Origin of the sequence: Saccharopolyspora elongata (assembly GCF_004348985.1) — a bacterium.
Taxonomy (GTDB): Bacteria; Actinomycetota; Actinomycetes; order Mycobacteriales; family Pseudonocardiaceae; genus Saccharopolyspora; species Saccharopolyspora elongata.
The window spans coordinates 1-57,115 of record NZ_SMKW01000027.1; the positions used below are offsets into that span (position 1 = coordinate 1).

The 57,115-nt window shown below is 69.9% G+C and carries 52 protein-coding genes (1 of these 52 cut by a window edge); 32 read left to right on the plus strand and 20 right to left on the minus strand.

Annotated features, from left to right (window positions below; genetic code table 11):
• Positions 1-1,056 (minus strand): sensor histidine kinase (locus E1288_RS20550; RefSeq protein WP_235883694.1); only part of this gene is annotated, 1,056 nt, incomplete at its 3' end.
• A gap of 266 nt (positions 1,057-1,322) precedes the next feature.
• The gene (locus E1288_RS20555) at positions 1,323-1,949 is read right to left on the minus strand and encodes a superoxide dismutase (protein WP_132487497.1); all 627 of its coding nucleotides are present in this window, start codon (positions 1,947-1,949) and stop codon (positions 1,323-1,325) included.
• A 165-nt stretch (positions 1,950-2,114) separates the two neighbouring features.
• Between E1288_RS20555 and E1288_RS20560 the strand changes: the two genes are divergently transcribed.
• Both E1288_RS20560 and E1288_RS20565 read left to right on the plus strand, forming a co-directional pair.
• On the plus strand, positions 2,115-2,918 hold the full coding sequence (locus tag E1288_RS20560; RefSeq protein WP_132487499.1) for an SAM-dependent methyltransferase: 804 nt from the start codon (positions 2,115-2,117) through the stop codon (positions 2,916-2,918).
• Positions 2,919-3,017: 99 nt separating this feature from the next.
• Positions 3,018-4,130 carry an acyltransferase family protein gene (locus tag E1288_RS20565; RefSeq protein WP_132487501.1) on the plus strand — a complete coding sequence of 371 codons (1,113 nt, stop codon included), beginning with the start codon at positions 3,018-3,020 and terminating at the stop codon, positions 4,128-4,130.
• Positions 4,131-4,165: 35 nt separating this feature from the next.
• On the opposite strand, the gene E1288_RS20570 is transcribed toward E1288_RS20565, so the two are convergent.
• Complete coding sequence (locus E1288_RS20570; RefSeq protein ID WP_132487503.1) at positions 4,166-5,533, minus strand: S28 family serine protease; 1,368 nt, start codon at positions 5,531-5,533, stop codon at positions 4,166-4,168.
• 148 nt (positions 5,534-5,681) lie between these two features.
• Here E1288_RS20570 and E1288_RS20575 point away from each other — a divergent pair, with 148 nt between their 5' ends.
• Positions 5,682-6,077 carry a PPOX class F420-dependent oxidoreductase gene (locus E1288_RS20575; protein WP_132487505.1) on the plus strand — a complete coding sequence of 132 codons (396 nt, stop codon included), beginning with the start codon at positions 5,682-5,684 and terminating at the stop codon, positions 6,075-6,077.
• Positions 6,078-6,237: 160 nt separating this feature from the next.
• Here E1288_RS20575 and E1288_RS20580 read toward each other — a convergent pair whose 3' ends face one another.
• On the minus strand, positions 6,238-7,188 hold the full coding sequence (locus E1288_RS20580; RefSeq protein WP_207954456.1) for a coiled-coil domain-containing protein: 951 nt from the start codon (positions 7,186-7,188) through the stop codon (positions 6,238-6,240).
• Positions 7,189-7,456: 268 nt separating this feature from the next.
• Entirely contained in the window at positions 7,457-8,032 is a 576-nt protein-coding gene (locus tag E1288_RS20585; protein ID WP_132487509.1) for a TetR/AcrR family transcriptional regulator, read from the minus strand.
• A gap of 441 nt (positions 8,033-8,473) precedes the next feature.
• On the opposite strand from E1288_RS20585, the gene E1288_RS20590 reads away from it, so the two are divergent.
• The 3 genes from E1288_RS20590 (at position 8,474) to E1288_RS20600 (ending at position 13,530) form a co-directional block, all read left to right on the plus strand.
• A complete protein-coding gene (locus E1288_RS20590; protein ID WP_132487511.1) occupies positions 8,474-9,967 on the plus strand; it encodes an aldehyde dehydrogenase family protein in 1,494 nt (497 codons plus the stop codon).
• A 443-nt stretch (positions 9,968-10,410) separates the two neighbouring features.
• A complete protein-coding gene (locus E1288_RS20595) occupies positions 10,411-11,961 on the plus strand; it encodes an APC family permease (protein ID WP_132487513.1) in 1,551 nt (516 codons plus the stop codon).
• Positions 11,962-11,982: 21 nt separating this feature from the next.
• Positions 11,983-13,530, plus strand: a complete 1,548-nt coding sequence (locus tag E1288_RS20600; RefSeq protein WP_132487515.1) for a GMC family oxidoreductase — start codon at positions 11,983-11,985, stop codon at positions 13,528-13,530.
• 234 nt (positions 13,531-13,764) lie between these two features.
• Here E1288_RS20600 and E1288_RS20605 read toward each other — a convergent pair whose 3' ends face one another.
• The 3 genes from E1288_RS20605 to E1288_RS20615 form a co-directional block, all read right to left on the minus strand.
• Positions 13,765-14,139 (minus strand): VOC family protein, encoded by a 375-nt coding sequence (locus tag E1288_RS20605; protein ID WP_132487517.1) that lies wholly within the window; start codon positions 14,137-14,139, stop codon positions 13,765-13,767.
• Positions 14,136-14,714: a TetR/AcrR family transcriptional regulator gene (locus tag E1288_RS20610; RefSeq protein ID WP_207954465.1), complete on the minus strand. Its 579-nt coding sequence runs from the start codon at positions 14,712-14,714 to the stop codon at positions 14,136-14,138. Before E1288_RS20610 ends, E1288_RS20605 begins: the two co-directional genes overlap by 4 nt.
• A gap of 206 nt (positions 14,715-14,920) precedes the next feature.
• On the minus strand, positions 14,921-15,484 hold the full coding sequence (locus tag E1288_RS20615) for a helix-turn-helix domain-containing protein (RefSeq protein WP_132487521.1): 564 nt from the start codon (positions 15,482-15,484) through the stop codon (positions 14,921-14,923).
• Positions 15,485-15,533: 49 nt separating this feature from the next.
• Here E1288_RS20615 and E1288_RS20620 point away from each other — a divergent pair, with 49 nt between their 5' ends.
• Entirely contained in the window at positions 15,534-16,706 is a 1,173-nt protein-coding gene (locus E1288_RS20620) for a benzoate/H(+) symporter BenE family transporter (RefSeq protein WP_132487523.1), read from the plus strand.
• Positions 16,707-16,763: 57 nt separating this feature from the next.
• Here the strand turns inward: E1288_RS20620 and E1288_RS20625 are convergent, their stop codons facing one another.
• Positions 16,764-17,399 carry a cyclase gene (locus tag E1288_RS20625; RefSeq protein ID WP_132487525.1) on the minus strand — a complete coding sequence of 212 codons (636 nt, stop codon included), beginning with the start codon at positions 17,397-17,399 and terminating at the stop codon, positions 16,764-16,766.
• Between the two features lie 368 nt (positions 17,400-17,767).
• On the opposite strand from E1288_RS20625, the gene E1288_RS20630 reads away from it, so the two are divergent.
• Complete coding sequence (locus E1288_RS20630) at positions 17,768-18,664, plus strand: TIGR03619 family F420-dependent LLM class oxidoreductase (RefSeq protein WP_132487527.1); 897 nt, start codon at positions 17,768-17,770, stop codon at positions 18,662-18,664.
• 179 nt (positions 18,665-18,843) lie between these two features.
• Here the strand turns inward: E1288_RS20630 and E1288_RS20635 are convergent, their stop codons facing one another.
• The gene (locus E1288_RS20635) at positions 18,844-19,377 is read right to left on the minus strand and encodes a DinB family protein (protein WP_132487529.1); all 534 of its coding nucleotides are present in this window, start codon (positions 19,375-19,377) and stop codon (positions 18,844-18,846) included.
• Between the two features lie 208 nt (positions 19,378-19,585).
• On the opposite strand from E1288_RS20635, the gene E1288_RS20640 reads away from it, so the two are divergent.
• From E1288_RS20640 to trpA, 10 genes are all read left to right on the plus strand, one after another.
• Positions 19,586-20,269 (plus strand): HAD family hydrolase, encoded by a 684-nt coding sequence (locus tag E1288_RS20640; protein ID WP_132487531.1) that lies wholly within the window; start codon positions 19,586-19,588, stop codon positions 20,267-20,269.
• Positions 20,266-21,306, plus strand: a complete 1,041-nt coding sequence (locus tag E1288_RS20645) for a phosphotransferase family protein (RefSeq protein ID WP_132487533.1) — start codon at positions 20,266-20,268, stop codon at positions 21,304-21,306. Before E1288_RS20640 ends, E1288_RS20645 begins: the two co-directional genes overlap by 4 nt.
• Position 21,307: 1 nt before the next feature.
• Positions 21,308-22,519: an acyl-CoA dehydrogenase family protein gene (locus E1288_RS20650; RefSeq protein ID WP_132487535.1), complete on the plus strand. Its 1,212-nt coding sequence runs from the start codon at positions 21,308-21,310 to the stop codon at positions 22,517-22,519.
• 81 nt (positions 22,520-22,600) lie between these two features.
• A complete protein-coding gene (gene fabG, locus E1288_RS20655) occupies positions 22,601-23,356 on the plus strand; it encodes a 3-oxoacyl-ACP reductase FabG (RefSeq protein ID WP_132487537.1) in 756 nt (251 codons plus the stop codon).
• The gene (locus tag E1288_RS20660; protein WP_132487539.1) at positions 23,356-24,540 is read left to right on the plus strand and encodes an acyl-CoA dehydrogenase family protein; all 1,185 of its coding nucleotides are present in this window, start codon (positions 23,356-23,358) and stop codon (positions 24,538-24,540) included. The genes fabG and E1288_RS20660 overlap by 1 nt, the downstream gene beginning before the upstream one ends.
• A complete protein-coding gene (locus tag E1288_RS20665) occupies positions 24,537-25,655 on the plus strand; it encodes an acyl-CoA dehydrogenase family protein (protein WP_132487541.1) in 1,119 nt (372 codons plus the stop codon). Before E1288_RS20660 ends, E1288_RS20665 begins: the two co-directional genes overlap by 4 nt.
• Before the next feature lie 104 nt (positions 25,656-25,759).
• Positions 25,760-26,212, plus strand: a complete 453-nt coding sequence (locus E1288_RS20670; protein ID WP_132487543.1) for a MaoC family dehydratase — start codon at positions 25,760-25,762, stop codon at positions 26,210-26,212.
• Positions 26,213-26,429: 217 nt separating this feature from the next.
• The gene (gene trpM / locus E1288_RS50360; protein WP_397531400.1) at positions 26,430-26,570 is read left to right on the plus strand and encodes a tryptophan biosynthesis modulator TrpM; all 141 of its coding nucleotides are present in this window, start codon (positions 26,430-26,432) and stop codon (positions 26,568-26,570) included.
• Between the two features lie 98 nt (positions 26,571-26,668).
• Complete coding sequence (gene trpB, locus E1288_RS20675; protein WP_132487545.1) at positions 26,669-27,913, plus strand: tryptophan synthase subunit beta; 1,245 nt, start codon at positions 26,669-26,671, stop codon at positions 27,911-27,913.
• A complete protein-coding gene (trpA, locus tag E1288_RS20680; protein WP_132487547.1) occupies positions 27,910-28,752 on the plus strand; it encodes a tryptophan synthase subunit alpha in 843 nt (280 codons plus the stop codon). Before trpB ends, trpA begins: the two co-directional genes overlap by 4 nt.
• A gap of 66 nt (positions 28,753-28,818) precedes the next feature.
• On the opposite strand, the gene E1288_RS20685 is transcribed toward trpA, so the two are convergent.
• From E1288_RS20685 to E1288_RS20695, 3 genes are all read right to left on the minus strand, one after another.
• Complete coding sequence (locus tag E1288_RS20685; protein WP_132487549.1) at positions 28,819-30,378, minus strand: AbgT family transporter; 1,560 nt, start codon at positions 30,376-30,378, stop codon at positions 28,819-28,821.
• A 173-nt stretch (positions 30,379-30,551) separates the two neighbouring features.
• On the minus strand, positions 30,552-30,989 hold the full coding sequence (locus E1288_RS20690) for a nitroreductase family deazaflavin-dependent oxidoreductase (RefSeq protein WP_132487551.1): 438 nt from the start codon (positions 30,987-30,989) through the stop codon (positions 30,552-30,554).
• A gap of 1 nt (position 30,990) precedes the next feature.
• Positions 30,991-31,734, minus strand: coding sequence for an SDR family oxidoreductase (locus E1288_RS20695; protein WP_132487553.1), 744 nt, complete (start codon positions 31,732-31,734; stop codon positions 30,991-30,993).
• An 88-nt stretch (positions 31,735-31,822) separates the two neighbouring features.
• Between E1288_RS20695 and E1288_RS20700 the strand changes: the two genes are divergently transcribed.
• Positions 31,823-34,882: a BTAD domain-containing putative transcriptional regulator gene (locus E1288_RS20700; protein WP_132487555.1), complete on the plus strand. Its 3,060-nt coding sequence runs from the start codon at positions 31,823-31,825 to the stop codon at positions 34,880-34,882.
• A 3-nt stretch (positions 34,883-34,885) separates the two neighbouring features.
• On the opposite strand, the gene E1288_RS20705 is transcribed toward E1288_RS20700, so the two are convergent.
• The 4 genes from E1288_RS20705 to E1288_RS20720 form a co-directional block, all read right to left on the minus strand.
• Positions 34,886-35,503, minus strand: coding sequence for a TetR/AcrR family transcriptional regulator (locus tag E1288_RS20705; RefSeq protein WP_132487557.1), 618 nt, complete (start codon positions 35,501-35,503; stop codon positions 34,886-34,888).
• Positions 35,504-35,573: 70 nt separating this feature from the next.
• The gene (locus tag E1288_RS20710) at positions 35,574-36,347 is read right to left on the minus strand and encodes an SDR family oxidoreductase (protein WP_132487559.1); all 774 of its coding nucleotides are present in this window, start codon (positions 36,345-36,347) and stop codon (positions 35,574-35,576) included.
• 104 nt (positions 36,348-36,451) lie between these two features.
• On the minus strand, positions 36,452-37,207 hold the full coding sequence (locus E1288_RS20715; RefSeq protein ID WP_132487561.1) for an SDR family oxidoreductase: 756 nt from the start codon (positions 37,205-37,207) through the stop codon (positions 36,452-36,454).
• A gap of 43 nt (positions 37,208-37,250) precedes the next feature.
• The gene (locus E1288_RS20720) at positions 37,251-38,924 is read right to left on the minus strand and encodes a class I adenylate-forming enzyme family protein (RefSeq protein WP_235883702.1); all 1,674 of its coding nucleotides are present in this window, start codon (positions 38,922-38,924) and stop codon (positions 37,251-37,253) included.
• 198 nt (positions 38,925-39,122) lie between these two features.
• Between E1288_RS20720 and E1288_RS20725 the strand changes: the two genes are divergently transcribed.
• The 3 genes from E1288_RS20725 to E1288_RS20735 all read left to right on the plus strand — a co-directional run bounded on the left by E1288_RS20725 (position 39,123) and on the right by E1288_RS20735 (position 41,555).
• Positions 39,123-40,103 carry a chitinase gene (locus tag E1288_RS20725; protein WP_132487563.1) on the plus strand — a complete coding sequence of 327 codons (981 nt, stop codon included), beginning with the start codon at positions 39,123-39,125 and terminating at the stop codon, positions 40,101-40,103.
• A gap of 170 nt (positions 40,104-40,273) precedes the next feature.
• Entirely contained in the window at positions 40,274-40,858 is a 585-nt protein-coding gene (locus E1288_RS20730; protein WP_132487565.1) for a DNA-binding protein, read from the plus strand.
• Positions 40,859-40,898: 40 nt separating this feature from the next.
• Complete coding sequence (locus E1288_RS20735; protein WP_207954457.1) at positions 40,899-41,555, plus strand: RES family NAD+ phosphorylase; 657 nt, start codon at positions 40,899-40,901, stop codon at positions 41,553-41,555.
• Positions 41,556-41,888: 333 nt separating this feature from the next.
• On the opposite strand, the gene E1288_RS20740 is transcribed toward E1288_RS20735, so the two are convergent.
• On the minus strand, positions 41,889-42,866 hold the full coding sequence (locus E1288_RS20740; RefSeq protein ID WP_132487673.1) for a TerC family protein: 978 nt from the start codon (positions 42,864-42,866) through the stop codon (positions 41,889-41,891).
• A gap of 528 nt (positions 42,867-43,394) precedes the next feature.
• Here E1288_RS20740 and E1288_RS20745 point away from each other — a divergent pair.
• Positions 43,395-46,208 (plus strand): alpha/beta fold hydrolase, encoded by a 2,814-nt coding sequence (locus E1288_RS20745; RefSeq protein WP_207954458.1) that lies wholly within the window; start codon positions 43,395-43,397, stop codon positions 46,206-46,208.
• A complete protein-coding gene (locus E1288_RS20750; RefSeq protein ID WP_132487567.1) occupies positions 46,205-47,134 on the plus strand; it encodes an ABC transporter permease in 930 nt (309 codons plus the stop codon). Before E1288_RS20745 ends, E1288_RS20750 begins: the two co-directional genes overlap by 4 nt.
• A 5-nt stretch (positions 47,135-47,139) precedes the next feature.
• Here E1288_RS20750 and E1288_RS20755 read toward each other — a convergent pair whose 3' ends face one another.
• A complete protein-coding gene (locus E1288_RS20755; protein ID WP_235883695.1) occupies positions 47,140-48,180 on the minus strand; it encodes a sigma-70 family RNA polymerase sigma factor in 1,041 nt (346 codons plus the stop codon).
• A 76-nt stretch (positions 48,181-48,256) separates the two neighbouring features.
• On the opposite strand from E1288_RS20755, the gene E1288_RS20760 reads away from it, so the two are divergent.
• From E1288_RS20760 to E1288_RS20785, 6 genes are all read left to right on the plus strand, one after another.
• The gene (locus E1288_RS20760) at positions 48,257-48,838 is read left to right on the plus strand and encodes a DinB family protein (RefSeq protein ID WP_132487571.1); all 582 of its coding nucleotides are present in this window, start codon (positions 48,257-48,259) and stop codon (positions 48,836-48,838) included.
• 609 nt (positions 48,839-49,447) lie between these two features.
• A complete protein-coding gene (locus E1288_RS20765; protein WP_132487573.1) occupies positions 49,448-51,160 on the plus strand; it encodes a sensor histidine kinase in 1,713 nt (570 codons plus the stop codon).
• A gap of 44 nt (positions 51,161-51,204) precedes the next feature.
• The gene (locus tag E1288_RS20770) at positions 51,205-51,645 is read left to right on the plus strand and encodes a roadblock/LC7 domain-containing protein (protein ID WP_132487575.1); all 441 of its coding nucleotides are present in this window, start codon (positions 51,205-51,207) and stop codon (positions 51,643-51,645) included.
• Between the two features lie 2 nt (positions 51,646-51,647).
• Entirely contained in the window at positions 51,648-52,007 is a 360-nt protein-coding gene (locus E1288_RS20775; RefSeq protein WP_132487577.1) for a DUF742 domain-containing protein, read from the plus strand.
• The gene (locus E1288_RS20780) at positions 51,988-52,560 is read left to right on the plus strand and encodes a GTP-binding protein (protein ID WP_132487579.1); all 573 of its coding nucleotides are present in this window, start codon (positions 51,988-51,990) and stop codon (positions 52,558-52,560) included. The genes E1288_RS20775 and E1288_RS20780 overlap by 20 nt, the downstream gene beginning before the upstream one ends.
• A gap of 66 nt (positions 52,561-52,626) precedes the next feature.
• Positions 52,627-53,205: a GAF domain-containing protein gene (locus tag E1288_RS20785; protein ID WP_132487581.1), complete on the plus strand. Its 579-nt coding sequence runs from the start codon at positions 52,627-52,629 to the stop codon at positions 53,203-53,205.
• Between the two features lie 83 nt (positions 53,206-53,288).
• On the opposite strand, the gene E1288_RS20790 is transcribed toward E1288_RS20785, so the two are convergent.
• A complete protein-coding gene (locus tag E1288_RS20790; RefSeq protein WP_235883703.1) occupies positions 53,289-54,743 on the minus strand; it encodes an acyl-CoA dehydrogenase family protein in 1,455 nt (484 codons plus the stop codon).
• Positions 54,744-55,714: 971 nt separating this feature from the next.
• On the opposite strand from E1288_RS20790, the gene E1288_RS20795 reads away from it, so the two are divergent.
• Positions 55,715-56,611 carry a LysR family transcriptional regulator gene (locus E1288_RS20795; RefSeq protein ID WP_132487583.1) on the plus strand — a complete coding sequence of 299 codons (897 nt, stop codon included), beginning with the start codon at positions 55,715-55,717 and terminating at the stop codon, positions 56,609-56,611.
• 233 nt (positions 56,612-56,844) lie between these two features.
• Positions 56,845-57,115, plus strand: the start of a protein-coding gene (locus tag E1288_RS20800) for a CaiB/BaiF CoA transferase family protein (protein ID WP_408013663.1). Its footprint extends 923 nt past the window's final position; the window shows 271 of its 1,194 coding nt (coding positions 1-271); its start codon is at positions 56,845-56,847; its stop codon lies beyond the right edge, outside the window.

Below are 57,115 nucleotides of genomic sequence, written 5' to 3' on the forward strand. Positions count from 1 at the left end.
GACAGGTTCCGGCCGGGGCTGGGTGATCAGCTGCCGGGGGATCAGGACGACGACGCCGGTTCCGCCGCGCGAGGACGACCGGAAGGAGACGGTCAGGCCGTGCTTGCGGGCCAGCTGGCCCACCACGGCGAGCCCGAGCCGGGTGCCCGACATCGCGGCCAGGTCCAGCGGTTCCGCCGACACGGCGCGCTCGGCGCGGGCCAGCGCGGCGGGGCTCATGACCAGGCCGCTGTCCTCGACCGTGACGATGACGCCGGTGTGGAGCTCCTCCACGTAGACGTGGACCTCCTCCGCCGGCGGCGAGAAGCGGGTGGCGTTGTCCATCAGCTCCGCGAGCGCGTGCATGACGCCTTCCGCGGCGTAACCCACCACCGCGACCGTGCTGGTGGAATGCAGCCGGACCCGCTGGTAGGAGCTGATCCGGCCCATCGCGCCGCGCAGCACGCTCTCCATCACGATCGGCTTGGTCCAGCGGCGGCCGGAGCGGGCGCCGGTCAGCACCGCGATGCTGTCCGCGAGCCGCCCGGCCTGCGCCGTGCTGTGGTCCAGCTTCAGCAGGTCCGCGAGCACGTCCTCGTCGTGCCGGTTCTCCATCTCGCGGAGGTCGGCGAGCGTGCTGGTCGCCAGCGCCTGCATGCGACCGGCCGCGTTGGCGCAGGTGGCCATGGCCGCGGCGCGCATGCGTTCGCCGGTGGCGACTTCCTGCGCCACGGCCCGGATGACGCGCTGGTGCGCGACGTCGAAGGACGGCGCCGCTTCGGCGAAGGCGGCGTCCGCGGCGACGCCGCTGCGAATCCGGTGCGCCAGGACCGGAAGCGCCTCACCGGCGAGCCTGGCGCGCTCCGCGTCGAGCGCCGCCGAGTCCGCCCGCGCCTGGCGCGAAAGCTGCGCCACACCGATCGCGACGGCGATCGCGGCGGACAGCAGGAACGAAAGGACGCCGCCGTACCAGGCCACGAGCGCCTGGCTGCCGACCGGTGCGGCGAGGGACACCCACAGGCAGGCGCCGCCGGTGACGACCAGTGCGGCCAGAAAAGCGAGCAGCGGCGGCCGCACTCCTCGACGGTGAACGGAGACGCGGGTCGGCATCAAATGAGGTCCTAAGTGGCCGGTCGGTAGCGGGGCTGAGCTGGCGGACTCGCCATCGGTCCACGATCGTATCCGAGCCTGCATTCGGAAAACTCACAGTTGGATGACATTTCCGGGGCTGGTTGCCACGGCGCCGATCCGGAGCCGGACGCACGACGGGGCCGTGCGTGGTTTGTGCTGCCATGGCGACACAAAACACGCACGGCCCTGAAACCGATGTCCTGCTCTACCCGTCAGGGAAGGAGCAGGCCGTTCTTGCCGGCGCGGGCGTCGGCGAAGCGCTTGGAGACCTCGTCCCAGTTGACGACGTTCCACAGGTGCTTGACGTAGTCCGCCTTCACATTGCGGTACTGCAGGTAGTACGCGTGCTCCCAGATGTCGAACACCAGCAGCGGCGTCGTCGCGATCGACAGGTTCGAGTGGTGATCGCGCAGCTGCTGGGTGATCAGCCGCTGACCGACCGGATCCCAGGCCAGCACGCCCCAGCCGTTGCCCTGGATCGTGGTCGACACCGCCTCCAGCTGCGCGCGGAACTTGTCGAACGAGCCGAAGTCCTCGTCGATGGCCGCCGCCAGCTCGCCGGTGGGCTTGTCCCCGCCGTTGGGCGAGAGGATCTTCCACCACACCAGGTGCAGCGAGTGCCCCGCCAGGTTGAACGCCAGCGTGGTCTCCAGCCCCACGATGGAGGAGAAGTCGCCCTTCTCCCGCGCCTCGGCGATCTTCTCCACCGTGTCGTTGGCGCCCTTGACGTACGCCGCGTGGTGCTTGCTGTGGTGCAACTCGTTGATCTCACCGGCGATCGCCGGCTCCAACGCCGCGTAGTCGTAATCCAACTCCGGCAACACGTACTGCTGCGCCATTGTCCTCATCCCTTCGGCCGATCATCTGCGATCGACGAAAGTCTCAAACTTCAAGCGCGCTGCAGGTCAATGACACGATGGTGGTGTTCTCGATCACGTTTCACCCTGTTCGCCCGATGTTCGGCCGACTACGCTCCGCTTCCTGCACGGTTACCCGGAGGAATCATGTCGGCACACGGCCAGCTCCCGCAGGACCTCGACCCGGACCGCCCCAGCGGCGCCCGGGTGTACGACTTCTTCCTGGGTGGCGGCAGCAACTTCGCGGTCGATCGCGAGCTGGGCCGGCGCGTGCTGTCGGTGGCCCCGGACATGCGGCTGAGCGCGCTGGCCAACCGCGCCTGCCTGCACCGGGTGATCCGGATGTGCCTGGCCCAGGGCGTGCGGCAGTTCCTCGACGTCGGCTGCGGCATCCCGTCGATCGGCCCCCCGCACGAACTGGCCCAGCGGCTCGACCCGACCGCGCGGGTGGTCTACGTCGACAGCGAGCCGGTCGCCGTGACGCACGGCGAACTCGTCCTCGAGGGCAACCCGAACACCGCCATCGTGCAGGCCGACCTGCGCGACATCGACGGCGTGCTGGCCGCCGCCGACGTCCGGCGGCTGCTCGACCGCGACCAGCCCACGGCGGTGCTGATGTTCGCGGTGCTGCACCACGTCCCCGACCGCGACGACCCGTCCGCCCTGATCCGCGCCTACCTGGAATCCTTCGCGCCCGGCTCGTTCCTCGCGCTGACCCACCTGACGGCCGACCACGCGCCGGAGATCATGCGAGCCGTGTTCGACCTGCTGCCGACCGATCCGCATCCCGGGAAGTCGCGCAGCCGGGCCGAGTTGGAAGCCCTGCTGACCGGACTCGACCTGGTCGATCCGGGCGTGGTGCCGATCGCGCAGTGGCGCCCGGAGCGGGGCGATCTCGACCTGCAGCCGACGGCGCCGCTCGGCTACGCCGCCGTTGTGCGGAAGCCGTGACCAACCCGGCAGGATCCGGCGAACCGGCCGTGATCAAATCGATCAGAATACGGTAATAATCAGACAAAACTCCCTGGTACGGTGGCGGGCGTGCCCGAGATGACTACTGCCAGAACCCGTCAAACCTCGGGCCGGAGCACTCGCAAGATCAGCTGGGACGTGGTGCGGACCGGCTGCGTGGTGCTCGTCATGTGCTACCACTCGACGTTCCTCGGCACCTTCCTGCACTCCGAGATGACGCCGCGCGACATCGTCTTCCCCTACCAGGTCGGCGCGAGCCTGCTGCTGGTGATCTCGGCGTACTTCGCCTGCGTGACCATCGGCCGTGGCACCGTGCTGCGCTACTGGTGGGGCCGCATCGCGCGGCTGCTACCGCCGTTCCTCGGCGCGGTCGTGGTGATCTTCGTGGTGATGCGCTGGTCGGCGATCGAGGGCTGGTTCTACCCGAGCTTCAACGACCTCTGGTGGAACCTGCTGATGCTGTGGAACTGGAAGCCGGCGGACTACTGGTTCATCGACGGATCGCACTGGACGGTCCCGCTGCAGCTGATGGGCTTCACCGCGGCCGCGCTGCTGTTCCGCACCAGGTGGGGGCACGGACGGCGAATCATCGCGGTGCTGTGGGCGGCCGTGCTGGTGCCGATCGCGCAGTGGCCGATCCGGGTGGCCGACAAGTCCGAGCTGTACCGCACGATCGTCGACGGCATCGGCGTGCACCGCTGGCACCTGTTCGTCGCCGGGGTGGCGATCTGGCTGTGGTCGACGCGACGCATCCACCTGCTGCACTTCGCGGCGATGCTGGCGGCCTGCATGCTCGGCCAGGCGCTGCACAACTACAGCGAGACGCCGGAGGGCCTGATCGCCGACTGGGGCTCGACGGTCGGGGTGTGCATCGGCATGGTCGTGGTGGCGCTGACGGCCTTCGGGCCGGACTGGAACCGGTTCGTCCCGGGGTGGCTGGCCGGCCGGATCACGTGGTTCGCCGGGATCTCCTACGGCGTTTTCCTGGTGCACCAGACCATCGGCTACATCGTCATGAAGAAGCTCGACGAGGTCGGCGTCAACCCGCTGCTGCAGACCGCCGCGATGCTGGTCATCGGCACCGCGCTGGGCTGGGCGCTCACCCGCGTCGTCGAGCGCCCGACGCACAAGTTCCTGATGCGCGCCTACGACTCCCTGGCCGGCCGCCGCACCCGGTCGAGCGAAGCGTGAGGGGTGCCCCGAGCCGGTGAGACGCCCCTCGCGCGTCAGATCGGGCGCTGCGTCGTGGGCTCCGCGTCGAGCGGGGTGAGAACGCGGGCGGGCGCCTGGACGCCGGCCCAGCGGCGGACCGCCGCTTCCGCCTCGACTCGCTGCTGATCGGGCAGGCCCTCGATCTTGGCCCCGTGGTTGCCGCCCGGCACCAGGTAGCTGTAGGAGTCGGCGGTGCCCTGGCCGAGCTCGAAGGGCTCCGCGCTCCACGGGTCGCGCTCGCCGTTGACGAACATCAGCTCCGCTCCCCTGCTGCGCACCCACGCGTCGATCTGCCGCATGACGCCCGGTTCGAAGCTCATCGGGATGTCGCGCGACACCAGGTTGCGGGGCTGGCTGAGCTCGCGGTGGTGCAGCAGGTCGGCCAGCGGCTCGTCGGAGACGCCGGGCCAGCCGAGCTGGGTTCCGGCCTGGTAGTAGTACGGCGCGTACGGCTCGATGCCCTGGTCGGTGTAGAAGGAGAACTGCACGGTCTCGTCGAAGAACGCGTAGATCTCGTCGGTGCTCGCGGTGGTCGCCGGGACCTTGCCGCAGTCCTGCTGGCCGCGGTACTGCCAGAACGCGAACGGCGCGTCGAGCACGACCATCTCCAGGCCCCGGTCGATGTCCCCGATGATCCGGTCGAAGGTCAGCCCCTCGGCATCGGCGTAGGCGCGGAACTTCGCGAGCATCTCGTCGCGCCGGACCAGCGCCTCGCGCTGCACCGCGAGCAGCGCGCCGCGGCAGGCCGGGTCGGTGCCGACCGAGGCCAGGAACTCGTCGTAGACGTCCCGGTCGTTGTCGACGTCGTTGGGCGCCACGTAGGCCACCGTGCCTGCCACGTCGCCGGGGTAGAACCGGCGGTGGTAGACGGCCGTCATGCCGCCCTTGCTGGCGCCGGTGGTGAGCCATTCGCGCTGGTAGACGGACTTCAGCGCGGCGATCACCCGGTGCTGGTCGGTGGCCGCCTGCCAGATGTCCAGGTCGCTCCAGTCGGCGGGGTCGGGCCGGGACGGGGTGAAGAACCGGTGCTCCAGGTCGACCTGGTTGCCGTCGACCAGCCGCGTCGGCTCGGTGCGGGCGGTCCGGCTCGGTAGCTCGTACCCGCTCGTGTAGAGCACCGTGGGCCGGTCGAGGTCGCGGTGCAGCAGGGTCAGGCGCTGCTGGAACTGCCCGGCTTCCGGGTGCCGGTGGTCGTCGGGCTGGGTGAAGGTCAGGTCGAACAGCCGGAATCCCGGCTCGGTGGGCCGTTCGCCGACGACGGTCAGCCCTGGCACCGCCGCCAGCCGCTCCCCGATGTCGTCCGGCGGAGCCGCGCCCACCGGCGTCCCGACGAGCAACATCCCGCACACCACCGCGAAGGTGACCAGACCGCGCCAGTTCATTCCGCCTCCTGCTGGGCCCGAGATCAGGCCGAACCTAGTTCCACCGGGCGGCAGCGGGAAGGCTGCGGCGTGTTCTCGCCGTTTCCCGCTGCGCCAGCTGGAATCCTCGCGGCAGGTAACGAGAACCGCCTCCCGGAAGGAAGAATCGATGCCGAAGGAAGACCTGCCCGCGGACGTGCAGGAGCTGCTGTCGCGCCCGAACCCGGCGGTGATCGCCACCGTCAACACCGCGGGCGCGCCGGTCTCGGTGGCCACCTGGTACCTCTGGGACGGCGGAAAGGTGCTGGTCAACATGGACGCGGGCCGGGAGCGGCTGAAGCACCTCCGGGCCGATCCCCGGGTGTCGCTGACGGTGCTGGACGGCGACAGCTGGTACCGGCACGTCAGCTTGCGCGGCCGGGTGATCGCCTTGGAGGACGACCCGGACCTGACCGACATCGACCGGCTGGCCCGGCACTACACCGGCGAGCCGTACCCGGTCCGCGACCGGCCGCGGATCAGCGGCTGGATCGAGGTGACCTCCTGGCACAGCTGGGGCGGCTGACGGCCGGCAGAATCGCGCAGGCAGCGGTGAACGGCCCGTTCACCCCGAAAGACGGAGCAAACGGGCCGTTCACTCCACCACGCACCCACCGCCGACCCGAAACGAACGGACCGTTCACCTCGAAAGACGGCACCAACAGGCCGTTCACTCCTTCAGCCGATCAGGCCGTGGCGGCGGCGTCCGCCTCCTGGGGCACCGGCTCCTCGTCGCGCTGCTTGGGCACGTTCACGTCGCCGGACGGCACCTGTCCACTGTGGACCACCTCGGCGACGTAACCGTCCGCCTCCTCGCTCCCCGCGCCGGCCTCCGTCGCCGCCAACAGCGGCTCCGCCGTCGCCAGCACCTGCTGCGCAGCCCGGACCCGCTCCGCGACGTCCTGCCGCATCCGCAGCATCGACTCGGCGTAGTCGTCCGCCTCGCGGATCAGCCGCTCGGCCTCGGCGGTCGCTTCGCGGACCCGCCGCTGCGCCTCCTCGCGGCTCTTCTGCTCGCGCTCGGCCTGGATGCGCATCGCCTCTTCGCGGCGCGCCGCCATCGACACCTCGAAGTCGTGCTCGACCTGGGTGCGCCGCTCCTCGGCCTCGGTGTCCAGCCGCCGGCGGCACTGCTCCGCCTCGCGCGCCATCGCCTGGACCTCTTCGCGGGTGCGCGTCAGCATCTCGCCGCGCTGCTGCTCGGACTGGCGGCGCCACTCGTCGGCCTCGGCGACCAGCTTCTCGTAGCGTTCCCGGAGCTCGGCGGCGGCCTGCTCGGAGCGCGCCCACTCGTGCTCGGACGCGGCCTGCGCGGCGGCGACCACATCGTTCGCCTCGTCCTGCGCGAGCCGGACCATCCGGCGTAACCGGTCGGTCAGCGCGGCGGCGTCGATCGGCGTGCGCGCCTGCTCGTCGAGCTGCTCCTTGAGCGACTCGATCTCGGCTCGCGCCTGGTCCAGCTGCGCCGACAGGTCGCCGACCTGGCTGAGCGCCGAATCCCGGTCCTCCGTGATGAGCCTGATCTCGTTCTCGGTCTGCTGGATGTAGAACTTCACCTGCGATCGGCGAAACCCGTACCACACTGTGTCGAAATCCGACTTCAGCGGCACTAGTTCGCGGTCTTCGTTGTGCCCCACGGTCTCACCCCGCTCGATTGATCAACTTTGCTGGGAGCGAGCCACGCCCCGACGCGGCAAGTCCGTTGTACACCTGGAGAACGTCCCCGCGATGTGCTCCGCCGGACTGAAATCCGCCGGAGTGCACGCGCGGACGCGAGGTGCCACGGATCGCTGCGCCCATTGTCGCCCGCAACGGCGATCGAGATCAACTGCCCGGAATCCGGTGCAATGCAACGGTCATCGGATGTTGACCATCCGGTCACCGGGGCGGAATTGCCTGCTGGAATCAGGTTTTCGCGCCCGGACCGAGCACCCGGCGGAATATCGTCTCGATTTCATCTCGGCTCGGCACCGATTCCCGGACGATTCCTTGCAGCAGCAAACCGCAGAACAGAACGGACAATGCACGCCCGGTGGCCGGATCGGTGTAGGAGGCGAACAGCTCGGCCAGCGCGGTGTCCCATTCCTGGCTGACGCCGCGCAGCGCCGGCTTGTGCAGCGAGGCGATGTAGAGCTCGTGCTCGACGGCGGTCTGCGGCCGGGCCGGGCCGAGGTAGTGCAGCACCAGGTCGGTCAGCGCGACGGCGAGATCACCGCCGCACTCCAGCCGCTCGGCCCACTGCCGCAGGTGCTCGACGTCGTCCTCGGCGGCCTGTCGCAACGCGCTCGCCAGCAGGTCGTCGAGCGTCGCGAAGTAGTAGGTGGTCGACCCCAGCGGAACACCGGCCGCGGCCGCGACGGCACGGTGCGTGAGCTTCTCCACCCCGCGCTCGGCGACGACCGTGATCGCGGCGCGGGCGATGCGCTCGCGGCGGGCCGGGTCCTTGCGGCGGGCGGCGGGCGCGGGCTGGGTGGTCGACATTCGCTTCGGCGTTCCTCCCGTGAACTCCACAACGGTGTCCAGCGTGCCATGTTGACCACCCAGCGCGATGCGGTCCAGGTCACCGGAACGGCGTTCCGCCTGTTCATCACGACTTTTTCGGCGATTCATGCCGGGGCCGCAGCCCCGATGATGTACAGATGTACAGGACCGGTGTTAGGGTCTTCCGCGGCACTGCGCCGGGACACAAGCGTTAACCCGCCACCGAATGGACCGCCAGGAGGTGAATTCCGCGACTCGCGGGTCGATCGGTCCCCATTCGGCGAATAGCGCGCCGCCGCGCTTACCGGCGGCGCAATCGGCGAACGCGTTTTAGTGTGGCGGAGCGAATCGGATCGCGGCCATGTGCACACCGGTACCAGAAGTGCGCAGCGGTGCGGTTCCGGCGCGAAAAGCACAATCGACATCACGGGGAAACGAGCCATGTCGCACGCAGAGAATTCGACAGCCTCGCTGTTCATTGATGGCGAGTGGACGTCGGCCGCCGACGGCCGAACCCGCGAGATCCGCTGCCCCGCCGACGGCTCGCTGGTGGCCACGGTCGCCGAGGCCGGGCCGGCCGACGCCGAGCGGGCCATCGCCGCCGCGCGCCGCGCCTTCGACGACGGCGCCTGGGCGAACACCTCACCGTGGGAGCGCGGCGACTTGCTGCTGCGGGTAAGCGACATCCTGCAGCGGGACAAGGCGGAGTTCGCCCGCGCCGAATCGCTGGACACCGGCAAGCGGCTGGTCGAGAGCGAATTCGACATGGACGACATCACCGCGTGCTTCCGGTACTTCGGCAAGATCGCCGGCACCGACGCGGGCCGCCTCGTCGACACCGGATCGCCGGACGCGATCAGCCGCGTGCAGTACGAGCCGGTCGGCGTGTGCGGCATGATCACGCCCTGGAACTACCCGCTGCTGCAGGTGGCCTGGAAGGTCGCCCCGGCGATCGCGGCGGGCAACACCTTCGTGCTCAAGCCCAGCGAGCTCACCCCCAGCACCGCGATCCTGCTGATGCGGGCGCTGACCGAGGCCGGGCTGCCCGCCGGGGTCGGCAACCTCGTGCTGGGCACCGGCGCCGAGGCCGGCTCGGTGCTGGCCGAGCACCCGGACGTCGACCTGGTGTCGTTCACCGGCGGCCTGCACACCGGCCGCAAGATCTCGGCGGCCGCGGCCGCGACGGTGAAGAAGGTGGCGCTGGAACTCGGCGGCAAGAACCCGAACGTCGTGTTCGCCGACGCCGACTTCGAGACCGTGGTGGACTACGCGCTGACCGCGATCTTCCTGCACTCCGGGCAGGTCTGCTCCGCCGGGGCGCGGCTGATCGTGCAGGACGAGCTGCACGACGCGCTGGTGGACGAGATCGTCCGCCGCGCCGAGCGGATCCGCATCGGCGGGCCGTTCGACTCCGACGCCGAGACCGGGCCGCTGATCTCCGCCGCGCACCTGAAGAAGGTGGACGACTACGTGGCCAAGTCGGTCTCCGAAGGCGCCGTGCTGCGCACCGGCGGCCGCCGCCCCGAGGGCGAGCGCTACGCGAACGGTCACTACTACCTGCCGACCGTGCTCGACGAGGTCAAGCAGGGCAGCTACGCGGTCAACGAGGAGTCCTTCGGACCGGTGCTGACCGTCGAGCGCTTCACCGACGAGGACGACGCGGTGCGCATCGCCAACGACACCTACTACGGCCTGGCCGGCGCGGTGTTCACCGGCGATCCGGGCAAGGCCCAGCGGGTGGCCAACCGGCTGCGGCACGGCACCGTCTGGATCAACGACTTCCACCCCTACCTGCCGCAGGCCGAATGGGGCGGCTTCAAGCAGTCCGGCATCGGCCGCGAACTCGGCCGCGCCGGCCTCGGCGAGTACCAGGAAGCAAAGCACGTCTACCAGAATCTGCGGCCCGGACCCCAGAACTGGTTCTCCGGAGAATAAATGACAGTGAGCTGGTCGTTTTGCGCAGGTGGTCCCGTAGCGGAACCTCAGACACCGCCTCGACTGCGGGATCCCCGACTTGTGTATGACCAATACGCGGCATCGGGGCTGTCCTCGCAGAGAGCCCCTTACGGGGTGGGCACAGTCTGAGAACCCGCGGGTGGTCGATCTGCGTAGGTGACCAAAAGCTGCTTTGCCGCTTGCCTGACGCCAACTGCGGTCAGCACTTCGCACGTTGCAACCCACCCAACTCACAAGGAGGAGGAACGTCTCCCCGCGGCGGTGACCGAGCCACCGCCGCGGGAACCGCGCGGCCGATCGGGCCGCGCTTTAGCTCGAAACCGCCGCCGTAGGCGGTGTTCTTCGCGCGACGCAAACAACCACCCGATTCGTTCCCCTCCCCGCATCCGGCGGGCGGGGAGGATCGGGAAAGGAGTCGGGGCATGAGCGCGCCCAATTACGACGCCGAGCTCAACGAGTTCGGCTACACCAACAAACTGAAGAGAAGCCTCGGCGGATTCTCCACCTTCGCCGCCGGGATCAGCTACATCTCGGTGCTCACCGGCACCTTCCAACTGTCCTACTTCGGCCTGTCCTTCGGTGGCCCCGCCTACTGGTGGTCCTGGCCGATCGTGTTCGTCGGGCAGTTGCTCGTGGCGTTGAGTTTCGCCGAGCTGGCATCCCGGTACCCGATCGCGGGTTCCATCTACAACTGGGCGAAGAAGCTCGGTGGTCAGCACGTCGGCTGGCTGGCCGGCTGGATGATGCTGCTGGCCTCCATCGTGTCGATCTCGGCCACCGCGCTGGCCTACCAGAACACGCTGCCGCAGATCTGGTCCGGCTTCCAGCTCGTCGGCGACGGCAGCACCGGCACCGAGCAGGCCGTCAACGGCATCTTGCTGGCCCTGGTGCTGATCCTGTTCACCACGCTGGTCAACGCCTTCGGCGTGAAGCTGATGGCCCGGATCAACAGCGCCGGGGTGTTCATCGAGCTGGTCGCCGCGGTGCTGCTGATCGTCGCGCTGGCGCTGGTCGTGGTGAACCCGCCGACGATCGTGTTCGACACCAACGGCACCGAGTCCGCCTTCGGCGGCAACTACCTGAGCGCGTTCCTCGTCGCCGGGATCGCCTCGTCGTACGTGATGTACGGCTTCGACACCGCCGCCTCGCTGGGCGAGGAGTCCATCGACCCGCACCGCAACGCGCCGAAGGCGATCCTGCGGGCGCTGATCGCCTCGTTCATCCTCGGCGGCCTGATCATCCTGCTCGGCCTGATGGCCACCAAGGACTTCTCGGCGCCGCAGCTGGCCGAGAGCGGCCTGCAGTTCGTGCTCAACGACGCGCTGGGCCCGCTGGTGGGCCGGCTGTTCCTGCTGTCGATCTTCGTGGCGATCACGGTCTGCGTGCTGGCGGTGCACACCGCGGCGATCCGGATCGCCTTCGCGATGGCCCGCGACAACGCGCTGCCCGCCGGTTCGCTGCTGGCGCGGGTGAGCCCGCGCTTCCAGACGCCGATCGTGCCGGCCGTGGTCATCGGCGTGCTCGCGGTGGCGCTGCTGGTGGTCAACGTCGGGCAGCCGCAGATCTTCACCGCGGTCACCAGCCTGGCGATCATCCTGATCTACATCTCGTACCTGCTGGTCACCGTGCCGATGCTGGTCGCACGGCTGCGCGGCAAGTGGTCGGTGCCGCGGGACGAGGCCAAGCGGCAGGGCCGGTTCAGCCTGGGCAAGCTCGGCCTGCCGATCAACATCCTGGCCGTCCTCTGGGGCGTGGGCATGACGGTCAACCTGGCCTGGCCGCGCCGCGAGGTCTACAACGCCGAGCCGCCCTACCACTGGTACCTGCAGTACAGCTCGGTGCTGTTCGTCGGAGTCGCGGCGGTCGGCGGGTTCGCGTACTACTGGTTCGTCCAACGCCACAAGGTCGGCGTGCTCGCAGACCACGCCGCCCGGTCCACCTCGGACGACGACACGACCAGCCCGGTTGCCTGAGCGGAAACGGAGTTTCGATCCATGACTGACCAGTTCGACTACGTCGTGGTGGGCGGCGGCAGCGCCGGCGCGGCGGTCGCCGCGCGGTTGTCCGAGGACCCGGACGTCACCGTGTGCCTGCTGGAGGCCGGGCCGTCCGACGTCGGCGACAAGGCGATCCTGGAGCTCAATCGCTGGATGGCGCTGCTGGAGTCCGGTTACGACTGGGACTACCTGATCGAACCGCAGGAGAACGGCAACTCGTTCATGCGGCACGCGCGGGCCCGGGTGCTCGGCGGCTGCTCCTCGCACAACTCCTGCATCGCGTTCTGGGCCCCGGCCGAGGACCTCGACGAGTGGGAGTCGATGGGCGCCACCGGTTGGGGCGCCAAGGACATCTTCCCGCTGTACAAGCGGCTGGAGACCAACGACGGGCCGGGCGAGCACCACGGCCGCAGCGGCCCGGTGACCATCCGCAGCGTCCCGCCGGAGGACCCGTGCGGCGTCGCGCTGCTGGAGGCCTGCGCCCAGGAAGGCATCCCGACCACGGAGTTCAACTCCGGCAAGACCGTGCTGCACGGCGCCAACTGGTTCCAGATCAACGCGCGGGAGGACGGCACCCGGTCCTCGTCGTCGGTGTCCTACCTGCACCCGAACCTGGACCGGCCGAACCTGGAGATCCGCACCCAGGCGTGGGCCAAGAAGGTCACCTTCGACGGCACCCGGGCCACCGGCGTGCAGTACCTGGACGCGGACCTGATCCACACCCGCACGGTGACGGCGCGCCGCGAGGTGGTGCTGTCCGCCGGCGCCATCGACACCCCGAAGCTGCTGATGCTCTCCGGCATCGGGCCGTCCGAGCACCTGCGGGAGTTCGGCATCGACGTGCTGGTCGACTCCCCCGGCGTCGGGTCCAGCCTGCAGGACCACCCGGAGGGCGTGATCAGCTGGGACGCCAAGCAGCCCATGGTCACCGACTCCACGCAGTGGTGGGAGATCGGCATCTTCACCACCACCGAGCCGGGCCTGGACCGCCCGGACCTGATGTTCCACTACGGTTCGGTGCCCTTCGACATGCACACCGTGCGCCAGGGCTACCCGACCTCGGAGAACAGCTTCTGCCTGACCCCGAACGTCACCCGCGCCCGGTCCACGGGCACGGTCCGGCTGCGCAGCCGGGACTTCCGGGACAAGCCGAAGGTGGACCCGCGGTACTTCACCGACCCGCACGACATGCGGGTGATGACCGAGGGCATCAAGCTGGCCCGCAAGATCGTGGCGCAGCCGGCGATGCGGGACTGGGCGGGCGCCGAGCTGTTCCCCGGCCCGGATGTGCGCACCGACGACGAGATCGCCGACTACCTCAAGCGCACCCACAACACCGTCTACCACCCGTCGGCGTCGGTGCCGATGGGCGCCGAGGGCGACCCGACGAAGCCGCTGGACCCGCGCCTGCGGGTGAAGGGCGTGCAGGGCCTGCGCGTGGCGGACGCCTCGGCGATGCCGTTCCTGGTGGCGGTGAACCCGAACATCACGACGATGGCGATCGGCGAGAAGTGCTCCGACATGCTCAAGGAGGACAACCGCTGATCCGGTGAACGTCGCCTGCCGACTCGGCAGGTGCGTGGGCCGGTGCCCCACCCCGGGCTTCGGACGCGGCGATTTCGCGCGAAATCGCCGCTCCCCACGCCTGCCAGGTGGCGATTTCGCGCGAAATCGCCACCCCACCCTGACCCGCGCTCCGACCTCGTCCCCGAGAGCGCGTCGGTGTCAAGCGCTGCCGAAGGCCCCTCCGGTCCCCCGTCCCGGAGGGGCCTTCGGCTTTCACGCCGTGGTCATGACCTCGTAGAGGTTCCCGGTTTCGTCGGCGAAGAACAGGCCGCGGGGGCACAGCGGGTGGTCGGTGCGGCCGTTGGCGGGATCGCGCGGGCTGTTGCCGTAGGGCACGCCCCGCGCCTGCAGCCGCGCGAGGATCTGGTCGAACTCCGCCGGTTCCACGTCGAACGCGAGGTGGTGCGGTTCGGCCCCCGGCACGGTCATGAACTGCAGGGTCAGCGAGTCGTTGACCGCGACCGGCGCGAACTTCCCGTCGATGCCGTCCGGCGGCAGGCGCCGCAGGCCCATGATCCCGGCGAAGAAGTCCGCCTCCGCGTCGTTGTCCCGGGCCGGGACGATCGTGTGGTTCAGGGTGACCGTCATTTCGCCTCCTCGATCGCGCCGTGCAGGAAGACCTCGACGATCTCGGCGGTTTCGACGGGCGCGGGCTCCTCCGCCCGCGGCCGCACGAACAGCAGCCCGAGGAACATCGCCGCCAACTTCTCCGGCGGCAACCGCAAGGTTCCCCGCTCCGGCTCGAACAGTTCCGCTATCGCATCGCGGACCTGCCGCATGGACTCCGCCCGGTCGTCGGCCGCCGGCCGCTCCCGGTCCGCGCCGCGCTGGCCGCGCAACTGCCCGGAGGCGTGCAGGGATCCGACCACCGCGCCCATCCGCTCCAGGTGCGCGGCCAGCGCGTCGGCCGCATCGACGAGCCGCTGCGCCAACGGCTCGTCGATCGAAATCGAGCCGATCTCCCGCACCACGTGGTCCGGCCGGACGGCTTCCGCCACGCACGCCCCCAGCAGTTCGTCCTTGTCCGCGAAGACGCGGAAGATCGTCGCCTCCCCGATCCCCGCGGCCCGCGCGATGCGGCTCGTCGTCACGGCCGCCCCGTACTCCGCGACGAGCGGCACGGCCGCCGCGATGATCATCGCCCGCCGCTCTTCCGGACTCATCCCCGGCGCCCTGCGCCGCGTCTTCGTTTCCACCATGCCCCGAAAGTACGGAGTGAGCACTCACTCCGTCAAGGAAGAAGTGAGTGCTCACTCCGATCTCGATGTGGAGCGAACGGCCCGTTTGCCTCGCTAGGCGAGGTGAACAGTCCGTTCACTTCATCCACCCAACGCCGGCGCGACCCAAGACGCTCGCGAAACCGGATGCTTCAGGCCGACTCGGCGTAGCGCATGACGAGCGTCGCGGTGGCATCGACTTCCAGCGCTTGGTACACGTGGTCGACTCCGCCGTCGAAGCGGATGTAGTCGCCCGGACCGAGCGTTTCCGGCGCGGATTCCGGGCCGGCGACCAGAGTTCCGGAGTGCACCAGCAGCTGCTCGACCACGCGCGGCCGGTGCGCGGCCGAGACGTACCGGCTTCCGGCGCGCACGTGCAGCCGGTACACCTCCAGCTGCTGGCCGCCGCTGAACACCCGGTCCATCAGCTGCACGTCCACCGTCCGCCCGGAGAGGTCCGAGCCGCTGGCCCGGCTCACCACCACCGCCGGCTCCGCGACGGCTTCGGGCTCCGCGACAAGCAGCCATCCCAGCGGCACGTCGAGCACCGTCGCGAGCGCGTACAACGTCTCCAGCGTCGGATTGCGCCGCCCTGCCTCAAGCTCGGAGAGCGTGCCCTTGCCGATGTCGGCCCGGCGGGCGGTCTCGGACAGCGACAGGCCGCGCAGGGCCCGGGCGGCACGCAGGTTCGCGCCCACCACCTTGACCAGCTCCACCGCTTCCTCCTAGCATCGCACCGTTCCATAAACAGAACGGAAGCACAAAGTGCAGTTGCGGCAACAGCTCCCGACCGCCCCGCCGATGTCCACATTGGTCTCCGGTGCCATCACCACGCTGGTCGGCGTGGTGAGCTCCGCTGCCATCGTCTTCCAGGCCGCGCGGACCCTCGGCGCGGGCCCCGCGGAAATCGGCTCGTGGATCCTCGCGCTCGGCGCGGGCATCGGCGTCACCTCGATCGCGCTGTCCCTCCGCTACCGCGCGCCGGTCGTGCTGGCCTGGTCCACGCCCGGCGCCGCGCTGCTGGCCACGAGCGGTCAAGGTACCTCGATGGCGGAGGCCGTCGGCGCGTTCCTGATCGCCGCGGCGCTGACGGTGCTGGTCGGGCTCACCGGCTGGTTCGAGCGGGCGGTCAACCTGATCCCGTCGTCGATCGCATCCGCGCTGCTCGGCGGCGTGCTGCTGCAGTTCGGGCTCGGCCTGTTCACCACCATGCAGACCCAGTTCTGGCTGGTGCTGGCGATGCTGGTGGGCTACCTGCTCGGCAAGCGGCTGCTGTCCCGGTACGCGGTGCTCATCGCGCTCGTGATCGGCGTGGTGTTCGCCGCCTTCCAGGGCTCGTTGCACTTCGACGGCGTCGGCCTCGCGCTCGCGACGCCGGTGTGGACCTGGCCGAGCTGGTCGCTGCACGCCACGATCAGCCTGGCCGTGCCGCTGTTCGTCATCACGATGACCTCGCAGAACCTGCCGGGCATGGTGACGCTGCGCGCCCACGGCTACTCGACGCCGGTCTCGCCGATCCTGTCCTGGACCGGGGCGGTGAACGTGGTGCTGGCGCCGCTGGGCTGTTTCGGCATCAACCTCGCGGCGATCACCGCCGCCCTGTGCATGGGCCGCGACGCGCACGAGGACCCGGCGCAGCGCTACAAGGCCAGCATCGCCTCGGGCGTCTGCTACCTGCTCTTGGGGATCTTCGGGGCGATGCTCGGCAGCCTCATCGCCGCCTTCCCGATCGCGCTGGTCACCGCGCTCGCCGGGATCGGCCTGCTGGACACCATCGGCGGCTCGCTGGCCAAGGCCACCGAGGACCCGGGCAGCCGCACCGCCGCGCTGATCGCGTTCCTGGTGACGGCCTCGGGCGTGACCGCCTTCGGCATCGCCTCGGTGTTCTGGGGCCTGCTCGCCGGCCTCGCCACCCACCTGATCACCAGGAGAGGATGATGCGGAACGGCCTGCCCGCCTCCGTCGCCGAGGCGGGCAGGCCGTCTCATCGCAGGATCAGCCGATCGTCGTGGTGGTCAGGACCGGGTTGGGGTTCGGGAAGCACCGCGACGGCACGTTCTGGTCGCCGATGATCGACCCCACCACGGCCGTGAAGGTCAGGCCCGGGTCGTCGTGGCTGGTGCCGTGCAGCTTGGTCTCGATCGTGCCGGAGTCACCGGCCGTGAGGTGCGCGGTCACGGTGGGCAGCTCGAACTGCGAGCCGCCGGCGATCGGACCGTCCAGGTGGATCGTGGCGACGTTGCCGTCCACCGTGAACGTCGGCGGGTTCGGCCCGAGACCGGAGCCACCCGCCAGGTCCGCGGAGACGAACGTGGTGTTCGCCGGGATCGGGATCTTCAGGTCCATGCCCTCGATCCGCTTCACGGTGTACCCGTTGACCTCGGCGGGCACGGTGTTCGGACCCGGGTCGATCACGATGTCGAGCGCCCCGCCGGGAGCGACCGAAGCCGGCGCGGTGACGTCGGCGGCCTGCTGCAGGGCGAACTTCTGCTCCCCCACCGGGGAGTCACCGGCGCAGTCGAAGTTGATGTCGAATGCGGCGGCCATGGCTTGGGGGGTCAACGCGAGCGCCGTGGCCGCGGCGACCGCCGCGGTGATGGCGGCACGTCTACCACGAAGAAGGGACTTCATTGGCCTCACCTCGCAGAATCGGTGAACGAAAGGGGCGAGCCGCGCGGCGACCGAAATACTTACTGACGAGTAAACTCGGCGTCAACGCGAAGGCATTTCACAGAATTCACAGCCCGCTCCGAGCACCACAGCCCGCTGTTCCCGGCTCCGCGCGCAACCGCCGATGGGCTGGATCGCGTTGCGACATGCGTGTTCCGGCGAAGCTCGATCGGCTCGATTCGCGACGCGGTGTGATCGTGGAGCTCCATTGGTGGTAGTTACACGCTCACCCGGGGCAAGGCCGCGGCCCGCGGCACGCGCTCGCCCGAACGCCGACCAGGTGCACCCGTTCCGACCAGCGCCATCCCGGATCTACAGGAGGATTTCCCATGCGTCTCGGACTCGCCCTCCCCCAGTTCGGCCCCTTCGCCGACCCGACCCTGGTGCCGGCGATCGCGGCCGAAGCTGAAGCGCTCGGCTTCGAAAGCCTCTGGACCGGCGAACGCGTGCACGCCGCCACCGCCCCGAGCACGCCGTACCCGGGAGGCACCATGCCCGAGCAGTTCCGCAGCGGCCTCGACCCGATGCTCGTGCTGACCCTCGCGGCGAACGCCACCACGCGCCCGCGGCTGGGCACCAGCACGCTCAACGCCCCGCTGCACCCGCCGATCCACCTGGCTCGCAGCCTCGCCGGGATCGACCGGCTCAGCGGCGGCCGGGTCATCGCCGGGCTCGGACTCGGCTGGTCGCGCGACGAGTACGACGCCGTCGCGGTGCCGTGGCGGGAGCGCGGCGCCCGGCTGGACGAGACGCTGGACGTGCTGGAAAGCCTCTGGGCGGCCGACCCCGTGCAGCACGACGGCAGGTTCTGGACCATCAGCCCCGGCGACTTCCGGCCCAAGCCGGTGCAGCAGCCCCTGCCGATCTACCTGGGCGGGCTCTCCCCCGCCGCGTTCCGGCGCGTCGGTCGCCGCGCGGACGGCTGGCTCGGCGTGGCGCTGCCGGCGGAGGCGCTGCGGGGCGCGCTCGCGAGCATCGGCGATCAGGCGCGGGACGCCGGGCGCGGACCGATCGCCACGGCCCTGCGCATCAACGTCGCGGTCCACGCCGCGGCGACGGAGAGGCCGGGGTCCGGCCCGGTCGAGCAGCTCGTCGACTACCTGCACGAGGCGGCGGAGCTGGGCATCGACGACGCGTTCGTGGACCTGCAGTTCACCACCTCAACCCCGGCCGAACTCCTGGACCTCGCGGCCAGGATCCGGAACGCCTTCGAAGCCACCGCCTGACGAACCGCACCGGATGGACCCGATTTTCCTGAGCGGTCGTTTCAGAGCGGCTCCGCCAGGCTCGCCCCGAAGGCGCCCGGTGCCGGTGGCGATTTCGCGCGAAATCACCGCACCGCACCCAAGACGACCACTCCCGCGCGCCCGCGTGCGTGCCGAAACGACCCTGAAATCGGGCGGGTTCAGGCGAGGCTCCGGCCGGCCGAGGCTCGGTAGAGATCGCGCAGCAGGCTCACCTCGGCGCCGTGGTGGAACAGCTCGCGGTTGAGGTGCAGCGCCAGCGCCACATAGCTTCGGTCGGCGAACGGCCCCTCCGCCGGGCCGACCGGCTTCTCCCAGCCCTCGACGTCGAGGGCGTCGATCCCGTTGCGCCACAACGCCTTCTGCTCGTCCAAGTAGGCCAGCGCGGCCGAAGCGGTGCCCGGGTAGTCGTGGTTGTCCATCCGGTACGAGGCGTCGCCGAAGTGGTTGTTGGCGCGCATCGCGAAGACGTGCCCGGAGATGTGGCTGAGCCGCCAGGCGATCGTGGTGAACGGCGGCGGCACCGGCTCCGGGTAGCTGAAGTCCATCGCCCAGCCGTCGTCCACCTGCCGCAGCGACCAGCAATCGGCGACCGGCTCCCAGAAGTACTCCTCGTCGGTCAGGCCGTCGAGGCCGGGCCGCCACATCGTCCAGTAGAAGTCGAGCTGATCCAGCACTTCCGCCCGCCAGTCCATGCCGCGAGCCTAGACGAGCAGTACCGATGTGCTCGGTGGCCAAAGGCGACCAGTGATCGTGTGGCGCGTCACCGGCAACAAGTACACCCAGCTGCGAAGCATCTCCACTGCGACCGACCTGGGGCGACCGCCCGGATTTCGCGGAACACCGCCCGACGTGAGCAGCGGGGTCTAGCGCACATACCGTCTAGTCGGTACGGTCCTGGGCATGGGTTCCAGTGACGCGACCCCGGAGATCCGGGCGGCGATCTTCGACTACGGCGGCGTGCTGACCACGCCCGGCCGCACCGCCATCCGGACCTGGACCGAGCACGAGCGGATCCGCCCGGAGACCTTCTCCGCCGCGATCAAGGACTGGCTGTCCCGCAACGCCCCCGCGGGCACCCCGATCCACAAGCTGGAGACCGGCGAGATCACCGCCGACGAGTTCGACCGCACCCTGGCGAAGCGGCTGCGCACCGTCGACGACGAACCGGTCGCACCCGACGGGCTGATGGGCCGGATGTTCGCGCGGATGCGCAGCGAGCCCGCCATGCTCGACCTGGTGCGCCGGCTGCGCGACTGCGGCGTGCGGACCGCGCTGCTGTCCAACAGCTGGGGCAACAACTACCCCTGGGAATTGCTCGACGGGCTCTTCGAGTGCACGGTGATCTCCGGCGAGGTTGGACTCCGCAAGCCCGATCCGCGCATCTACGAACTGGCCCTGGACCGGCTCGGCCTCACCGCGGGCGAAGCGGTGTTCGTCGACGACGGCGCCCCGAACATCGAAGCCGCCGAGCGCCTCGGACTGCACGCGGTGCTGCACACCGACGTCGCCGCGACCCTCGCCCGGCTCACCGAGCTCGTCCCGGCCCTGCGCCGGAGCGTCCCGCAAGGCAAGGAGAGTTCATGAACGCCCAACCGTCGCCCGGCGAGCTGCCCGGCCTCGACCTGGACCGGCTGCGCGCGCACCTCGACGCCGAGTTGCCCGGCCTGGTCGGCGGCCCGCTGACCGGCGAACTCGTCCAAGGCGGCCGGTCGAACCTGACCTACCTCGTCGGCGACGGCGCGAACCGCTGGGTGGTGCGCCGTCCGCCGCTGGGCCACGTGCTGGCCACCGCGCACGACATGAGCCGCGAGTTCCGGGTGATGTCCGCGCTGGCGAGCACGCCCGTGCCGGTGCCCGAGACCCACCTGCTGTGCCAGGACGAGGACGTCATCGGGGCCCCGTTCTACGTGATGGAGTACGTGCCGGGCACCGTCTACCGCACCCCGAAGCTGACTGATCAGCTCGCCCCGCAGCAGCGCGTCGACCTGGCCTGGCAGCTGATGGACGTGCTCGCCGACCTGCACTCGATCGACCCGGGGTCCGTCGGGCTGGGCGAATTCGGCCGCCCCGAGGGATTCCTGGAACGGCAGGTGCGCCGCTGGAGCAAGCAGCTGGCCGCCTCGCACAGCCGCGACATCGACGGCATCGACGAGCTCGCCGCCCGGCTGGCCCGGACCGTCCCCGGCACGCCGCGCGCCGGCATCGTGCACGGCGACTACCGGCTGGACAACGTGATCGTCGGCGACGACCAGCGCATCCGGGCCGTCCTGGACTGGGAGATGGCGACCGTCGGCGATCCGCTCACCGACCTCGGGTTGCTCGCCGTGTACTGGGAGGGCTTCAACGGCGTCGAGCGCAACCCCATCGCCAAGGGCGTCGGCCCCGAGTACGGCTTCCCCACGGCCCGGCAGCTGCTGGACCGCTACGCCGAACGCAGCGGCACCGATCTGTCCGAAATGGACTGGTACCTGGCGTTCGGGTTCTTCAAGATCGCCGTGATCCTGGAAGGGATCCACTACCGCTTCATCCACAACCAGACCGTCGGCGAGGGCTTCGAGCACGTCGGCGCTCTGGTGGCACCGCTGGTCGCCCAGGGTCTTGCCACCCTCAAGGAGGAATGAGATGGATTTCGGCTACGACGAACGCACCGAGGAGCTGCGCAAGCAGCTGCTGGACTTCATGGACTCCCACGTCTACCCCGCCGAACCGGTGTTCCTCGAACAGCTGGCCGCGGGCGACGACCCGTGGTCGGCGCACCCGCCGATCATGGAGGACCTCAAGGCCGAGGCCCGCAAGCGCGGCCTGTGGAACCTGTTCCTGCCCGGTGAGCACGGCGCCGGGCTGACCAACCTCCAGTACGCGCCGCTGGCCGAGATCATGGGCCGGGTCGGGCGGCTGGCCCCGGAGGCCACCAACTGCGCCGCGCCGGACACCGGCAATATGGAGGTGCTGTCGCTGTTCGGCACCGAGCAGCAGAAGAAGCAGTGGCTGCAGCCGCTGCTGGACGGCGAGATCCGCTCCGCGTTCTGCATGACCGAACCCGACGTCGCCTCCTCCGACGCCACCAACATCGGCACCCGCATCGAGCGCGACGGCGACCACTACCTGATCAACGGCCGCAAGTGGTTCTCCTCCGGCGCGATGAGCCCGCGCTGCAAGATCCTGATCGTGATGGGCAAGACCGACCCGGACGCCGAGCGGCACCGCCAGCAGAGCCAGATCCTGGTGCCCAAGGACACGCCCGGCGTGCAGCTCATCCGCAGCATGAACGTGTTCGGCTACGACGACGCCGACCACGGCGGGCACGCCGAGATCGTGTTCGACAACGTCCGGGTGCCGGCGGAGAACATCATCGCCGGCGAGGGCGAGGGCTTCGCGATCGCCCAGGCCCGGCTCGGGCCGGGCCGCATCCACCACTGCATGCGCGCCATCGGGATGGCCGAGCGGGCGCTGGAGCTGATGTGCCGCCGTGCCAACGAGCGCATCGCCTTCGGCAAGCCGCTGGCCGAGCAGGGCGTGGTGCAGCACTGGATCGCCGAGTCGCGGGTGAAGATCGAGCAGGCCCGGCTGCTGGTGCTCAAGACCGCGTGGCTGATGGACACCGTCGGCAACCAGGGCGCGCACACCGAGATCCAGGCGATCAAGGTCGGGGTGCCGCAGATGGTCACCTGGGTGATCGACCGCGCCATCCAGGCGCACGGCGGCGGTGGCGTCAGCCAGGAGTTCCCGCTGGCCAACCTGTACGCGCACGCCCGCACCCTGCACATCGTCGACGGTCCCGACGAGGTGCACCGCCGCTCGCTGGCCCGCCGGGAGCTGAAGAAGTACCGCTGATCGCTCGTGAGTGGTAGTGGTCGCTGGAACGGCCACTACCACTCACGACCCCAACCACAACCAAACCTGCGAGGAGATCAAATGGCAGACAGTCGTGTCGCGATCGTCACCGGTGCCGCGCGCGGAATCGGTGCGGCCACTGCGAAGCGCCTGGCCGAGGACGGCTTCGCCGTGGCGGTCATCGACCTCGACGAGAAGCAGTGCGCCGACACGGTGTCGGCCATCGAGTCCGGCGGCGGCAAAGCGCTGGCGGTCGGCTGCGACGTCAGCGACGCCGGGCAGGTCCAGGCCGCGGTCGACCGCATCGCCGCCGAGCTCGGCGGGCCGACGGTGCTGGTCAACAACGCCGGCGTCATCCGGGACAACATGCTGTTCAAGATGTCCGAGGACGACTGGGACACGGTGATGAACGTGCACCTGCGCGGCGCGTTCCTGATGAGCCGCGCCGTGCAGAAGCACATGGTCGAGGCCAAGTGGGGCCGGATCGTGAACCTCTCCAGCACCTCCGCGCTGGGCAACCGCGGCCAGGCCAACTACTCCACCGCCAAGGCCGGGCTGCAGGGCCTGACCAAGACGCTGGCCATCGAGCTCGGCAAGTTCGGCGTCACCGCCAACGCCATCGCGCCCGGCTTCATCGCCACCGACATGACCAAGGCGACCGCCGAGCGGGTCGGGATGGACTTCGAGGACTTCACCAAGGCCGCCGCGAGCCAGATCCCGGTGGCCCGCGTCGGCCAGCCGGAGGACATCGCGAACACGGTGTCGTTCTTCGCCGACGAGCGCTCCGGGTTCGTCTCCGGCCAGGTGATCTACGTGGCCGGCGGACCGAAGGCGTGATGACCGTGGACGCCGACGAACTCCGCGGCAAGGTAGGGGAATTCCTCGCCGCGAACGATCCCGCGCAGATGGACCGGCTGGAGTTCCTGCGGGCCCGCTTCGACGCCGGGCTGGCGTGGGTGCACTTCCCCGCCGGCCTCGGCGGCCTGGGTGCCGCGCGGGAGCTGCAGCCGGTCGTGGACGCCGCCTTCGCCGAGGCCGGCGCGCCGGACAACAAGCCGCAGCTGAACGTCATCGGGCTGGGCATGGCAGCCCCGACGATCCTGCGCTTCGGCAACGACGAGCAGCGCCGCCGCTACCTCCGTCCACTGTGGACCGGAGAAGAGATCTGGTGCCAGCTGTTCAGCGAGCCGGGCGCCGGCTCGGATCTCGCCGCGCTGTCCACCCGGGCCGTGCGCGACGGTGACGAGTGGGTGGTGGACGGGCAGAAGGTCTGGACGTCGCTGGCGCACCAGGCCCGCTGGGCGATCCTGGTCGCCCGCTCCGACCCGGACCAGCCCAAGCACAAGGGCCTGAGCTACTTCATCTGCGACATGACCGCGCCGGGCGTGGAAGTCCGCCCGCTGCGGCAGATCACCGGCGAAGCCGAGTTCAACGAGGTGTTCCTGACCGGGGTGCGGATCCCGGACTCCCAGCGCCTCGGCGAGGTCGGCCAGGGCTGGCAGGTCGCGCTGGGCACCCTGATGAACGAGCGGGTCGCCATCGGCGGGCGCGCGCCCGCGCGGGAAGGCGGCATGATCGGCCTCGCCGCGCAGGCCTGGCGCGAGCACCCCGAGAAGCGGACGCACGGCCTGCACGACCGGCTGCTGCGGCTGTGGGTCGAGACCGAGGCGACGCGGCTGACCAGCATCCGGCTGCGCCAGCAGCTCGCCATCGGCGAACCCGGCCCCGAGGGCTCCGCGGTCAAGGTCGCCTACTCCGAGCAGAACCAGGCGATCACCGGGTTCGAGCTGGAGTTCCTCGGCGAACCGGGCCTGGCCTACGACGACTGGACGTTCCGCCAGCCCGAGTACACCGACTTCGTCAAGCGCGGCCCCGGTTTCCGATACCTGCGGGCGAAGGGCAACTCGATCGAGGGCGGCACCACCGAAATCCTGCGCAACATCATCGCCGAGCGGGTGCTGGGCCTGCCGCCGGAGATCCGCACCGACAAGGACCGGCCGTGGAAGGAGCTGCCGCGATGAGCGCCCCGGACCTGCTCTACAGCGAAGTCGAAGAGGACCTGCGCTCGAACGTCCGCCGGCTGCTGCGGGACCGGTGCGACTGGACCGCGGTGCTGGCCCGCTGCGAGACCGACGAGCCCTACGACCTCGCGCTGTGGCGGACCCTCGCCGGCGAGCTCGGGCTCGCCGCGCTGCTGGTGCCCGAGGACCTCGGCGGCGCCGGGGCCAGTGCCCGGGAGCTGTCGGTGGTGGCCGAGGAGATCGGCCGGTCCGTCGCGCCGGTGCCGTTCCTGAGCAACCTGCTGACCACCGCCACCCTGGTGGCCTGTGCGGACGAGCCGCGGGTGCGGGAGATCCTGCCGCAGTTCATCGACGGCTCGCAGCTCGGCACCGTCGCCGTCGGGCTGACCACCGTGCCCTACGGCGCGTTCCCGCAGTCGGTGAAGGCCGACGGCGCCGCGCTGACCGGCTCGGTGTCGGCGGTGGTGGACCTGGAGGTCGCCGACTACGTGGTCGTGCCCGCCGCCGACGGGGACGGCGCGGCGCTGTACCTGGTGGACACCTCGGTGTCCGGGGTGTCGCGGACGCCCACGACGTCGCTGGACCTCACCCGGCGGTTCGGCACGCTCGCCCTGGACGGGGCGGTCGGCGAGCGGATCGCGGCCGGCGCCGACGCCGAGCGGATCCTCCGGCAGGCGCTGGTGACCGCGGCCGGGCTGCTGGGCGCCGAGCAGGTCGGGCTGGCCCAGCAATGCCTGGACGCCACCGTGGAGTACGCCAAGACCCGCTACCAGTTCGGCCGCCAGATCGGCTCGTTCCAGGCGGTCAAGCACCGGCTGGCCGACCTGTGGGCGGCGGTGAGCTCGGGGCGGGCCGTGGCCCGCAACGCCGCCGACGCCCTGGCGCGCGGCGACGAGTCGGCGGAACTCGAGGTCGCCATCGCCCAGGCCTACTGCTCCGAGCTGGTCGTGCAGGCCGCGGAAGAGCACCTGCAGCTGCACGGCGGCATCGGGATGACCTGGGAGCACTCGGCGCACCTCTACCTGGGCCGGGCCAAGAGCTCCCAGCTCACCTTCGGCATCGCCGAGGCGCACCGGCAGCGCATCGGCGAACTCGCCGACCTGCCCACGCCGTAGGCCTGCGCGGATCGGGGCTCGTGAGTGCGAAAGCCGGTTCTTACCGGCATGACCGCTCACGAGCCCACGCACAGCTTTTCGTTGTCGCTCAAGGAGGTTTTGCGTTGCGGGTATTCAGCAGCAAGGAAGAGATCGTCGCCGCCAAGGGCGAGAAGCTCGGCACCAGCGAATGGCTCACCGTCACCCAGGAACAGGTGAACCTGTTCGCCGATGCCACCCTGGACCACCAGTGGATCCACATCGACGTCGAGCGCGCCGAGCAGGGTCCGTTCGGCGGCCCGATCGCGCACGGGTTCCTCACCCTGAGCCTGCTGCCGAAGCTGAACTCCCAGACCTACAAGTTCGAGGGCGCCAAGATGGGGATCAACTACGGCCTGAACAAGGTCCGCTTCCCCAGCCCGGTCCTAGTCGGCTCGCGGGTCCGCTCCACCACGGAGCTCGCGGACGTGACCGAGGTGGCCGGCGGCCTCCAGCTGACGGTCAAGTCCACCATCGAGATCGAGGGCGGCGCGAAACCGGCCTGCGTGGCGGAGGGCCTCACCCGGGTGGTCTTCTGACCGATCCTCCACGTGACGGGCACCATCTGGGAACGCTCTGGCGAGCGGTCCAGGTGGTGCCCGCTGCTGTGACCATGATTGCGGCGGCGCAAGTGCGTTCCGCCAATGCGGAAACAGCAAGCGACTCCGGCAGTTTCGAAGGCGGACTTCCAGATCTTCCGGCGATCTGAGCCCGGCCGGTGTACTAGCGGCACGACGGCTGCTAGATTTCCGCTTCGTGAACGTTGGCGCGCGCTTTGCACCTGGCTGCCGCACATGCGGCTGCCGGGCCCCTGCGCGCCGCGTGCGGGGCCGCCGAGTGCGGTACCACATCGGATGTGAGCCTGGGCAGGTCAACGGCAGGCGATGGCAGCACTGAGCTGATGCTCGACCTCGCGAGCTCATCGTGCTCGCGAGGGTGTTCTGCCACTCATACGCACCTGACCGCGGGCACCGTTGTGCCCGCGAGGAGACATCATGATGTGCCGCCGGTTCTTCTTCCCTGCCCAAAACACCGATAACGACGCCTATTTCGGCGCTTTTGGTGGATCATTCGTCCCGGAAGCGCTGTTCGCGACCATCGACGACCTCGCCGACGAGTACGCGGCGGCAAAGGCCGACCCTTCGTTCGTCGCGGAGTTCGATCGCCTGATGGCCCGCTACGTCGGCCGCCCGAGCCCGTTGACCGAGGTCACCCGGTTCGCCGAGCAGGCGGGCGGCGCCCGCATCTTCCTCAAGCGCGAAGACCTGAACCACACGGGCTCCCACAAGATCAACAACGTGCTGGGGCAGGTGCTGCTGGCCAAGCGGATGGGCAAGTCCCGCGTGATCGCCGATACCGGCGCAGGTCAGCACGGCGTGGCCACTGCCACTGCTTGCGCGTTGCTCGGCCTGGAATGCACCGTCTACATGGGTGAGGTCGATACCCGGCGACAGGCGCTGAACGTGGCCCGCATGAGGGTTCTCGGCGCCGGCGTGGTGCCGGTGACGTCCGGCAGCCGGACGCTCAAGGACGCGATCAACGAGGCGTTTCGCGACTGGGTGTCGACTGTCCGAAGTACCCACTACGCGTTCGGTACGGCAGCCGGGCCACATCCCTTCCCCACCTTGGTGCGCGACTTCCAACGGGTGATCGGTGTCGAAGCGCGCAGCCAGATCCTGGAACACGCCGGCCGGCTACCGGACGCGGTCGCGGCCTGCGTCGGCGGCGGTTCCAACGCCATCGGTCTTTTCCACGCCTTCCTGCCGGACGAGCACGTCGGGCTCTACGGCTTCGAAGCCGCCGGCGAAGGGCTAGGCGGCACGCGCCACGCAGCGACGATCGGCGCGGGATCGGCCGGCGTCCTGCACGGTTCGCGCTCGTACGTCCTGCAAGACGAGCAGGGGCAGACCCGGGGAACCCACTCGATCGCCGCCGGCCTGGACTATCCCGGTGTGGGAGCCGAACACTCCTATTTGCACGCCACCGGCCGCGCCCACTACCTGCCCGTAACCGACGCCGAGGCACTGGAAGCGTTGCTGCTGCTGTCTCGAACCGAAGGGATCATCCCCGCGCTCGAATCCAGCCACGCCTTGGCGGGCGCGTTGCGGCTTGGCCGGGAACTGGGCCCCGAAGCCGTCATACTGGTCGGCCTGTCCGGACGCGGCGACAAGGACATGGGCACGGTCGCCCGCGAAGCGGGGTTCCTCGACGACCCGACCGCTGCGGAGGTGGCCCGATGACCGGCGGGATCGAGCAGCTCGACAACACCTTCACCCGCATCGCGCAACAGGATCGCGCCGCGCTCATCGGCTTCCTCCCGGCAGGCTTTCCAAGCGCCGGAGAGGATGTGCAGGTGCTGACGGCGATGATCGACGGCGGCTGCGACATCATCGAGGTCGGAATCCCGTACAGCGACCCCATGCTGGACGGTCCGGTCAACCAGACCGCCTACGACCTCGCGCTGCGTGGTGGCGTCACCGCGGAGGCGGTCCTGAAAGCCGTCAGCGCGATCACTTCCCGTGCGGCGGCGCCGGTATTGGTCATGACGTACTGGAATTGCGTTGATCGCTATGGCGTCGAGGAGTTCGCGGCCGATCTCGCCGCGGCCGGCGGTGCGGGCTGCATCCTCCTGGACCTGCCCGTGCAGGAGTCGGCATCCTGGCGTCGAGCGGCCGAACGGCACCAACTCGCAACCGTTTTCGTGGCGGCACCGAGCACACGCGACGATCGTCTGCGCACGATCACGGCGGCGGGAACGGGCTTCGTCTACGCCGCATCCACCATGGGCGTTACCGGCGCACGCGAATCTGTCAGTGCTGATGCGGAGAACCTGGTGCGCCGTACGCGCGAAACCACAGCGCTGCCGGTGTGCGTAGGCCTGGGTGTGGCTACCGGTGCCCAAGCTGCGCAGGTCGCCTGCTACGCCGATGGCGTCATCGTCGGGTCCGCATTCGTCCGGCAGCTGCTGGATGCGCCCGACTTCCCCACCGGTCTCGCGCGCATCCGGCGGCTGACAGCGGAGTTGGCACGAGGTGTGCGCACCCGCCATTCCGGTGTCGACACCGAGTCGCGGCCGTAAGGAGTCCGGCGCTTCTCCCCTTGATCTGCTCCTGCGGCGCAGATCAAGGGGAGCTCCGACCCCGGGTCAGGGTGCGATGTGGATGCCCATGCCGGGGCCCAGGGGCAGGTCCGCGAAGTAGAAGGCCGTCAGGATCAGGGCCCACACCAGCCAGAACGGGACCACGAACGGAACCATCCTGGCGACCAGGGTGCCCATCCCAGCGTTCGGTTCGTAGCGGCGCAGGTAGCCCAGGATGATGATCATGTACGGGTTCAGCGGCGTCATGATCTGCGTCGCCGAGTCGCCGACCCGGAACGCCGCCTGGGCGAAGCCCGGCTCGAAGCCGAGCAGCACGAACATCGGCACGAACACCGCCGCCATCAGCGTCCACAGGCTCGAACCCGAGATGATGAACAGGTTCAGCGTCGACGCCAGCACCATGAACCCGAGGAACGCCGGATAGCCGTCCAGGCCGAGCGCGCGCAGCAGGTCCGCGCCCGAAACCGCCACCCACGCGCCGAGGTTCGTCCAGTTGAACAGCGCGATGAACTGGCCCAGCATGAACGCCAGCACCAGGAATCCGGTGAGGTCCCGCAGCGCGGCGGCCATCAGCTTCGGCACGTCGGCCGCGCGGCCGATCGCCCCGACGATCGCGCCGTAGACGATGGCGGGCACCGCGAAGCCGAAGAAGATCAGCGTGGTCACCGAGTCCAGCAGCGGCGACTTCGGCAGGAATCCGCCGGTTTCGTTGCGCAGCGGCGAATCCGGCCACAGCACCAGCAGCAGCACCAGCCCGAAGGCGATCAGGAACGCCACGCCCGCCCAGATCAGCCCGCGCCGCTCGGCGGGCTCCAGCGCCACCGCGGGCACCGGCTGGTCGGCCACTTCGGACTCCTCGCGGGGCACGCCGGTGCGCGCCAGCCGCGGCTCGATGACCTTGTCGATCAGCACCCCGGCCAGCAGTCCGAGTAGGATCGAGGACACCAGGTTGAAGTAGTAGTTCGACACCGGCGTGACCGCGGTACCGGCGTGCGGCAGGGTTTCGGCGACCTTGTTGCTGATCCCGGCGAACAGCGCGTCCAGGCTGGTGACCACCGGCGCGGTGGAGTACCCGGCGCCGGTGGCGGCGAAGCCGCCGAGCAGCCCGGCGACCGGGTGCCTGCCCGCCGCCTTGAACACCAGCGCGGCCAGCGGCGGGATGATGATCATCGACGAATCCGCCATCACGCTGGACGAGATCCCGACCAGCCCCACCGCGTACGGCAGCACCCAGCGCGGCGCCCCGCCGAAGGCGGCCCGGATCATCGCGGTGAGCAGCCCGGTCCGCTCCGCGAGCCCCACCGCCAGCATGATCGTGACCACGGTTTCCAGCGGCGGGAAGCCGATGAAGTTCTCCGCCATCTTGGTGAACAGGAACTCCAGGCCCTCGCCGCTGAACGCGCCGCGGATCCGCGTCACCTCGTCGGCACCGGGGATCTGCACGGTGACGCCGAAGGCGGCGACCACCGTGGACACCACCGCCACGACGAGGAACAGCAGGCCGAAGAGGATGAACGGTTCGGGGAGCTTGTTGCCGACCCGTTCCACCAGGTTCAGCGCACGGTCGAGCCTCGGTGGCCGGGCGGCCCGGGTTTCACTGCTCATGCTGGCTCCTGCGGCCGGAGGGAAAAGCGCAAGCAGCAGCGAACCTGCCGGGACCGCCCGGCGCAACCCCCGGCGACGGATTGATCGATCCGCGCAACACGACCGAAACCGGCGACCGGTCGTGAGTGCTTTCGGCTGCTGCAGCGACCGAAAGCACTCACGACCCCCGGCCGCTACTGGGGCGCGATGCGCTCCAGCACCACCACGGGAATGACGCGCCGCGTACGCGCCTCGTACGTCCGGTACACCGGCGCCATGTCGACCATCAGCTGCCAGAGCCGCTCGCGCTCCGCACCCTCCGCGGTGCGGGCCCGCACGGCGAAGCGCTCGCCGCGGATCTGGACCTCGGCCTCGGGGTTCGCCGCCAGGTTCAGGTACCACTTCGGGTGCGTGTGCGTGATCGCCGAACCCGACGCCACGAGCACGAACCGGCCGTCGTCCTCGCCGAAGAACAGGCCCGTCCGGTACAGCTTCCCGGTCTTGCGGCCGCGATAGGTGAGCACCAGGTTCGTCGCCCCGCCCTCGCGGAAGCCGCTCTCGCCGTTGGTCGCGAGGTACCGGCGCACGTGCTCGGCGACCGACGGGTCGGGGCTGTCCAGCACCTCGGCCACGTCAGTGACCTCCCAGTCCCTGCGCGAAACCGCCGTCGACCGCCAACTCGACGTTCGTGGTGAACGTCGCGCCCTCGGCCAGGAAGAGCGCCGCGGCGGCGACTTCCTCGACGGTGCCGTTGCGACGCAGCGGGGTCGACTCGTCGCCCTGCCGCTCGAACTCCCGGCGCTCCTCCTCGGACAGATCCGCAACGCCCATCGTCGGCGTCTTGATGTACCCGGGAGCCACGCTGTTCACGCGGATCTTCTTCGGCAGCAGCTCCACCGAGAGCACGTGGGCGAACGCGCGCATCGCTTCCTTCGACGCCGAATAGGCGCTCAGCCCGGGGAACACGACGTCGTTGGCGACCGTCGTGAACACCACCGCACCGCCCTCGTTGAGCAGCGGCGCGAGCCGCTGCACGGTGAAGAACGCGCCCTTGGTGTTGACCGCGAAGTGCCGGTCCCACGCCTCCTCGGTCACCTCGGCGAGCTCGGCGAACTGCGCGATGCCGTGGTTGACGAAGAGGTAGTCGACGCTGCCGAGGTGCTCGCCCACGAAGTCGCCGAGCGCGGCGATGTCGGCCATGCTGGCCGCGTCGGAGCGCACGACGTGCGCCTTCTCGCCCTTGAGCGCGGTGCGCGCTTCCTCGATGTTCCGCTCGTTGCGTCCGGTGAGCACCACCTCGGCACCGCGGGAGAGCAGCTCGCGCACGATCGCCAGGCCCATGCCGTGGGTGCCGCCGGTGACAACAGCCTTCTTCATGACTGACTCCGTTTCGTCGTTGACAAGACGAAGGTGCCCGGCGGCGCTCTCGGTCTGCTGTCGATCCGCTTGCGGCTATCGTGATCGCATGCGTTTCGGGGTGCTGGGGCCGCTCGCGGTGTGGACGCCGAGCGGTGATCCCGTCACGGTGCGCGAGGCTCGCGTTCGCGCTCTGCTGGCGTCCCTGCTCGTAGCTCCGGGGCGCGTCGTGTCCGCCGACCGGCTGGTCGACGACCTGTGGGGCGACGCGCTCCCGGCCAACCCCTCCGGCGCTCTGCAGACCCTCGTGTCGCGCCTGCGCCGCGCCATCGGTGCCGACCTCGTCGTGCACCGCCGGCCGGGCTATCTGCTGGACGTGCCGCCGGACGCCGTGGACAGCGGGCGGTTCGCCGAGCTCACCGGGCGCGCGCGGCGCACGACCGACCCGGGCGCGCTGGCGGCGCTGCTCGCCGAGGCGCTCGGCCTGTGGCGCGGCGAGGCGTTCGCCGGGTTCGCCGACGAGCCCTTCGCCAGCACTGCGGCCGCCGCCCTGGAGGAGCAGCGCCTGGTGGCCTGGGAGGACTACGCCGGGGCGCGGCTGCAGCTGGGTGACCACGCGGTGCTGGCCGGCGAGCTGGGCGAGCTCATCGAGGGGCACCCGCTGCGCGAACGCCTCCGCGCCGCGCACCTCCGCGCGTTGCACGGCGCGGGCCGGACCACCGAGGCGCTCGACAGCTACCGCAAGCTGCGCCGGCTTCTCCGCGACGAGCTCGGACTCGAACCGGGTGCGGAACTCACTGCGCTGCAACAGGAAATGCTGCGTCCCGAGCCGCCCGCACCGGCGCGGCGGAAGGCCCCTCCCCCGCCGTCGCAGGCGCCGTTGCCCGCACCGCAGACCGAGCTAGTCGGCCGCGACGACGCCGTCGCCGACGTCCGCGCGCTGCTCGGCACGCATCGCCTGGTGACGCTGACGGGACCGGGCGGGGTGGGCAAGACCAGGCTCGCGCTCGAAGTGGCCCGCGCCGAGGACGAGGTGTGCCTCGTCGAACTCGCCGGCCTGCCAAGGGAGACCACAGTGGACGGTCTGGCCGACGTGGTCGCCGCCGCGCTCGGCATCCGCGACGGCGCCCGTCCGCAGTCATCGGTCGAACGCCTCGCCGACGCGCTGCGCGGCAGGCGACTGCTTCTCGTGCTGGACAACTGCGAGCATGTCGTCGAGCCGGTCGCCGCGCTCGTGCCGCTGGTGCTGCCGGCGTCGGACGTGCGGGTGCTGGCGACGAGCCGGGAACCGCTCGACGTCTCGATCGAGCACCTGTGGGAGGTGCCGCCGCTGGAGGTCCCTCCGCCGGGTGCGCCGCTGGCGGACGTGCAGCGCTCCGGAGCGGTGCGGCTGTTCGCCGTGCGAGCAGCCGCAGCCTCGCCCGGATTCGCGCTGTCCGACGAGAACGCCGAAACCATCGCCACGATCTGCCGCCGCGTCGACGGCATCCCGCTCGCCATCGAGCTGGCGTCGGCCCGCGTCCGCGTGCTCGGCACCGCCGAACTGGCCGAACGCCTCAACGACCGGTTCGCCGTGCTCACCGGCGGGCCTCGCGACGCGCCGCCGCGCCAGCGCACGCTGCGCGCGGTGCTCGACTGGAGCTGGGAGCTGTTGACCGCGGCCGAGCGGACGGTGCTGCGCAGGCTCGCGGTCTTCGCCGACGGCTGCACGCTCGCCGCTGCGGAGGCCCTGTGCTCCGGCGACGGCGTGCGGCACGCGGAGGTGCTCGACCTGCTGGCGCGGCTGGTCGACCGCTCGCTGGTCGTCGTCTCGCATTCCGCCGACGGCCCGCGCTACGGCCTGCTGGAATCGGTGTCCGCGTACGGCGAGCGGCAGCTGGAGCCGCAGGAGCTCGCCCGGCTGCGGCACGCGCACGCCGCGTACTACACCTCGCTCGCCGAGGAAGCGGCCGAGCACTTGCACGGCCCGGAACAGCAGCGCTGGCTGAGCCGCCTCGACACCGAGACCGGCAACCTGCGCCGCGCCCTCGGCGACGGCGAGTTCGTGTCCCGCCTGGCGCGCGCGATGGCGTGGTACTGGTTCCTGCGCGGGCGACTCACCGAGGCGCGACGGGCCACCGAAGCCGCGGGGTCCGCAGTGGTCGCCGCCTGGCACACCGGATTCCGGCTGCTCACCGGCGAGCCCGTCGACAGCCGCACCGCGCTGCGCCTGCGCGACGCCATCGCCGACCCCTGCGAGCGCGCGATGGCGGGCTGGTTCCTCGGCTACGCCGCGACGAGGTTCGGCGACATGCCGGTCGGCGAGGAGCTCATCCGCGCGGCGCTGGCCGAGTTCGAGGACCTCGACGACAGCTGGGGCGTGGCGGCCGCTCTCAGCGTGCGCGCCGTGCAACGCCACGTCCGGGGCGACCTGAAGTGGTCCACTGTGGACGCCGAACGTAGCCTCGCGCTGTTCCGCGAGACCTGCGACCACTGGGGCCGGGTACAGGCCTGCGCCGTGCTCGGCAGGCTCGCCGAGATCGCGGGCGACTACCCCGCGGCGGCCGCCTGGCAACGCGAAGGGGTCGAGCTCGCCGAGGAACTCGCGCTGTGGCCGGACGCCGCCATGCGCTGGTCCGAGCTGGGCCGCATCGCGCTCCTGGAAGGCGACCACGACCGCGCCGACGAACTGCACGAGCGGGGACGAGCGCTGGCCGTCGAGCACGGCGACTCGGCGGGCCAGGAGTTCGCCGAGGTGGGGCTCGCGCTTTCCGCGCGCCGCCGCGGCCGGTTCGCCGAGGCCGAAACCCTGTTGCGGCCGTGGCTGGAGTGGAACCGGCGGTTCGAGGCGGACAACGGCGCGGCGCTGATCCTCGCCGAACTGGGCTTCGCCGCCGAACAGCGCGGGGACGCGGACGCCGCGTTCGACCTGCACGAGCAGGGCCTCGCCGCGGCCCGTCGCACCGGCGACCCGAGAGCGGTCGCGCTGGCGCTGGAGGGCCTCGCCGGTGTCCGGTTGCTCGCAGGCCAGCCCGGGCGGGCGAAGGGCCTGCTCGGGGCGGCGGCACGCCTGCGGGAATCCGCCGGCGCGCCACTGCCGCCCTGCGAGCGCGGAGACGTCGACCGCATAGAGAAGGCGCTGCACGGCGAACTTCCCGGCAGCGACCGGGAATTGCAGGAGTGCCGGTAGCGCCTACGGCCGCAGGGACGCGATGAGGAGGTCGGCGAACTGCTCGCCGACCTCCTCGCCGGTGAGCTTGCCGTCCTTGCGGAACCAGGTGCCGAGGTGATGCACCGCGCCGAAGAAGAAGTCGACCACCAGGTCGGCGGCCTTGTCCTCGCGGAACACCCCGGAGCGCTGGCCCTCCTCGATCAGCGCCCGCACCCGCTCGTGATAGCGCCGCCGCTGCGCCCGGACCTCGGCCTGCTTGTCCGGGTGCAGCAGGTGCATCGAGCGGAAGAAGATCACCGTGTCGTCGAGGTTCGCCGCCGTGGTGGCGACGACGTCCGCGGCGACCGCGTGCAGCCGCTCCTGCACCGGAGCCCCGCTTTCCGCCGCGCTCTCCATCCGCGCCTGCTGGACCCGCAGGACCCGCGCGTAGATCTCGTAGAGCAGGTCGTCCTTGGAGCCGAAGTAGTGGTACATCGCCCCCTTGGTGACCCCGGCCGCGTCGACGATCTGCTGCACCGAGGTCATCTCGAAGCCCTGCTCGGCGAACAACCGCGTGGCCACGGCCAGCAACCGCTGCGGAACCGGTTCGGCGCCCACCGCCGGTCCGGCAGTAGTGCGACCGTTCGCCGACCGCGCCATGTCAACCTCCCCTGTCGATCTACACCCAGCGTATCGACCCGCCGGCGCGAACCGGCGGCGACACCTTCTCCTACTGCACCTTGCGCTGGAGCTTTCGCATCCCGGCTTGCCAGCGCTGCGGCTCGGCGGCCCGCAGCGCGTAGTAGTCGGCGACCTCCGGGTGCGGCAGGATCAGGAACTCACCGCTGCCCAGCGAGTCGGCGACCACGTCGGCGACCTCCTCCGGTTCGAGCGCGCCCTTCGCGAGGATCACCTCGCCGGCGTTGCTGCTGGTGCCGAGCATGTTGGTGCGCACGCCCTGCGGGCACAGGGCCTGCACCGTGATGCCCTGGTCGGCGTAGCTGATCGCCAGCCATTCGGCGAAGCCGAGCGCGGCGTGCTTGGTCACCGAGTACGGCGCCGCCTTCAGCATCGTCAGCAGCCCGGCGGCCGACACGGTCGCCAGGAAGTGCCCCTGGCCCCGCTCCAGCCAGTGCGGCAGCACCGCACGGGCGGCGCGGACGTGCGCCATGACGTTGACCTCCCAGGACTGCGCCCAGGCGGCCTCGTCGGCCTCCGGCCCGCCGCCGCGGGAGATCCCGGCGTTGGCGCAGAACAGGTCGATCCGCCCGTGCTCGCCGAGCGCGGTGTCGACCAGCGCACGCACGCCGTCCTCGCTCGCCGCGTCGCCGGGCACCGCCGTCCCGCCGACCTCGGCGGCCACCTTCCGCACCGCGTCGGCGTCCACGTCGCCCAGCACGACCTTCGCCCCGGATGCCGCGAACTTCCGGGCCATCGCCGCTCCGATGCCGTTGCCGGCACCGGTGATCACCACGACCGCATCAGCGAGCTGCAACTCGCACACCGCCCTTCCCGAGTCTGGTTCCGCTTGCACCAGCGGCGATTTCGCGCGAAATCGCCGATTCCCACGCGTGCCGGATGGCGATTTCGCGCGAAATCACCAAGAGCTCACACACCGCCCTTCAGGGTCACGCCGCCGTCGAGCACGAGGACCTGTCCCGTGATCCACGAGGCCTCGTCGGAGAGCAGGAACGCCGCCGCGCCGCTGATGTCGGCCGGAATTCCCAGTCGCTTCAATGGATAACCCGCCGCGACCTCGTCCTCCTTGTCCTCGTACAGCGCGGTGGCGAACTTCGTCTTCACCACGGCCGGGGCGACGCCGTTGACCCGGACCTTCGGGCCGAGTTCCACCGCGAGGTCCTTGGTGATGTACGCCAGCATCGCCTTGGTGGCGCCGTAGAAGCCGATGCCCGGCGCCGGCCGCAGACCGGCCACCGAGGACACGTTGAGCACCGAGCCGCCGTGCTCCTTCATCCACGCCTGGTGCACCTGCTGGGTCCACGCCAGCGCCGCGAGCACGTTGACCTCGAAGGTCTTGCGCGCGATGCCGTGCTCCAGCTCGATGAGCGGGCCGTAGGCGGGGTTGATGCCGGTGTTGTTGACCAGCATGTCCACCCGGCCGAACGTCTCCACGGTCTTGGCGACCGCTTCCGCCTGGTGCTCGGCGTCGTCGGCCTTGCCCGCGATGCCGAGCGCGTTCTCCGCTCCGCCGAGGCCCTGCACCGCCTCCGCCAGCGGCTCGGGCTTGCGCGCGGTCAGGGTGACCTTCGCGCCCTCGGACACCAGGCGCTCGGCGATGGCCAGGCCGATGCCGCGGCTGGCGCCGGTCACGATCGCCACCTTGCCGTCGAAACGCTTGCTCATGAATTTCCTTCCTCTCCAGGCTCTTCCGGTGCCGAACGGCCCTTCACCGCGCAGCGGCTCGGGCGGTGTCCCGCAGTTCGCGGCGCAGGATCTTGCCGGTCGCGGTCTTGGGCAGCTCGTCGAGGATCTCGACGCTGCGCGGGTACTTGTACGCGGCGAGCTGCCGCTTGCAGTGGGCCACGAGCTCCTCGGCGGTGGCCGACGCCCCCGCGCTCAGGCTGACGTAGGCCTTGACCGTCTCGCCCCGGTAGGAGTCCGGCACGCCGACGACGGCGACCTCCCGCACCGCGGGGTGTCCGTAGAGGACGTCCTCCACCTCGCGCGGCCAGACCTTGAAGCCGGAGGCGTTGATCATGTCCTTCTTGCGGTCCACGACGTAGAACCAGCCCTGCGCGTCCATGAACCCGACGTCGCCGGTGTGCAACCGGCCGCCGCGGATGCCCGCCGCGGTCTCCTCGGGCTTGTTCCAGTAGGACGGCACCACCATGGGCCCGTCGACGACGATCTCGCCGACCTCGCCGGCCGGCAGGTCCTGCCCGGCGTCGTCGACGATGCGCAACACGGTGTTGTAGGTGGGCACGCCGACGCTGAGCGTGCCCGACTCCTCGTCGACCGGCGCCTCCAGGTGCGCGGGCACCGACGTCGCCGTCGCGGTCGTCTCGGTCAGGCCGTAGCCGTTGCGGATGTAGTGGCCGTACCGCGCGCGGAAGGCCTCGACGACCGCCGACGGCAGCGGCGCGCCGCCGGAGTACACCAGCTCCAGCGAGGAGAAGTGGTCTGCGGCCACGTCCGGGTGGTTCATCAGGGCCATGTACGCGGTGGAGGGGCCGACCATGTAGCAGGGCCGGTGCTCGGCCAGCGCGTCGAGCACCACGCCGGGCTCGAACCGGTACACCAGGTCGAGCTGCCTGCCCAGTGCCAGCGCGGCGCCGAGCTCGCAGACCAGGCCGGTGATGTGGAACAGGGGTGCGAGCCCGAAGATCCCGTTGCCGCCGAGCTTCTCGACGCGGGTCCGCATGCCTTCGGCGTTGAACACGACGTTGCCGTGCGTGTTGGCGGCGCCCTTGGGCACGCCGCTGGTCCCCGACGTGTAGACGAGCAGCGCGACGTCCGAGCTCGACAGCTCGACCTCCGGCGGCCGCCGGCCGGCGTGCGCCCGCGCGACCGCCAGCAGGTCCGCGCAGCCGGCGGCCGGGCGGCGTTCGAGCTTGGCGAACAGCCGTGGGTCGTGCCGGGTCTGCAGGTCGAGCTCGCTGGTGGTGATCGCGACCCGCACCCCGGCGGGGCCGGCGAGCTCGCCGAGGACGTCGTGCCAGCCCTGCTCGGAGGAGACGACCGCGGCCGGCTGCGCGTCGGCGAGGATCTTGGTCAGCTCGCGGGTCCGGTACATCGGGTTGAGCGGCACCACGATCGCGCCGGCCTTCCACCCGGCGAGCAGCGCGATCGCGAACTGCGGCACGTTCTGCAGGTACAGCGCCACCCTGTCGCCCCGGCCGACACCGTGTTCGACGAGGTGGCAGGCCAGCCCGTCGCTGAGCTCGTCGAGCTCCCGGTAGCTGAGTCGGCCGTCGAAGTAGGTGATGGCCACGCGATCCGGATGGTCCCGGCGGGCCGCGGCGAACAGTTCGAGCATGGTGCCGAACCGCGGCTCGATCGCCACGGGCACGTCGCCGTCGTAGAGCGCCAGCCAAGGCCGTTCGTCGTACGCGCTGCCCAACACGCCACCTCCACGTTGAGACCGACCAGTCGGTACGTCCAGTCAACGGCTCGCGCCCCGTCTCGTCAACCCTCGGCGGCATGCCGTGCTCCAAGCGGCGCAACTCCGGCGTCGCAACCTCGCCAAAACCTTGACCCGGCAACTGGTCCAGTCCATTTTTCGAGGACATCATCCGGCTCTCACCCCACGGAGGCCCGCATGACCGGAAGACTGGCCGCGCTCGCCGCGGCCGTCCTCACCACCGCACTCGCGTTCACACCGGCCGGCTCCGCCGCCACCCCGGAGGCCGTGCCCAACCACCACCTCACCGGGTACTGGCAGAACTTCGTCAACGGCGCCAAGCCGCTGAAGATCAGCGACGTCCCGGCGAACTACGACGTCATCGCACTGGCCTTCGGCAACGCCGATCCGGCGAAACCCGGCGCGGTCACCTTCAACGTCGACCCGGAGCTGTCCACCGCACTCGGCGGCTACACGAACGAACAACTCAAAGCGGACATCGCCGCGAAGAAGGCCGAGGGCAAGTCGTTCGTGCTGTCCATCGGCGGCGAAAAGGGAAACGTCGATCTGGGCAGTGAAGCGAACGTCGCAAATTTCGTCGACTCGGTTGGAAAAATTTTAACCGATTACAGCATCGATGGGTTAGATATTGACTTAGAGCACGGGCTCAACGTCGCCAACACGACCAGCGCGATCCGCCAGCTGCGCGAGCGCGTCGGCGACGGGTTCGTGCTCACCATGGCGCCGCAGACCCTCGACGTGCAGCCCGGCGGCTCCTACCTGCAACTCATCGAGAACGTCAAGGACGTCCTCACCGTCGTGCACACCCAGTACTACAACTCGGGTTCGATGAACGGCTGCGACGGCCAGGTTTACAGCCAGGGCTCGGTCGACTTCATCACCGCACAGGCGTGCACCCTGCTGCAGACGCTGCGCCCGGACCAGGTTTCGCTGGGCCTGCCTGCGACCGCGTCGGCGGCCGGTAGCGGGTACGTCGATCCGTTGATCGTCAACAACGCGCTGAGCTGCCTGGCCGCGGGCACCGACTGCGGTCAGTACACCCCGGACCAGCCGCGCCCCGAGATCGGCGGCGTGATGACCTGGTCGATCAACTGGGACGCCAGCAGTGGCAATGCTTTCTCGGATCCGGTGCGGACCCATTTGGACAGCCTGCCGTAGCCACAGCCGACTCCGGTCGGGGTCTTCAGATCCACGATCACGCCAAAGAACACCCCGACCGGAGTCGGCCTGCGGTCACGTTGCGCAATCCACATGCTACGAAAAGTGATATTTGGCACTGGGCGCACGTTCGCGCACACATTTCCCGAATCCCGCGCTACCCTGGAGTCATGTCAGCCGCGCTGGAGACCGTGTTGGCACGAGCCGGTTTAAAGGTCACTGCCAACGAATTCCTGACCCTGGTCGAGGACGCCGCGAAGAAGCTCACCTCGCCGCAGGTGGACCCAGCCGCGCACTTCACCGAGGCGGAGCGACGGGCGCTCACCGAAGCAGGCCTGGACTTGACGCCGCTGAGCGACTCCGAAGTCGACGCTCGGGCGCGGACCGTCGCCGAACAGGCGGTGCTGCGCGACACCGCGCTCTCGGTCAACCAGGCCGCGGACCGCGTGGGAGTGGACAGCAGCCGGATCCGCCACCGCATCAGCGAACGACGGCTGATCGGCTGGAAGGACCGCGGCGGATGGCGGCTGCCCGCGTGGCAGTTCAGCGATACCGACGTGCTGCCCGGCCTGGACGCCGTGCTCGCGCTGATGCCCGCCGACCAGCCGGCGCTCGTGCTGGCCAACTTCATGACCACGCCGCAGGAGGACCTCGAAATCGGGGACCGGCCGGCGAGCCCGCGCGAGTGGCTGCTGGCCGGCGGCGATCCGCAGCGGGTCGCCGAGCTCGCCGCCACCATCGGCACCCCGGCCTGAGTGCACTCCCCAACCTTCGAGACCCCAACCCAGGACCTCCATGGCACGGCTACCACAGCCGCCTGCGCCCGCTGCGCTGCAGGCGATGCTCCGGCGCACCGAAGACGTGATCGCGGTGCCCGCCGGCACTCGCCTCGTGCGCGTGTTCACCTCCGGGGGCAACCACCCGCAACAGTGGAACAGCTTCCGCTACGCCGGCCCGCTGCCGCACGCCCGGTTCGACCCGCACCTGCCCAACTCCCAGGGCGGCCCGACGGTCACCCGGGAACACGGCGTGCTGTACTTCTCGCTGTCCGTGCAGACCTGCATCGCCGAGGTCTACCAGGCGACCTCCACAGTGGACCGCCGGACGCGCAGCCCGCACCTGGTGCTGTTCCGTCCACGTCGGACGCTCCGGCTGCTGGACCTGACCGGCCTGTGGCCCACCCGGGCCGGCGCCTCGCAGGCGATCAGCAGCGGCCCCAAGCTCCGCACCCAGGCGTGGGCCCGCGGCATTCGCGCGGCCTACCCGGAACTCGACGGCCTCTGGTACCGGTCCTCGATGGACGCGGGAAACCCGTCGCTGTGCCTGTGGGACCCGCCGGCGGCAACGGCGCTGCCGGATTCCCCGGACGTCCTGTTGCCTCTGAGCCACCCGGGGCTGGACGTCCCATTGGGACGAGTCTGCAAAGAACTCAGCTACACCCTGCTCGACTGACCCGTGTGCGTTTTGTTGCCATAGAGGCTGTTTTGAATCTGGTGACCTGCGGTGCGGAAGGGCGGGTTGTTGTCTTTGAAGCGGCGAAGCCGCCTAGCCCACCCTCGCAACTCGCACCGCCGCGGGTTCACGGTGCCCACCCCTGCGGGGTTCTCCCAGCGAGGACAGCCCCGACGTGGTGAATTGGCATTCATGATGTCGGGGATCCCACAGCGAGAAGGCCGCAGCAACTCCCACAGGGGGCCGCCACCCGCACCGCCACGCAAGATGAGTCTGGAAACAAACCAAGTGCCCGGAGTTCTCATGTGGAACTCCGGGCACTCGAGTGTCAGGTCAGGCGTTCTCGGCCGGTTCCTGTTGCTGCGACTCGGTGTCCTTCTTCGACTTCGCCAGGCTGGCCCAGGTGGTGATGCCCAGTACCACGATGATGAAGCCTAGCGACATCCAGTTGGTGATCTCCAGCCACTCCGGCACCAGGTGGTACTCGTGGAACGCGTGCAGGATCAGCTTGATGCCGATGAACCCGAGGATCACCGCCAGGCCGACCGACAGGTAGATCAGCTTGTCCACCAGGCCGCCGAGCAGGAAGTACAGCTGCCGCAGCCCCATCAGGGCGAAGGCGTTGGCGGCGAAGACCAGGAACGGGTCCTGGGTGATGCCGAAGATCGCCGGGATCGAGTCCACCGCGAACAGCAGGTCGGCGCTGCCGATCGCGACGATCACCACGAACATCGGGGTCAGGAGGCGCTTGCCGTCGATCTTCACGGTCGACTTGGCGCCGTGGTAGTCGTCGGTCACCGGGAACACCTTGCGGATCCAGCGGACGACCGCGTTCTCCTGGTACTCCTCGTCCTCGTCCTTCTTGCGGACCATGCTGAACGCGGTCCAGATCAGGAACGCGCCGAAGATGAAGAAGACCCAGACGAACTGGGCGATCAGCGCGGCGCCGACCGCGATGAAGATGCCGCGCATCACCAGCGCCAGCAGGATGCCGATCAGCAGCACCCGGTGCTGGTGGATGGACGGCACCGCGAAGCTGGACATGATCACCATGAAGATGAACAGGTTGTCCACGCTCAGCGAGTACTCGGTGATGTAACCGGTGAAGTATTCGATCGCGAAGTGCGAGTCCCCGAACACCCAGACGCCGATCCCGAACAGGATCGCGCAACCGACGTAGAATACGACCCACTTGGCTGCTTCACCGGTGGTCACCTCGTGCGGCTTGCGGTCCACGATCACGAGGTCCAGCAGGAGCAGCAGGGCCAGGCCGCCGAGCGTGGCCGCCCAGATCCACCAGGGAACGTCCAGTCGATCGACTGCGGGCTGTGCCTGCTGGGCCAGCAACGTCACGGCACCCATTCATCACCTCCGGTTCAGGGCATGCGCCAGGGACCGGAGGTCTCTTCCACCGGCCTTCGGCCGGTCGACGGCACCGGGCTTGTCCGAGCAAGTTCCGTGATGACGACACCGCCGCGAAGGAATACTCCCCTCCACTTGCCAAGATTGTCACTTATGCGTGGGTCCGCACACCACCCCGGGGTCGCACAAGCAACGAACATCACGTCGCGAACCGTACGGGGGACCGCTCAGGGCGGCAACGGGAGCCATCGGGGCATCACACCGACGGCCGCAACGAGATCATTGCGCCTCACCCGATCATCGCTATGATCACCACCGCCCGGTCGCACCGGGACCGCACGCGGGGATGCGGAAGCGGCCTCGGCGGTCGGCACGACGACGTGTCCGGTTGCTGTTTGGTCTCTGGTTCATAGCGTCTTGCCTTCGCCCCCGTCTGGAACGAATCCGGTGCCGTCCTCTTCACCTACTGTCGAATGCGTGTCCGCCTCCCCCCGTCGCCGCAAGGGCCTCGCGCTGATAGCCCTTACCTGCGTTGCCCTCGTGGTGTTCGGTGCTTTCCTGTGGTCCGGTGACGAGAAACCGGCCGCCACGCCGGAAGCGCCCCGGGAAGCGCTGCTGGACGTGCTCGACGGCCCCGGCGCGAACGAACGGGTGCAGATCGACGTCACGCTGTTCGCCCCGGCGGACACCCCGGCGCCGTCGATCCTGCTCGCGCACGGCTTCGGCGGCAGCAAGGACGACACCGCGGCGCAGGCGCAGGAGCTGGCGCAGCGCGGGTTCACCGTGCTCACCTATTCCTCCCGCGGTTTCGGCCGCAGCACCGGGAAGATCGCGCTGAACGACCCCGACTACGAGGTGACCGACGCCCGCCAGCTGCTGGACTGGCTGGCCCGCCAGCCGGAGGTGCTGCGCGACGGCGAGGGCGATCCGAAGGTCGGCGTCACCGGCGGGTCCTACGGCGGCGCGCTGAGCCTGCTGCTGGCCGGCACCGACCGGCGGGTCGACGCGATCGCGCCGGTGATGACCTACAACGACCTCGGCCAGGCATTGCTGCCCAACGCCGGCTCGCGGGACCAGATCGACGGCAGCACCCCGGCCCGCGGCGCCGCGTCCGCCCAGGGCGTGTTCAAGCAGGCGTGGGCGGGGCTGCTGTTCTCGGCGGGGAGCTCGCCGGAGCATCGCGCCGAGGACCCGCCGCAGGGCCCGCCGACGTCCGACGGCGCCTCGGCCACGCCGACCGGGCAGCCGCTGACCTGCGGGAGCTTCACCGAGCAGGTGTGCGCGGCCTACACCGAGGTGGCGCAGACCGGCCGCGCCGGGCAGTCGACGCTGGACCTGCTCGACCGCGTCTCCCCCAAGACCGTCACCTCCAGCATCAAGGTGCCGACGCTGCTGGTGCAGGGCGAACGGGACACCCTGTTCGGCCTCGACCAGGCCGACGCCAACGCCCGGCAGATCTCCGCCGCCGGCGGCAAGGTCAAGACCATCTGGTTCGCCGGCGGTCACGACGGCGCCTCGCCGGACGCGGCGCTGCGGGGACGCATCGCGGACTGGTTCGCCTTCCACCTCGGCGGGGTGCCGCCGGTGCCCGATCCCGGCACGGCCTTCGAGTACGACATCGCGGGACGGCCGCAGCGCAACGGCGAGATCCCGGTGCGCACCGTGTCGGCACCCGCCTACCCGGGCGTGCACGCCGAGCGCACGCCGCGCTTCGCGCTGCAGCTGCACGGCGCGGTCACGCAGGTGGTCAACCCGCCGGGCGGCAGCCCGGCCGCGACCAGCTCGCTGCCCGGCGCCGGCGAGGTCCTCGACGCCGCGGGCAGCCTCGGCCGCTCGCTGGCGCGCGACCTGCCCGGCCAGGTGGCGGTGTTCCGCACCGATCCGCTGGACAGCCAGCTGCTGGTCTCCGGCACGGCGCAGACGCGGATCTCGGTGGCATCGGTGCCCGGCCAGCCCGCGACCGGGGACGCGGTGCTGTTCACCAAGCTCTACGACGTCGGCCCGGACCAGCAACGCAGCCTGATCGGCAACGCCGTGTCGCCGCTGCACGTGACCGGCCTGCCGGCGGACGGCACGCCGGTCGAGGTGGACGTGGCGCTGCCGGGCGTCGTGCACCCGCTGGAGACCGGTCACCGGCTGGAACTGGCGGTGGCCACCACCGACCAGGCCTACGCGGTGCCGCGGGAACCGGCGGTGCACCGCATCGGCCTGGCCGGCGACGGCTCGGTGTCGATCCCGTCGGTGCGCGGCGAGACCACGACCGGCAACTCGGTGCCGGTGGCGCCGCTGGTCGGCATCGGCATCATCATCGCGGCGGCGCTGGCGGCGTGGGTGATCTCGCTGATCCGGCGCAAGAGCACCGACGACGTCGACCCGCTGCTGACCGACACGCCGCTGCTGATCGCCGGGCTGACCAAGTCGTACCCGGAGAAGCCCGCCGCGGTCCAGGACCTGTCGATCCGCGTCGAGCGCGGTCAGATCGTCGGGCTGCTCGGCCCCAACGGGGCGGGCAAGACGACCACGCTGCGGATGCTGCTGGGGCTGCTCAAGCCGAGTGCCGGGCAGATCCGGGTGTTCGGCCATCGGGTGGCCGGCGGGGCTCCGGTGCTGTCCCGGGTGGGTTCGCTGGTCGAGACGCCGGGCTTCCTGCCGCACCTGTCCGGCCTGGACAACCTGCGGTACTACTGGGCGGCGACCGGGCGGCCGATGCTGCAGGCTCGCTTCGACGAGGTGCTGCAGATCGCCGGCCTCGGCACGGCGGCCCGCCGGCCCGTCCGCACCTACAGCCAGGGCATGAAGCAGCGGCTGGCGATCGCGCAGGCGATGCTGGGGCTGCCGGAGCTGCTGGTGCTCGACGAGCCGACCAACGGGCTGGACCCGCCGCAGATCCACCAGATGCGCGAGATCCTGCGCCGCTACGCCTCCACCGGCCGCACGGTGCTGGTGTCCAGCCACCTGCTGGCCGAGGTCGAGCAGACCTGCACGCACGTGGTGGTCATGCAGAACGGCCGGCTGGTGACGGCGGGCAGCGTGGGCGACATCGTGTCGGTCAACGGCGAGGCGACCTTCCGGGTCGACCAGCCGGAGCAGGCCGCCGAGGCGCTGTGCACCATCGAAGGGCTCGGCCCGGTGGAGACCGACGGCGACCTGGTGCACGCCGACCTCGCCGGGCACTCGACCGCGGTGGCGGTGAACGTGCTGGTCGCCTCCGGGATCGGAGTGCACCAGGTGGGGCCGCGGCGGCGGTTGGAGGACGCTTTCTTGCAGCTGGTCGGGGAGGATCACCGGTGACCGACGACGCCGAAGGACCGAAGGTCGGGCAGCTGGACACGGCCGAGACCGCGGTGGTCCGGTCCGGCCGCCGCCAGCCGACCCAGCCCGACGGCAGCGTCGAGGGCTACCGCGCGAAGCGGACCCTGCCGGTGCGGGTGGAGCTGGCGCGGCAGCTGCGGCGCCGCCGCACCCGGCTGGCGCTGGGTTTCCTGGCCGTGCTGCCGTTCCTGCTGCTGCTGGCCTTCGAGCTCGGCGACGACGGCGGGCGGCGCGGCCGCACGCTGGCCGACATCGCCACCGCCAGCGGCCTGAACTTCGCGGTGTTCACGCTGTTCGCCTCGACCAACTTCCTGCTGGTCGTGGTGGCGGCGTTGTTCTTCGGCGACACCGTGGCCAGCGAGGCGTCCTGGTCGAGCCTGCGGTACCTGCTCGCCGCGCCCATCCCCCGCACCCGGCTGCTCCGGCAGAAGGCGGTCGTTTCGGCGCTGCTGTCGGGTTTCGGGCTGGTCCTGCTGTCGGCGGTCGCACTCGGCGTTGGCCTGGTGTGGTACGGCGGCGGCGACCTGGTCAGCATCACCGGCGAGACGGTGCCGTTCCCGACCGGGGTGGTCAGCCTCGCGGCTGCCACGGTCTACCTGGCGGTGCACCTGGCCTGGATCGCCGGGCTGGCCCTGTTCCTGAGCGTCAGCACGGACGCGCCGCTGGGCGCGGTCGGCGGCGCGGTGGTGGTGTCGATCCTGTCGGAGATCCTGGACCAGATCACGGCGCTGGGAGACCTGCGGAACTACCTGCCGACGCACTACTCGACGGCCTACTCGGACCTGCTGGGCCACGATGTCGACTGGACGGCGATGGCGCACGGGGCGTTCTCCGGCCTGGCCTATGCGGCGGTCTTCACCGCCCTGGCGATCTGGCGCTTCAACCGCAAGGACATCACCAGCTGACCGCGTCAGGGCAGCTCGGTGGGCAGGTCGAAGGGCGGGAAGTGGTCGCGGCCGATGAACGACGTGACCTCGGCGATGCGGTCGTCGCGCAGCGTCAGCACGTTGACCGACCAGGCCAGGTGCGCGCCTGCCTCGTCGTCCCAGAGGTAGCAGCCCACCGCGGGCTGGCCGTTGGCGGTGGTCCGGAGGTGCCGCCAGGAGCCGCAGACCAGCGGGACGTGCACGGCGAAGTCGGTGACGGCCTCGATGCCGCGGTACCAGTGCCGCATCGGCGGCATCGACCAGGTGACGTCCTCGGTCAGCAGCGCGACCAGGGCGTCGGCGTCGCCGTGTTCCAGCGCGGCGGCGAACCCGCCGACGATCTCGTGCAGGCGCGCGTCGTCGATCTCCCGCAGCGCCTGTTGCTGGGTGCGGGCCGGGACGCGCTCCGCGACGACCTTGCGGGCGCGTGCCAGGGCCGAGTTCACCGACGTGGTCGTGGTGTTCATGGTGGCGGCGATCTCGGCGGCGGAGAACCCGAGCACCTCGAAGAGCAGCAGCGCCGCCCGCTGGTTGCCCGGCAGGTGTTGCAGCGCCGCGACGAAGGCGAGCTCGACGGCTTCGCGCTGTTCGTAGCGCGAAGCCGGGCCGGCCGGGCCGTCGCCGAGGCCCGCGTCCGGGTAGGGCCCCAGCCAGGCGACTTCGGTCACCGGGACATCGCCGGTCACGACGCGGTCGCTGGCCGGGCCGAGGTCGACAGGCAGCGCCCGCTTGCCGCGCGCTTCGATCGCGTCCAGGCAGGTGCGGGTGGCCACGGTGTAGAGCCATGAGCGCAGCGAGCTGCGTCCTTCGAAGCGCGCGAGGCCGCGCCACGCCCGCAGGAGCGCGTCCTGCAAGGCGTCGTCGGCGTCGTAGGTGGAGCCGAGCATGCGGTAGCAGTGCGCGTGCAGCTCGCGGCGCAGCGGCTTAACGAGCCGGGTGAACGCGGCATCGTCACCGCCGCGCGCCCGCGCCAGGTCGTCCTCCGCCACCGGATCCGAAGTCCGCGCGGAAAAAACTTCGCTCACGATCGACGATTCTGCCGCATCGCGGGAGTCCCTGTGTCGAACTGACATCGACCGCTTGCGCAGGAGACGATCCACAATGGCCGAGGCAGACATGAAAGCCGATCTCCACCGGTACCTGCGGGAGGCGCGCGCGGCGCTGCTGTGGAAGCTTGACGGGCTTCCCGAGCGCGACATCCGCCGACCGTTGACGCCGACCGGCACCAACCTGCTGGGGTTGGTCAAGCACCTGATCACCGTCGAGCTGCTGTACCTGAGCCACGTCTTCGGCGAGCCCTTCGACGAGCCGGTGGCCTGGTTCAGGCCGGACGCCGAGCCCAACTCGGACCTGTGGGCCACCGCCGACGAATCCCGGGAGTACATCGTCGGGCTGTACCGGCGGGCGTGCGAGCACTCGGACGGCACGATCGCGGCGCTGCCACTGGATTCGGCCGGCTACGTGGAGTGGTTCGCCGAGCCGGACCGGGAGGCGACGCTGCACGGGATCCTGCTGCACATGATCGCGGAGACGAACCGGCACGCCGGGCACGCGGACGTCGTCCGGGAGTTGATCGACGGCGCCGTCGGCCTGCACGAGGACATCCCGATGATGGCCCCCGGCGATCAGGAGTGGTGGGCGGACCACCGGAACCGGCTGGAGCTGATCGCCGCCCAGAGCTGACCGGTTCGGCGGGCTCGGCCGCGGTTCGCCAAGCCCGCCACCGCGTTCCGGCGTTCCATTCCGGAAGCGGTGGACCACTGCGGATCCATTGTGGACCGATGAATTGAGGACCCGGCGCGAACCGGTTCGACTCCACCGGGCACTTCGAAAAAGATCAAGGACAATGGGCGGCGGATCGGTTTTCGCCGACGGCCGCCACGCGAAGCTGGGCCGAGCGCCGGATCGTATATACCCGAATGGAGTATCACAGCGTCGTCACCTGCGAGGACGTCCGGCGCCGCGGCCCACCCAGGCCGAGGATCTCCGCAGCTCAGCAGCCACTCGACCGGCTGCCCGCCCAACCCTCGGAGCCGCTCCCGACGGGCATCGCGCTCAGGTGAGCGGAGTTGCGGATTCCGCATCCGGACGGGGAGTTTCGCCACGTCGCGCCCGGTAATCCGAACTATTCCAATAGGTCGACCCCCTGCCTATTCAGCTCCCTTTAGTGTCGCTAGGATCACCCTCGGTGATAAAGTTGATCAACTAGTGAGCACCAGTAGTCCCAGCGGTGACGCCCCGACCTCAGGCACGCGTGCCCGTCGCCGAACATTCCCCGTACCAAGGACGCTGATGTCAGAGTTACCCCCACCGGCCGCGGGTTCCGAGCAGTCGCCCGGGTCGCGGCTCAGCAGCACGGACGACGACCTGCGGAGTCGATTGTTGCGGCTGGTCATGGCGCACTTGGCCGCCATGGCCGTGTTGGGGATCGCCGCCGCTGCCGTGCTCGCCACCAATCCCTCCGACGTGCTCCGCTACTCGGTGCTCGGCGGCGGGCTGGTCGGCTGCGCGGCCATCGCGATCATCGCCTTCAACCGGGTCAACACCACCGCGGCCGCCGTCGAGCGGCAGATCGCCGAATCCTCCCAGCGCTCCCAGAAGTGGATCGACGAATCCGCGCAGCACACGCAGCGGTGGATCGAATCCCTGCGCGCCACCGTCGAGCAGGGAAAGAACGAGTTCCCCCGGCTCGTGGAGCAGGTGCGCGCGGGCGAGCCGCCCGCGCCGCGGTGGCCCGCCGACGACCCAGCCCCTGGCAGCCATCCCTTCGCGCTGCTCTCCCACGAGATCCGGCAGGCGCAGGCCGCCGCCGAGTTCGCCGTGGCTCGCTTGCAGCAGGTTCCCGGAACCGCCAACGCCGCCGAGCCCAGCGTCGCGGTGTTCGCCAACATCGCGCGACGGGTGCAGTCCCTCGCGCACCGGGCGATCCAGCGCCTCGACGAGCTGGAACAGATGGTGGAGGACCCGGATCTGCTCAAGGGCCTGTTCGCCGTCGACCACCTCGTGACCGGCATGCGCCGGCAGGCGGAAAGCCTCGCCGTGCTCGGCGGCTCGATGCCGCGGCGGCAGTGGAGCCGGCCGATCCCTATGTACACCGCGCTGCGCTCCTCGGTCGCCGAAGTCGAGCACTACGCCCGTGTCAAGGTGCTGCCGCCGGTCGAAGGCACGCTCCACGGCCACGCCGTGGCCGACGTGATCCACCTGATCGCCGAGCTCGTCGAGAACGCCACCGCCTTCTCGGAACCCGACACCGAGGTCACGGTCAGCACCCAGCGGGTCACTGCCGGGCTGGCCATCGACATCCGGGACCGCGGGCTGGGTATGCGCCTCGCCGACCGGGCCAAGCTGAACGCGCTGCTCGCCGATCCCAGCGGCGTCGACCGCGACGAGCAGCTCAAGGACGGGCGGATCGGCCTGTACGTGGTCGCGCAGCTGGCCCAGCGGCACCACGTCGCCGTCGAGCTCGAGAACAACATGTACGGCGGGACCGACGCCCACGTCGTGGTTCCCCTCAGCCTGCTGGGCGATGCCGACGAAGAGCCGCACCATGCGTCCGCGGTCGCCGATGGCGTCGCGAACACCGTCGCCGCACCCGAGCCGCAGCCGGCCATCGCCTCGACTCCCGCACTGCCCGCCACACCGCAGGCCGAGCGCGGCGGCGCGCACCGGGCCCCCGTCGAGTGGGAACCGGTCCGGCAGTTCGACGCCTCGGTGCCCGCCGCGTCGAACGGGAACGGCACCACGCGGTGGTACGGGCGGCACACGGGAATCGTGCCCGACGCAGTGGCCGAGGACGTGGTCGCCACCCCACCGGGCAACGTCGAACGCCCACCGCTGCCCAAGCGCGACCGCGCCAAGTCGTACGTGGCGCCCCAGCTCGCCGGTGGTCCCAGGCCCGCCGAGGCTCCGCGCGGTGGACCGAACCCCGGTTTGTGGGCCGCATACCGACACGGCGCCAAAGGCGGCGCCCGCGACAACGACGGTTCGGGTGACCACAGCGCCTGACCCCGCCTCGTCCGCACCGTATTGATCTCAAGGAGACGTTACCCATGGCCAATGACCTGCCCGCTGGCCAGGCGTCGGACCTCGGTTGGCTGCTCGCCGACCTGCTCCGCCGGGTCCCGCACACCCGCTGCGCCCTGCTGGCTTCCACCGATGGGCTCAAGCGGCACTACCACGGCCTCGACGCCGACGAGGCGGACGCCCTCGCGGCGTGGGCCGCCGCGCAGTGCTCCCTCGCTCGCAACGGCGGGGCGCGCTTCGGCGCGGGCGACGGGGTTCGCCAGGTCGTGGTGGAGTTCGACGAACTGCTGTTCTTCGTCTCCGCCGCCGGCGTCGGCGCGGTCCTCGTCGTGATCGCCTACCCGGACGCCGACGCCAGCGTGCTCGGCTACGAGATCGCCCAGCTCGTCAAGCGCGTTCCGTCGCACCTGACCACGGCCATGCGGCAGCCCACCGCCGTCGCGCGGGCGGGCGAGATGGGCGGCTGATCATGTCGTTTCCGCCGGACAAGCCCTGGCTCGACAACGAAGCGGGGCCGCTGCTGCGCCCGTACTCCCTCACCAACGGCCGGACCAAGCCAACCGCAACCCTGACGTTGCAGTCGATGGTCCGGTCCACCGGCAGGATGGCGCCCGACCGCATCGAGCCCGTGCACGCCAAGATGCTGGAGCTGTGCCGGTTCGCCACGTCGGTCGCCGAGGTCTCGGCGCACCTGCACCAGCCCGCCGTGGTCACCAAGGTCCTGCTGTCGGACCTCATCGACTGGGGTGCCGTCACCACCCGCCTGCCCGACGACCTGCCCGACCGAGGACAACTGGAGGCGTTGCTCCATGGTCTCCAACAACTCTGACCTCTTCCCGACCGCGTTCAAGTTCCTCATCGCGGGCGGGTTCGGCGTCGGGAAGACCACGTTCGTGCGGTCGGTCAGCGAGATCGAGCCGCTGACCACCGAGGAAACGCTGACCGTCGCCAGCATCGGCACCGACGACCTGGCCGGGGTCGGCGACAAGAGCACCACCACCGTCGCCATGGACTTCGGGCGCATCACGTTCGCGCCGCAGAACATCGTGCTGTTCCTGTTCGGCACCCCCGGGCAGGAGCGGTTCTGGTTCATGTGGGACGACCTGGTGCACGGCGCGCTCGGCGCCGTCGTGCTCGCCGACACCCGGCGGCTGCAGGACTGCTTCGCCGCGGTCGAGTTCTTCGAACAGCGCGGCGTCGACTTCCTCGTCGCGGTCAACCAGTTCCCCGACGGCTTCCGCTACGAGCCCGATGAGGTCCGGGAAGCGTTGGACATCAAGCCCCACGTGCCGGTCGTCCTGTGCGATGCCCGGGATCGGCGCGCCGCGGCGGCGGCCCTGGCGCGCCTCACCGAGCACGTCCTCACCAACCGTCGCCTGTAGCCGAAACGTGCAGGGACGGACGTGACGTTGACAGCACACAACTGCGCACAGGGATGGAGTTCTTCTTTGAATACCTACGATCCCCAGGGGACGACCACATTCGACGACCAGGGCAATCGCATGCTGGAGCCCCAGGAGAGCGACAAGGTCGTGCGGTTGCGGGTGGCTCGACTGCGGGAGCTCGGCCTGCTGGGCCTGCAGCGGGACGAACAGCTTTCCGGCTTCGCGGCGAAGATGACGGAGACGTTTCAAGCTGCCGTCGCGGTGGTCAACATCTTCGACGCCACGAATCAGAATTTCGTCGGCGCCCACATGCAGGCGGGCGGAGATGCTTCGAGCCTCACGGGCATGCCGAAGAACGTTGGTTGGTGCCCGCACACGCTAGCGCGGAAAAAGGCGTTTCCGCTCGGCAATGTCATGGCCTACCCGCGTTTCGCAGGGAACGTCCTCGTCGACGAGATGGGCGCGAAGTCCTATCTCGGGGCGCCGCTGATCGACGACACCGGCACCGCCTTGGGCACGGTCTGCGTGGTGGACATCGTGGAGCGGGACTGGAACATGTCCGACGTAAACGCCATCAAGACGTTCGCCAAAGACGTGGTGCAGGGGATCTACCACCGGCAGGGCCGGATCGCGTTGCCCTGATCGCCGACACCGCGGTGCAGCTCGCGTGGACAGTCCGTGCGAGCTGCACCGCATCCGTGTCGTGCGGTGGGATCACGGCGCCGTCAACGCATGAGCAGCGGATCCACGCAGTGTTCTTCGTCCGGTCTGCGCTGGTCGACGTCGCCGATCGTCTCCTCGTATCCAGCGATATGGCTGAGCAGCGTCGACACGGTCGGAAGCTCCAGTTCCACGTCGCGCCGTGCTTCCGTCAGCCGCTGGCGCAGTTTGCGCTCACACCACTGGGCTGTGTACGCGTGCATCTCGGAACGGGTCGCCGTCGAGCTCGTCAACGCGGCCAGGACAGACCAGCACAGCAGGTCCCCGAGCACGTTGTAGAGGATGTGTTGTTCCCGCTCGGTGACGGCGCGGCGGGCAGTGAACGAAGCGGCCTCATCGACGAGGTCGGTTACCTGCCGGGATGTGGAGAAGGAGTGGACGAGTTCACCGAAGCCGGCCGGGTTGCGGTGGAGCATCTTCCCGACGTAGACGGTGATGGCCTCGGTCGCTCCTTCGAAGATCCGGAAGAGGCGGTAATCCCTGAAGAACGGCCCGACGATGTTCGTGTCCAGGAAGCCTCGCGCTCCCAGCATCTGCAGGCTGCGGTCCACGACCGTGAACATCTCTTCTGATGCGACGATCTTCGCAACGAAGTACAGCAGTTCTGGCGGCTGCTCGCCCATGTCAAGCTGGGACGTGAGGTGATCGAGCAGCGTCTCCACCGCCTGGGTCGCGGCCACCGCTTCGGTGAGAATCTGCTGAGTCCGGCCGTTGTCCACCAGCAGGCCCGTGGCGACGGTGCGACGCGTGGCGTACCGTGCCGCCACCTCCAGCGATCTTTTCATCGCTCCGACGCTGCCCGCGGCGAGAACGAGCCGCGCGAGCATGAAGGCCGCGTTCGCGGCGGTGATCCCCTCGCCTTCGGCGCCGAGCATCCCGTCCGCCGGCACTCGCATGTCCTTGAAGGTCAAGATGTTTTGCGGCACGGCCTTCAGGCCCAAGGTCAGCAGCTCGGGACCGGCGGTGAAGCCCGGAGTGGTGGTGTCGACGACGAAGCCGGCGTATCCCAGTCGCCTGCCCTGCTCGTCGCAGAGCCGGGTGAAGACGTTCAGGTAGTGGGAAGCGGCGCCGAGGCTGATCCACCGCTTCGTGCCGTTGATCGTATAGCTGCCATCCCGGTTCCTGATCGCGCAGGTGGTCATGCCACGCAGGTCCGAGCCCATGCCCGGCTCGCTGGCCGCGCTCGTGGTCAGGCTCTTTCCCTGGGCCAGCAACGGAAGGACGTCGGCTTTGACTCGGTCAGATGCGTGCTGCATGATCGGCGGGATGCCGACCGCGTTCTGCACGGCGGTCATGACGAACAGGTTGCAGTCGATGGCTGCGAGTTGTTCCATGATCCGGAACGTGTCCCGGTAGCTCAGTTCCTGCCCCTGGTACCGGCGTGGAACCTGAAGCCCCAGCAGCCCGACGTCGGCGAACTCGGGCACTACGCCGAGGTCGACGGATCGACGCTCGTCCATTCGCCGCGAGTCGAGTCGTTCCCGCGCGTACCAGCGGAGGAATTCCAGTATTTCCACGGCTTTGCCGGACGGCATTGCGGTTTCGGCAGGGAGATTCCAATGCAGTTCTTCATTAGAGGTCCTGTCGAAAGCGCGCTGGTTCAGGTCTGATGTCACTGCTCCTCCGGTGGACTTGGTGTGACCTCGTCGGAAGGTGTACGTGGCGGTGTGGTGCCGGGAATCGGCCCTGCCCTCGCTGTACCTCCGCCGGAACTCCGGCATGTCCGACACGGCACCACGGGCGACGTGCTCTTGCCGGTCGAGTCCATACGCTCCTCCTATGTGGACCGCTCGGCGATGATCTCGTTGCGACGTCATGACGGGAAATGGCCGGTTCCGGGATTCCGGCGCCTGCCGGGCGCGGGTCGTCGGGGCGCGAAAAATACCCCGCAGGAAGCGATTCCACGCAGGCGAGTTGCGAAGAGTCTTACAGCGTAAAGGCGACTCCTCGGCCGATGGCCGCTCGGTCCGCGAACGCCGGCCGCCGGTCGACGCGGCACGACGGGGGCCACGACGCCCAGCCGGCGAGCGGAAATGTCGGGGTCGGCCCGCGATGCGCACCGACCGCCGGCAGCAGCGCCCCCCGGAGCTGCGGAGAGGCATGCCCGCACCCATCGGGAGCACCGACGCGAAGCGGCAGGACGGCGCCCATGCGCATCTCCGATCCAAAGTGGCCCACTGCACCCATTCAACTACGAACAGTGAGATTAAACTAGCTCGCCTTACTTCTTACGGGTACCACCTTTAAGGTGACCGAACCGGCATTTCACTCGAACTTTGTTACATAGAGCGATATTCCCTTTTCCTCGCGGGATTGCGACATCGCCTCGGCCGGCCTGGGTGATCATCGACGAGACGATCATCACTCTTCTCCCCTGCCGCATCCGGCGGACGCGTTCGCGCACCCGAGCAGCGGAGTAACCTACTGCTTGATGGAGATGTTCCACCTGCGCTACTTCGTGGCGGTCGCGGAGAACCTGTCCTTCTCCAAGGCCGCCCGGCAGCTGCACATGGCGACCTCGCCGCTGAGCCAGCGGGTGCGGGACCTCGAACGCGACCTCGGCTCGGTGCTGTTCGAGCGGGACTCGCACCACGTGCAGCTGACCGACGCCGGTGCGGCGCTGCTGCCGATCGCCAAGGACGTGCTCGGTCGCTTCGACGACGTCCCGTGGCGGCTGCGCGAGGCGATCAGCCCGCAGCGCGCCGTCGTCTACATCGGCATCCCGCCCGGCCTGCACTCGTCGATGCGGCAGCGGCTCAGGTCGTTCGAGGACCGGTGCGCCGCCGAATGCGACATCAAGCGCTGGCCGAGCGGCAGCGACGACCTGCTCGCCGGGGTGCAGCGCGGCGAGCTCGCGGTCGCGCTGGTGCACCTGCCGGTGCACGCCGAGGGCATCGAGGTGTTCGAGCTGATGCGCGAGCCGCTCGGGGCGGTGCTCCCGGCGGCGGAGTTCGGCTCCCGCAGCTCGGTCTCGCTCGCCGAGCTGGCCGACTACACCTACGTCAGCCCCGCACCGCGGATGCTGCCGACCTACTACGGGGAACTGCTGGTGCGGTTGGAGGCGGCGGGAATCCACCGGCGGATCACGCTCGACACCGGCGATTACGGCAGCACCAGCGAATTGGTGGCGAACGGATCGGCATTCTCCATTTCGATGCTGGATCCGGAAAGCGGGATGCACAAGCACCGCAGCGAGAACACCGTCGTGCTGCCGTTCGAGGATTTCGACCCGAGCCTGGCGACCGGCATGATCTGGCGCCGCGACCGCGCCGAAAGCCAGCCCGATCTCCGCCGGCTGATCGACGAGGCCAAGCTCGCCCTCCGCTGATCACGCGCCGGGTGCGCAATTTCGCGAGGAATTGACCATTGCCCGGATGAACGTCGAATTAATTGGACCCCTCCCGAACAGGGCGACCATCTGATTGGCGTGACCGCCGCGGTCATGCCATTGTTCGCGCATCGGTGCCGCTGATCAATTGAACCGCCACCCCATCCCGGCCTAGTGTAGTTAGCGAAGCAAACAAAAGCCGGGACAGCTCCCCTTTCCCACCTGGAGCGGCGATGATGACGAATTCCGCACCGAGCACCGAAGGCAGGTCCGGCCCGCTGGCCGGCGTCCGCGTGATCGACATGGCCACCGTGGTGATGGGCCCCTACGCCGCGCAGATCCTCGGCGACCTCGGCGCCGACGTGATCAAGATCGAATCACCGAAGGACACCGCGCGCTTCGGCACCCTGCACCGCACGCCCGGCATGACGCCGCTGGCCCTCAACGTCAACCGCAACAAGCGCAGCGTCAAGCTCAACCTCAAGGACGACGCCGACCGGGACC

Coding starts and splice junctions, on each gene's coding strand:
- E1288_RS20605 (WP_132487517.1), bottom strand. CDS start 14,139: ATGACGGTCACCCTGAACCACACGATCGTCCCGGCCCGGGACAACGAC.
- E1288_RS20770 (WP_132487575.1), top strand. CDS start 51,205: ATGGCCAATGACCTGCCCGCTGGCCAGGCGTCGGACCTCGGTTGGCTG.
- E1288_RS20780 (WP_132487579.1), top strand. CDS start 51,988: ATGGTCTCCAACAACTCTGACCTCTTCCCGACCGCGTTCAAGTTCCTC.
- E1288_RS20715 (WP_132487561.1), bottom strand. CDS start 37,207: ATGAGCAAGCGTTTCGACGGCAAGGTGGCGATCGTGACCGGCGCCAGC.
- E1288_RS20665 (WP_132487541.1), top strand. CDS start 24,537: ATGAGCGCCCCGGACCTGCTCTACAGCGAAGTCGAAGAGGACCTGCGC.
- E1288_RS20775 (WP_132487577.1), top strand. CDS start 51,648: ATGTCGTTTCCGCCGGACAAGCCCTGGCTCGACAACGAAGCGGGGCCG.
- E1288_RS20610 (WP_207954465.1), bottom strand. CDS start 14,714: ATGAGTCCGGAAGAGCGGCGGGCGATGATCATCGCGGCGGCCGTGCCG.
- E1288_RS20705 (WP_132487557.1), bottom strand. CDS start 35,503: ATGGCGCGGTCGGCGAACGGTCGCACTACTGCCGGACCGGCGGTGGGC.
- E1288_RS20600 (WP_132487515.1), top strand. CDS start 11,983: ATGACTGACCAGTTCGACTACGTCGTGGTGGGCGGCGGCAGCGCCGGC.
- fabG (WP_132487537.1), top strand. CDS start 22,601: ATGGCAGACAGTCGTGTCGCGATCGTCACCGGTGCCGCGCGCGGAATC.
- E1288_RS20685 (WP_132487549.1), bottom strand. CDS start 30,378: ATGAGCAGTGAAACCCGGGCCGCCCGGCCACCGAGGCTCGACCGTGCG.
- E1288_RS20595 (WP_132487513.1), top strand. CDS start 10,411: ATGAGCGCGCCCAATTACGACGCCGAGCTCAACGAGTTCGGCTACACC.
- E1288_RS20765 (WP_132487573.1), top strand. CDS start 49,448: ATGTCAGAGTTACCCCCACCGGCCGCGGGTTCCGAGCAGTCGCCCGGG.
- E1288_RS20635 (WP_132487529.1), bottom strand. CDS start 19,377: ATGGACTGGCGGGCGGAAGTGCTGGATCAGCTCGACTTCTACTGGACG.
- E1288_RS20725 (WP_132487563.1), top strand. CDS start 39,123: ATGACCGGAAGACTGGCCGCGCTCGCCGCGGCCGTCCTCACCACCGCA.
- E1288_RS20760 (WP_132487571.1), top strand. CDS start 48,257: ATGGCCGAGGCAGACATGAAAGCCGATCTCCACCGGTACCTGCGGGAG.
- E1288_RS20730 (WP_132487565.1), top strand. CDS start 40,274: ATGTCAGCCGCGCTGGAGACCGTGTTGGCACGAGCCGGTTTAAAGGTC.
- E1288_RS20565 (WP_132487501.1), top strand. CDS start 3,018: ATGACTACTGCCAGAACCCGTCAAACCTCGGGCCGGAGCACTCGCAAG.
- trpA (WP_132487547.1), top strand. CDS start 27,910: ATGACCGGCGGGATCGAGCAGCTCGACAACACCTTCACCCGCATCGCG.
- E1288_RS20560 (WP_132487499.1), top strand. CDS start 2,115: ATGTCGGCACACGGCCAGCTCCCGCAGGACCTCGACCCGGACCGCCCC.
- E1288_RS20645 (WP_132487533.1), top strand. CDS start 20,266: ATGAACGCCCAACCGTCGCCCGGCGAGCTGCCCGGCCTCGACCTGGAC.
- E1288_RS20660 (WP_132487539.1), top strand. CDS start 23,356: ATGACCGTGGACGCCGACGAACTCCGCGGCAAGGTAGGGGAATTCCTC.
- E1288_RS20695 (WP_132487553.1), bottom strand. CDS start 31,734: ATGAAGAAGGCTGTTGTCACCGGCGGCACCCACGGCATGGGCCTGGCG.
- E1288_RS20585 (WP_132487509.1), bottom strand. CDS start 8,032: ATGTCGACCACCCAGCCCGCGCCCGCCGCCCGCCGCAAGGACCCGGCC.
- E1288_RS20735 (WP_207954457.1), top strand. CDS start 40,899: ATGGCACGGCTACCACAGCCGCCTGCGCCCGCTGCGCTGCAGGCGATG.
- E1288_RS20640 (WP_132487531.1), top strand. CDS start 19,586: ATGGGTTCCAGTGACGCGACCCCGGAGATCCGGGCGGCGATCTTCGAC.
- E1288_RS20700 (WP_132487555.1), top strand. CDS start 31,823: ATGCGTTTCGGGGTGCTGGGGCCGCTCGCGGTGTGGACGCCGAGCGGT.
- E1288_RS20625 (WP_132487525.1), bottom strand. CDS start 17,399: ATGAAGTCCCTTCTTCGTGGTAGACGTGCCGCCATCACCGCGGCGGTC.
- E1288_RS20630 (WP_132487527.1), top strand. CDS start 17,768: ATGCGTCTCGGACTCGCCCTCCCCCAGTTCGGCCCCTTCGCCGACCCG.
- trpB (WP_132487545.1), top strand. CDS start 26,669: ATGATGTGCCGCCGGTTCTTCTTCCCTGCCCAAAACACCGATAACGAC.
- E1288_RS20790 (WP_235883703.1), bottom strand. CDS start 54,743: ATGGACGAGCGTCGATCCGTCGACCTCGGCGTAGTGCCCGAGTTCGCC.
- E1288_RS20570 (WP_132487503.1), bottom strand. CDS start 5,533: ATGAACTGGCGCGGTCTGGTCACCTTCGCGGTGGTGTGCGGGATGTTG.
- E1288_RS20590 (WP_132487511.1), top strand. CDS start 8,474: ATGTCGCACGCAGAGAATTCGACAGCCTCGCTGTTCATTGATGGCGAG.
- E1288_RS20795 (WP_132487583.1), top strand. CDS start 55,715: ATGGAGATGTTCCACCTGCGCTACTTCGTGGCGGTCGCGGAGAACCTG.
- E1288_RS20650 (WP_132487535.1), top strand. CDS start 21,308: ATGGATTTCGGCTACGACGAACGCACCGAGGAGCTGCGCAAGCAGCTG.
- E1288_RS20575 (WP_132487505.1), top strand. CDS start 5,682: ATGCCGAAGGAAGACCTGCCCGCGGACGTGCAGGAGCTGCTGTCGCGC.
- E1288_RS20555 (WP_132487497.1), bottom strand. CDS start 1,949: ATGGCGCAGCAGTACGTGTTGCCGGAGTTGGATTACGACTACGCGGCG.